Origin of the sequence: Paeniglutamicibacter sp. ORCA_105 (assembly GCF_045798545.1) — a bacterium.
GTDB lineage: Bacteria > Actinomycetota > Actinomycetes > Actinomycetales > Micrococcaceae > Paeniglutamicibacter > Paeniglutamicibacter sulfureus.
In genome coordinates this window covers 113,924-171,594 of the sequence record NZ_JBIXLM010000003.1, presented here as the reverse complement: position 1 = coordinate 171,594, position 57,671 = coordinate 113,924, and the positions used below count along the sequence as shown (strand labels likewise).

Annotated in this window: 50 protein-coding genes and 1 tRNA gene (2 of these 51 running past the window's edge); 40 read left to right on the top strand and 11 right to left on the bottom strand. The window is 67.4% G+C overall.

Annotated features, from left to right (window positions below):
* A protein-coding gene (gene valS, locus ACIPUB_RS02760) for a valine--tRNA ligase (RefSeq protein WP_407605956.1) crosses the window boundary here: on the bottom strand, positions 1-1,708 show its 5' portion. Its footprint begins 920 nt before the window's first position; the window shows 1,708 of its 2,628 coding nt (coding positions 1-1,708); it begins with the start codon at positions 1,706-1,708; its stop codon lies beyond the left edge, outside the window.
* A gap of 144 nt (positions 1,709-1,852) precedes the next feature.
* The gene (locus ACIPUB_RS02755) at positions 1,853-3,541 is read right to left on the bottom strand and encodes a glycoside hydrolase family 13 protein (protein ID WP_407605955.1); all 1,689 of its coding nucleotides are present in this window, start codon (positions 3,539-3,541) and stop codon (positions 1,853-1,855) included.
* 167 nt (positions 3,542-3,708) lie between these two features.
* Here ACIPUB_RS02755 and ACIPUB_RS02750 point away from each other — a divergent pair, with 167 nt between their 5' ends.
* The 13 genes from ACIPUB_RS02750 to ACIPUB_RS02690 all read left to right on the top strand — a co-directional run bounded on the left by ACIPUB_RS02750 (position 3,709) and on the right by ACIPUB_RS02690 (position 16,961).
* Positions 3,709-4,098 (top strand): DUF488 domain-containing protein, encoded by a 390-nt coding sequence (locus tag ACIPUB_RS02750; protein WP_407605954.1) that lies wholly within the window; start codon positions 3,709-3,711, stop codon positions 4,096-4,098.
* A gap of 74 nt (positions 4,099-4,172) precedes the next feature.
* On the top strand, positions 4,173-4,943 hold the full coding sequence (locus tag ACIPUB_RS02745; protein WP_407605953.1) for an SDR family oxidoreductase: 771 nt from the start codon (positions 4,173-4,175) through the stop codon (positions 4,941-4,943).
* Positions 4,940-5,686, top strand: coding sequence for a sirohydrochlorin chelatase (locus ACIPUB_RS02740; RefSeq protein WP_407605952.1), 747 nt, complete (start codon positions 4,940-4,942; stop codon positions 5,684-5,686). The genes ACIPUB_RS02745 and ACIPUB_RS02740 overlap by 4 nt, the downstream gene beginning before the upstream one ends.
* Positions 5,687-5,763: 77 nt before the next feature.
* Entirely contained in the window at positions 5,764-7,488 is a 1,725-nt protein-coding gene (locus ACIPUB_RS02735) for a nitrite/sulfite reductase (RefSeq protein WP_407605951.1), read from the top strand.
* The gene (locus ACIPUB_RS02730) at positions 7,485-8,204 is read left to right on the top strand and encodes a phosphoadenylyl-sulfate reductase (RefSeq protein ID WP_407605950.1); all 720 of its coding nucleotides are present in this window, start codon (positions 7,485-7,487) and stop codon (positions 8,202-8,204) included. Before ACIPUB_RS02735 ends, ACIPUB_RS02730 begins: the two co-directional genes overlap by 4 nt.
* A gap of 82 nt (positions 8,205-8,286) precedes the next feature.
* On the top strand, positions 8,287-9,240 hold the full coding sequence (gene cysD / locus ACIPUB_RS02725) for a sulfate adenylyltransferase subunit CysD (RefSeq protein WP_407605949.1): 954 nt from the start codon (positions 8,287-8,289) through the stop codon (positions 9,238-9,240).
* 1 nt (position 9,241) lies between these two features.
* Positions 9,242-10,639 carry a sulfate adenylyltransferase subunit 1 gene (locus tag ACIPUB_RS02720; RefSeq protein ID WP_407605948.1) on the top strand — a complete coding sequence of 466 codons (1,398 nt, stop codon included), beginning with the start codon at positions 9,242-9,244 and terminating at the stop codon, positions 10,637-10,639.
* 52 nt (positions 10,640-10,691) lie between these two features.
* A complete protein-coding gene (locus tag ACIPUB_RS02715) occupies positions 10,692-11,819 on the top strand; it encodes an ABC transporter substrate-binding protein (protein WP_407605947.1) in 1,128 nt (375 codons plus the stop codon).
* Positions 11,816-12,538: an ABC transporter ATP-binding protein gene (locus ACIPUB_RS02710; RefSeq protein ID WP_407605946.1), complete on the top strand. Its 723-nt coding sequence runs from the start codon at positions 11,816-11,818 to the stop codon at positions 12,536-12,538. The genes ACIPUB_RS02715 and ACIPUB_RS02710 overlap by 4 nt, the downstream gene beginning before the upstream one ends.
* On the top strand, positions 12,528-13,490 hold the full coding sequence (locus ACIPUB_RS02705) for an ABC transporter permease (RefSeq protein ID WP_407605945.1): 963 nt from the start codon (positions 12,528-12,530) through the stop codon (positions 13,488-13,490). Before ACIPUB_RS02710 ends, ACIPUB_RS02705 begins: the two co-directional genes overlap by 11 nt.
* A 95-nt stretch (positions 13,491-13,585) precedes the next feature.
* Entirely contained in the window at positions 13,586-14,854 is a 1,269-nt protein-coding gene (cobA, locus tag ACIPUB_RS02700) for a uroporphyrinogen-III C-methyltransferase (RefSeq protein WP_407605958.1), read from the top strand.
* Between the two features lie 66 nt (positions 14,855-14,920).
* On the top strand, positions 14,921-16,405 hold the full coding sequence (locus tag ACIPUB_RS02695; RefSeq protein WP_407605944.1) for an FAD-dependent oxidoreductase: 1,485 nt from the start codon (positions 14,921-14,923) through the stop codon (positions 16,403-16,405).
* 181 nt (positions 16,406-16,586) lie between these two features.
* Positions 16,587-16,961 (top strand): DUF898 family protein, encoded by a 375-nt coding sequence (locus ACIPUB_RS02690; protein WP_407605943.1) that lies wholly within the window; start codon positions 16,587-16,589, stop codon positions 16,959-16,961.
* Positions 16,962-17,025: 64 nt separating this feature from the next.
* Here ACIPUB_RS02690 and ACIPUB_RS02685 read toward each other — a convergent pair whose 3' ends face one another.
* Entirely contained in the window at positions 17,026-18,747 is a 1,722-nt protein-coding gene (locus ACIPUB_RS02685; RefSeq protein WP_407605942.1) for a DUF222 domain-containing protein, read from the bottom strand.
* Positions 18,748-19,148: 401 nt separating this feature from the next.
* Between ACIPUB_RS02685 and ileS the strand changes: the two genes are divergently transcribed.
* From ileS to ndk, 4 genes are read left to right on the top strand one after another with little or no spacing between them, the layout of a single operon-like run.
* Entirely contained in the window at positions 19,149-22,454 is a 3,306-nt protein-coding gene (gene ileS / locus ACIPUB_RS02680; RefSeq protein ID WP_407605941.1) for an isoleucine--tRNA ligase, read from the top strand.
* Positions 22,451-23,815, top strand: coding sequence for a bifunctional folylpolyglutamate synthase/dihydrofolate synthase (locus ACIPUB_RS02675; RefSeq protein WP_407605940.1), 1,365 nt, complete (start codon positions 22,451-22,453; stop codon positions 23,813-23,815). Before ileS ends, ACIPUB_RS02675 begins: the two co-directional genes overlap by 4 nt.
* A gap of 4 nt (positions 23,816-23,819) precedes the next feature.
* Entirely contained in the window at positions 23,820-24,281 is a 462-nt protein-coding gene (locus tag ACIPUB_RS02670) for a DUF4233 domain-containing protein (RefSeq protein WP_407605939.1), read from the top strand.
* 50 nt (positions 24,282-24,331) lie between these two features.
* Positions 24,332-24,748, top strand: coding sequence for a nucleoside-diphosphate kinase (gene ndk, locus ACIPUB_RS02665; RefSeq protein WP_407605938.1), 417 nt, complete (start codon positions 24,332-24,334; stop codon positions 24,746-24,748).
* Positions 24,749-24,850: 102 nt separating this feature from the next.
* Here ndk and ACIPUB_RS02660 read toward each other — a convergent pair whose 3' ends face one another.
* Positions 24,851-25,276 (bottom strand): DUF2809 domain-containing protein, encoded by a 426-nt coding sequence (locus tag ACIPUB_RS02660; protein ID WP_407605937.1) that lies wholly within the window; start codon positions 25,274-25,276, stop codon positions 24,851-24,853.
* The gene (locus ACIPUB_RS02655) at positions 25,263-25,892 is read right to left on the bottom strand and encodes a vitamin K epoxide reductase family protein (protein ID WP_407605936.1); all 630 of its coding nucleotides are present in this window, start codon (positions 25,890-25,892) and stop codon (positions 25,263-25,265) included. Before ACIPUB_RS02655 ends, ACIPUB_RS02660 begins: the two co-directional genes overlap by 14 nt.
* A gap of 569 nt (positions 25,893-26,461) precedes the next feature.
* Here ACIPUB_RS02655 and ACIPUB_RS02650 point away from each other — a divergent pair.
* From ACIPUB_RS02650 to ACIPUB_RS02545, 22 genes are all read left to right on the top strand, one after another.
* Positions 26,462-29,854: an Rne/Rng family ribonuclease gene (locus ACIPUB_RS02650; RefSeq protein WP_407605935.1), complete on the top strand. Its 3,393-nt coding sequence runs from the start codon at positions 26,462-26,464 to the stop codon at positions 29,852-29,854.
* Between the two features lie 192 nt (positions 29,855-30,046).
* Positions 30,047-30,355: a 50S ribosomal protein L21 gene (rplU, locus tag ACIPUB_RS02645; RefSeq protein ID WP_264269065.1), complete on the top strand. Its 309-nt coding sequence runs from the start codon at positions 30,047-30,049 to the stop codon at positions 30,353-30,355.
* Positions 30,356-30,403: 48 nt separating this feature from the next.
* Complete coding sequence (gene rpmA, locus ACIPUB_RS02640; protein ID WP_217387816.1) at positions 30,404-30,658, top strand: 50S ribosomal protein L27; 255 nt, start codon at positions 30,404-30,406, stop codon at positions 30,656-30,658.
* A 154-nt stretch (positions 30,659-30,812) separates the two neighbouring features.
* Positions 30,813-32,384, top strand: a complete 1,572-nt coding sequence (obgE, locus tag ACIPUB_RS02635) for a GTPase ObgE (protein WP_407605934.1) — start codon at positions 30,813-30,815, stop codon at positions 32,382-32,384.
* Positions 32,385-32,393: 9 nt separating this feature from the next.
* On the top strand, positions 32,394-33,533 hold the full coding sequence (proB, locus tag ACIPUB_RS02630) for a glutamate 5-kinase (RefSeq protein ID WP_310287776.1): 1,140 nt from the start codon (positions 32,394-32,396) through the stop codon (positions 33,531-33,533).
* A gap of 108 nt (positions 33,534-33,641) precedes the next feature.
* Positions 33,642-34,961 carry a glutamate-5-semialdehyde dehydrogenase gene (locus ACIPUB_RS02625; protein ID WP_310287774.1) on the top strand — a complete coding sequence of 440 codons (1,320 nt, stop codon included), beginning with the start codon at positions 33,642-33,644 and terminating at the stop codon, positions 34,959-34,961.
* Positions 34,962-35,064: 103 nt separating this feature from the next.
* Positions 35,065-35,289, top strand: coding sequence for a hypothetical protein (locus ACIPUB_RS02620; RefSeq protein WP_310287769.1), 225 nt, complete (start codon positions 35,065-35,067; stop codon positions 35,287-35,289).
* Entirely contained in the window at positions 35,282-35,923 is a 642-nt protein-coding gene (nadD, locus tag ACIPUB_RS02615) for a nicotinate-nucleotide adenylyltransferase (protein ID WP_264269203.1), read from the top strand. Before ACIPUB_RS02620 ends, nadD begins: the two co-directional genes overlap by 8 nt.
* Before the next feature lie 21 nt (positions 35,924-35,944).
* The gene (locus ACIPUB_RS02610; RefSeq protein WP_407605933.1) at positions 35,945-37,651 is read left to right on the top strand and encodes a hypothetical protein; all 1,707 of its coding nucleotides are present in this window, start codon (positions 35,945-35,947) and stop codon (positions 37,649-37,651) included.
* 39 nt (positions 37,652-37,690) lie between these two features.
* Complete coding sequence (gene rsfS / locus ACIPUB_RS02605) at positions 37,691-38,104, top strand: ribosome silencing factor (protein ID WP_310287764.1); 414 nt, start codon at positions 37,691-37,693, stop codon at positions 38,102-38,104.
* Positions 38,105-38,176: 72 nt separating this feature from the next.
* Positions 38,177-38,252, top strand: a tRNA-Ala gene (locus ACIPUB_RS02600).
* 241 nt (positions 38,253-38,493) lie between these two features.
* A complete protein-coding gene (locus ACIPUB_RS02595; RefSeq protein WP_407605932.1) occupies positions 38,494-39,099 on the top strand; it encodes a hypothetical protein in 606 nt (201 codons plus the stop codon).
* A complete protein-coding gene (locus ACIPUB_RS02590; RefSeq protein ID WP_407605931.1) occupies positions 39,096-39,644 on the top strand; it encodes a hypothetical protein in 549 nt (182 codons plus the stop codon). Before ACIPUB_RS02595 ends, ACIPUB_RS02590 begins: the two co-directional genes overlap by 4 nt.
* A 71-nt stretch (positions 39,645-39,715) precedes the next feature.
* Positions 39,716-40,066, top strand: a complete 351-nt coding sequence (locus tag ACIPUB_RS02585; RefSeq protein ID WP_310287757.1) for a zinc ribbon domain-containing protein YjdM — start codon at positions 39,716-39,718, stop codon at positions 40,064-40,066.
* Positions 40,067-40,710: 644 nt separating this feature from the next.
* On the top strand, positions 40,711-41,472 hold the full coding sequence (locus ACIPUB_RS02580) for a YggS family pyridoxal phosphate-dependent enzyme (protein WP_310287755.1): 762 nt from the start codon (positions 40,711-40,713) through the stop codon (positions 41,470-41,472).
* An 852-nt stretch (positions 41,473-42,324) separates the two neighbouring features.
* Positions 42,325-42,570, top strand: a complete 246-nt coding sequence (nrdH, locus tag ACIPUB_RS02575) for a glutaredoxin-like protein NrdH (protein WP_217387827.1) — start codon at positions 42,325-42,327, stop codon at positions 42,568-42,570.
* A gap of 48 nt (positions 42,571-42,618) precedes the next feature.
* A complete protein-coding gene (gene nrdI, locus ACIPUB_RS02570) occupies positions 42,619-43,101 on the top strand; it encodes a class Ib ribonucleoside-diphosphate reductase assembly flavoprotein NrdI (RefSeq protein ID WP_407605930.1) in 483 nt (160 codons plus the stop codon).
* Positions 43,098-45,239, top strand: coding sequence for a class 1b ribonucleoside-diphosphate reductase subunit alpha (gene nrdE / locus ACIPUB_RS02565; protein WP_310287750.1), 2,142 nt, complete (start codon positions 43,098-43,100; stop codon positions 45,237-45,239). Before nrdI ends, nrdE begins: the two co-directional genes overlap by 4 nt.
* Positions 45,240-45,369: 130 nt before the next feature.
* Positions 45,370-46,344 carry a class 1b ribonucleoside-diphosphate reductase subunit beta gene (gene nrdF / locus ACIPUB_RS02560; protein WP_264269051.1) on the top strand — a complete coding sequence of 325 codons (975 nt, stop codon included), beginning with the start codon at positions 45,370-45,372 and terminating at the stop codon, positions 46,342-46,344.
* Positions 46,345-46,761: 417 nt separating this feature from the next.
* Positions 46,762-48,912 (top strand): penicillin acylase family protein, encoded by a 2,151-nt coding sequence (locus ACIPUB_RS02555; RefSeq protein WP_407605929.1) that lies wholly within the window; start codon positions 46,762-46,764, stop codon positions 48,910-48,912.
* Complete coding sequence (locus ACIPUB_RS02550; RefSeq protein WP_407605928.1) at positions 48,909-49,517, top strand: GNAT family N-acetyltransferase; 609 nt, start codon at positions 48,909-48,911, stop codon at positions 49,515-49,517. The genes ACIPUB_RS02555 and ACIPUB_RS02550 overlap by 4 nt, the downstream gene beginning before the upstream one ends.
* 426 nt (positions 49,518-49,943) lie before the next feature.
* The gene (locus ACIPUB_RS02545; RefSeq protein WP_310287741.1) at positions 49,944-50,579 is read left to right on the top strand and encodes a dihydrofolate reductase family protein; all 636 of its coding nucleotides are present in this window, start codon (positions 49,944-49,946) and stop codon (positions 50,577-50,579) included.
* A gap of 67 nt (positions 50,580-50,646) precedes the next feature.
* On the opposite strand, the gene ACIPUB_RS02540 is transcribed toward ACIPUB_RS02545, so the two are convergent.
* The gene (locus tag ACIPUB_RS02540; protein WP_310287738.1) at positions 50,647-51,249 is read right to left on the bottom strand and encodes an XRE family transcriptional regulator; all 603 of its coding nucleotides are present in this window, start codon (positions 51,247-51,249) and stop codon (positions 50,647-50,649) included.
* Between the two features lie 112 nt (positions 51,250-51,361).
* Between ACIPUB_RS02540 and ACIPUB_RS02535 the strand changes: the two genes are divergently transcribed.
* The gene (locus ACIPUB_RS02535) at positions 51,362-52,339 is read left to right on the top strand and encodes an NAD(P)/FAD-dependent oxidoreductase (protein WP_407605927.1); all 978 of its coding nucleotides are present in this window, start codon (positions 51,362-51,364) and stop codon (positions 52,337-52,339) included.
* A gap of 92 nt (positions 52,340-52,431) precedes the next feature.
* Here ACIPUB_RS02535 and ACIPUB_RS02530 read toward each other — a convergent pair whose 3' ends face one another.
* The 5 genes in view from ACIPUB_RS02530 to ACIPUB_RS02510 are tightly spaced (at most 8 nt apart) and all read right to left on the bottom strand, a layout consistent with a single transcriptional unit that may run on beyond the window.
* Complete coding sequence (locus tag ACIPUB_RS02530) at positions 52,432-53,610, bottom strand: serine hydrolase domain-containing protein (RefSeq protein WP_310287733.1); 1,179 nt, start codon at positions 53,608-53,610, stop codon at positions 52,432-52,434.
* 8 nt (positions 53,611-53,618) lie between these two features.
* Positions 53,619-55,352 carry an ATP-binding cassette domain-containing protein gene (locus ACIPUB_RS02525; protein WP_407605926.1) on the bottom strand — a complete coding sequence of 578 codons (1,734 nt, stop codon included), beginning with the start codon at positions 55,350-55,352 and terminating at the stop codon, positions 53,619-53,621.
* A gap of 2 nt (positions 55,353-55,354) precedes the next feature.
* Positions 55,355-56,236 (bottom strand): ABC transporter permease, encoded by an 882-nt coding sequence (locus ACIPUB_RS02520; protein WP_310287728.1) that lies wholly within the window; start codon positions 56,234-56,236, stop codon positions 55,355-55,357.
* On the bottom strand, positions 56,233-57,180 hold the full coding sequence (locus ACIPUB_RS02515; protein ID WP_407605925.1) for an ABC transporter permease: 948 nt from the start codon (positions 57,178-57,180) through the stop codon (positions 56,233-56,235). Before ACIPUB_RS02515 ends, ACIPUB_RS02520 begins: the two co-directional genes overlap by 4 nt.
* An 8-nt stretch (positions 57,181-57,188) precedes the next feature.
* Positions 57,189-57,671, bottom strand: partial view of an ABC transporter substrate-binding protein gene (locus tag ACIPUB_RS02510; RefSeq protein WP_407605957.1) — the 3' portion only. Its footprint extends 1,038 nt past the window's final position; only the last 483 of its 1,521 coding nucleotides appear in the window; the start codon falls outside the window, past its right edge; the stop codon is at positions 57,189-57,191.

Genomic DNA, 57,671 nt, shown 5'->3' with positions numbered 1-57,671 from the left:
GCGCATCGGCACGCACTGCGGAGGAGAAGAGCCAGGTGCGGATGATGTCGTGGCCCTGCGGGCGCAGGTCGAACGGGAAGACCTTGTTGAAGAAGTCCTCGTCGCGGGACCAGCGGCCCACGATCTGCGGGGTCAGCGAGCTGGTGGCCCAGGTGTCGAGCACATCGGCGTCTCCCACGAAGCCGCCGGCTTCGTTGCGCTGGGACTCCTCGTAACCCGGTGCCACGTCCGCGGCCGGGTCGACCGGCAGCATTTCGTCCGTGGGCAGGATCGGGTTCTCGTAGTCGGGTTCCCCGGCCGCATCCAGCGGATACCAGACCGGCACCGGCACGCCGAAGAAGCGCTGGCGGGAGACCAGCCAGTCGCCGTTCAGGCCTGAGATCCAGTTCTCGTAGCGCGAGCGCATGAAGGCCGGGTGGAACTCGATCTGCTCGCCGCGCTTGATGAGGCGCTCGCGGCGTTCCTCGTCGCGCCCGCCGTTGCGGATGTACCACTGGCGGGAGGACACGATTTCAAGGGGCTTGTCGCCCTTTTCGAAGAAGTTCACCGGGTGGCTGATCTTCTTCGGCTCGCCGTCGAGCAGGTTGGCGGCGGCCAGCAGCTCAACGACGCCCTCCTTGGCGGAGAACACCGTCTTGCCGGCGATCGCGGCGTATGCCGTACGCCCGGCCTCGGTGGTGATCCACTCCGGGGTCTCGGCGATGACGCGGCCGTCGCGGCCGATGATGGCGCGGGTCGGCAGCTGCAGCTCGCGCCACCAGGTCACGTCGTTCAGGTCTCCGAAGGTGCAGACCATCGCGATGCCCGAGCCCTTGTCCATCTTGGCAAGTGCGTGCGGGAAGACCGTGACCGGAACGTCGAAGAGCGGGGAGGTGACGGTCTTGCCGAAGAGCGGCTTGTAGCGCTCGTCGTCCGGGTTTGCCACCAGGCCGGCGCAGGCAGCCAGCAGCTCGGGACGGGTGGTCTCGATGAAGACCTGGGTGCCGTCCTCGGCGGTGAACGGGTAGCGGTAGTAGGCGCCGGGCACTTCCCGGTCCTCCAGTTCCGCCTGGGCCACCGCGGTGCGGAAGGTGACGTCCCACAGGGTGGGTGCCTCGGCCATGTAGGCGTCGCCCTTGGCCAGGTTGGCCAGGAAGCCGCGTTGCGAGACGGCACGCGACACGTCGTCGATGGTGCGGTAGGTCAGGTCCCAGTCCACGGACAGGCCCAGGGTGGAGAAGAGGTGCTCGAAGACCTTCTCGTCCTCGACCGCGAGTTCCTCGCAGAGTTCGATGAAGTTCTTGCGGCTCACGACGTCCCAGTCGCGCTGGTTCTTCGCCGGGGTCGCCGGGGGACGGTAGCCCTCGACGTAGGAGTACGTCGGGTCGCAGCGCACGCCGTAGTAGTTCTGCACACGGCGCTCGGTGGGCAGGCCGTTGTCGTCCCAGCCCATCGGGTAGAACACGTTCTTGCCGCGCATGCGCTGGTAACGGGCCAGCACGTCGGTCTGCGTGTAGGAGAACATGTGCCCCACGTGCAGCGAGCCGGAAGCCGTCGGCGGGGGAGTGTCGATCGAGTAGACCTGCTCGCGGCTGGTCTCGGGATTGAACTTGTAGGTGCCTTGTTCGCGCCAGCGGGCGCCAAGGCGTTCCTCCAGGCCCTCAAGAACGGGCTTGTCCGGAACTGAAACGATGACGGGCGTGTCTGTGCCCAAGGTGTCTTCTGCCATGGGCCCCATTCTTCCATGAGCCCGGGCATTACCCCCAGTCGACCGCGGTTGATGCACGCCACAGGCACAGCGGGCGGCGCCCCCGGCGATGCGGTGTGCGCCACCTGCGACGTCGGGGCGGGCCGAAACAGTGCGCCTGGGGGGTCAGGGTGCGATCCAGAGGGTGGTTTCCCCGGGGACCCGTTCCCAGGGCAGGGGCCCCGCGCCGCTGGTGACGACGATCCTGGCCGGGTCCAGGCCATCGGGCAGGTCCGCAGGAGCGGTGCCGAAGTTGGTCAGCACCTCCCAGCCGTTGGGCCGGCGGTAGTGCGCGAGTGCGGCATCGGGCGCAGACACCCAGCGGAGAGACTCGGTGGTTTGCAGCTTGCGGCGCCACGCCAGGGCGCTGCGGTAGAACTGAAGGGTGGAGCCCTCCGCGGCGTCCTGGGCGCTGACGGCATGCTCGGCAAACCAGGCAGGCTGGGGCAGCCACGGCGGGCCGCCGAAGCCCAGGTGCTCCTCCTGCGCGTTCCAGGGCAACGGCACGCGACAGCCGTCACGGCCCTTGAGCGTCTTCCCGGTGCGGAACCACGTGGGATCCTGCAACGAGTCCAGGGGCAGGTCCGCCGCCTCAAAGAGACCCAGTTCCTCGCCCTGGTAGAGGTAGGCGGAACCCGGCAGGCCCAGCATGAACAGCGTTGCGGCGCGGGCCCGGCGCAGCCCGCGTGCCGGATCGGCGACAGGTTCCCTGCCGCCGGAGAGCAGCCACGCGTCCTGGGCCGCCGCGTCGGTGCCGTCGGGCAGGGAATAGCGCGAGGCATGGCGCACCACGTCGTGGTTGGAGAACACCCAGGTGGAGGATGCCCCGGAGACCTCGGCCTCCTCGAGGCAGCGGGCCACGATCTCGCGGAACTCCATGGCCGCGAAGGGGGCCTGCAGCAGGTCGAAGTTGAAGGCCTGCCCGAGTCCTGTGGGCCGCGCGTAGCGCAGGCGCCGGTTGGTGAAGGGCACCCATGCCTCCGCCACCGCAATGCGCGGCGGGTCGTATTCGTTGAGCACCGAGCGCCAGCCCTCATAGATCTGGTGGACCTCGTCGCGGTCAAAGAGCACGTCGGTGCCGTCATCGACCAGGATCTCCAGCGAGGGCTTGGAGCGCAGCGGATGGGCCATGTCCTTGACCAGCGCGTGGGCAACATCGACGCGGAACCCGTCCACGCCGCGGTCCGCCCAGAAGCGCAGCGTGGTGTGGAAGTCCTCGCGGATCTCCGGGTTGTCCCAGTTCAAGTCCGGCTGCTCGGGAGCAAAGAGGTGCAGGTACCACTGGCCCGGCGCCCCGGCGTTTTCCCCGGTGGTTTCGGTGATCCGGGTCCAGGCGGGTCCGCCAAAGTGCGATGGCCAGTCCGAGGGCGGGAGTTCGCCGTTCTCGCCCAGCCCGTCACGGAAATGGTAGCGGGCGCGTGCGGGAGAGCCGGGGGCCGAGGCAAGGGCGGCGGTGAACCATTGATGGCGGTTGGAGCTGTGGTTGGGCACCACGTCGACGATGACCTTGATGTTTGCCGCATGGGCCGCCGCGATCATGGCGTCGAAGTCCTCCAGGGTGCCCAGGCGTTCATCGACGTTCCGGTAGTCGTCTACGTCGTACCCGCCGTCGGCAAGGGCCGAGGGGTAGAACGGGGACAGCCAGATGGCGTCGATGCCCAGCTCGGCGAGGTAGCCCATGCGCGAGGTCACGCCGGGCAGGTCGCCCAGGCCGTCACCGGTGGCATCGGCAAAACTGCGCGGGTAGATCTGGTAGACGGCGGCCTGGCGCCACCATTCTGCGGCGGGCACGGGAGCTGGAACATGGCTGTTCATGGGGGTGGGTGGATCCTCTCGGACTGCAGGTGGGCCGGGTCGGTGCCTTCAGTATGTCTGGACGGGGCGGGGAAATCCCGCAATTGCGGCCAACGGGTCCTGCCTGCCGCCACGGAACGGGTCCTGAACGGCTGGAAGATGCGCTGCGGCGGTCCTACGCTGTTGGCATGGGTAACTTTCGATTGCTGCGCGCCTACGAACCCGCCGACGGCGGCTACCGGGTCCTGGTGGACAGGCTCTGGCCCCGCGGGCTGGGCAAGGAGCGGGCGGCGCTCGATGACTGGGCCAAGGACGCGGCACCCTCAACCGGGCTACGCGTCGCCTTCAGCCGCAAGGCCGAGCGGTTCACCGAGTTCACCGACCACTACCGCCACGAGTTGGAGGCCGGGTCCGCCGCCGATGGTGCCCACCGCCTGTTGGGGATCGCCCGCAAGCACGAGGACGTGGTGCTGCTCTACGCCGCCCGCGACACCGTGCACAACCACGCGGTGGTGCTCCTGGACTTCCTGCGCGAGGCCCAACAGGGGACCGTGGACGCCCCGGGCGACGGGACCTGAGGCGTTTGTCCCCGCGGCGCCACGAAGCGACATCGCTGTTGGGGCCGGGCCACCGTGCTGGATAGGCTTTGCTCATGTCATCACAGAATCAAGTCACCCACCATGCAGCCGTCGTCACCGGGGCCTCCAGCGGGATCGGCGAGGCAACCGTCCGCGCCCTCGCTGCCGCCGGATGGAAGGTCTTCGCCGTGGCCCGCCGCGCGGAACGCCTTGCGGCGCTCGCCGAGGAGACCGGCGCGGTGCCCGTTCCCGCTGACGTGACCGACGACGCCCAGGTCGCCGGGCTGCTGGCCGCGGTCGAGGCCGGCGGCGGCATCGACACGCTGATCAACATCGCCGGCGGCGCCCGCGGCGCCGACTACCTGGCCGAGGCCAAGAACGAGGACTGGGACTTCATGCTCCAGGCCAACGTCATGGGCACCATGAAGGTCACCCGGGCGTTCCTGCCGATGCTCCGCGCACACGGCGAGGGCACCGTGCTCAACCTGACCTCGACCGCCGGGATGGTCAGCTACGAGGGCGGATCCGGCTACAACGCCGCAAAGGCGGCCCAGCGCGCGCTGACCCAGGCGCTGCGCCTGGAGGAGGTTGAGCACAACGTGCGCGTCATCGAGGTGCTGCCGGGCCTGGTGCACACCGAGGAGTTCGCGTTGCGCCGGATGGGCGGGGACCGCGAGAAGGCCCAAAAGACCTACGCCGGTGTGGCCAAGCCGTTGCTGGCGGAGGACGTGGCCGACATCGTCTCCTACGCGGTCAACGCCCCGCACCACGTGAACCTGGACGAGATCGTCGTCCGTCCGGTCGCGCAGGCAGCAGCCCACAAGCTGATCCGCGGGCAGGCGTGAGCATCCCCGTCCCGGCCGACGGAACCGGGCCGCGGCGGCTGCACGTCGTGGCGTGTGCCCACGGCACCGACAACACCCAGGGACGCCGGCTCATCAACGAGCTGCGCGAGGACCTGGCCGCGGTGCTCGCCGCAGACGGCCTCCACGCGATGGTCCACGAGGCTTATGTCGACGTCCAGGAACCCCGGCTCGAGGCGGTCCTGGCCGCACTGCCGCCCGACGAGGACGCCATCGTGGCCCCGCTGCTGTTGTCGGAGGGATTCCACAGCCGCGTGGACATCGCCGACGCCGCTGCCGCCCGCCCGTGCACCCGGGTGTCGGCACCCGTGGGCCCGGACCAGCGCCTGGCCGCGGTGCTGGCGCACCGGCTGGCCGAGGCCGGGCACCAACCCGGGGACGCCGTGGTGCTTGCCGCGGCGGGCACCCGCATCGAGGCAGGACAGCGGCAGGCGGCGCGGATGGCGGAGCTGCTGGCTGCCGAACTGGGCCACCCGGTGGCCGTCGCCTTCGGCTCCGCCGCCACGCCGTCGGTGACCGAGGCGGTGGGCGCGGCACGCGCCGCGGGGGCGCCGCGGGTGGGCGTCGCCTCCTTCCTGCTGGCCCCCGGGTTCTTCCACGACCGACTGGCCGAAGCCGGCGCCGACTATGTGTCAACGGCGTTGCTCCCGGGCGTCACAATCGCGAAATGTGTCGCCGGAAGACTCGCTGAAGCCCTCTGCGCGGGACCCGCCGACACCGAATAGGTCGCCGGGTTACGGCATGACGCCGCGGGTAGGAGGGCGTTGGCGGGCCCCCGCCGGCCAGCCCTAGTGTCGAAGCCATGACACAGGCAACCGACACCCAGGCAAGCACCCGGCCCGCCCGGCCGTCCCGCCCGCCGGCCAAGCCGCACGGACAGTGGAAGATCGACGGCACCACGCCGCTGAACGCCAACGAGGCGTTCAAGGCGGACGACAGCGGGCTGAACGTGCGCGAGCGCATCGAAACCGTGTATGCCCGGGGCGGGTTTGATTCCATCGACCCCACCGACCTGCACGGCCGCTTCCGCTGGTGGGGCCTCTACACCCAGCGCAAGCCCGGCATCGACGGCGGGCGGACCGCCACCCTGGAGCCGCACGAGCTCGAGGACCGCTACTTCATGCTCCGCGTGCGCATCGACGGCGGCACGCTTACCACGCCGCAGCTGCGCACCATCGGGGAGATCTCCCGCGACTTCGCCCGGGACACCGCGGACGTGACCGACCGGCAGAACATCCAGCTGCACTGGATCGACGTCGTGGACGTCCCGGAGATCTGGCGGCGGCTGGAGGCCGTGGGCCTGGACACCACCGAGGCCTGCGGGGACGTGCCCCGCGTCATCCTGGGTTCCCCGGTGGCGGGGATCGCGAAGGACGAGATCCTGGACCCGACCCCGGTGATCCGCGAGATCCGCGAACGCTTCATCGGCGACCCCGAACTGGCCAACCTGCCGCGCAAGTTCAAGACCGCCATCTCCGGGCACCCGTCCCAGGACGTGGTGCACGAGATCAACGACATCTCCCTCATCGCGGTCAACCACCCCGAGCACGGGCCGGGATATGACCTGTGGGTCGGCGGAGGCCTGTCCACCAACGCCCGGCTGGCCGAGCGGCTCGGCGCGTTTGTGCGCCCCGAAATCGCGGCCGAGGTGTGGCTGGGCGTGGTCTCGATCTTCCGCGACTACGGCTACCGGCGGCTGCGCAACAAGGCGCGGCTGAAGTTCCTGATGGCCGACTGGGGACCGGAAAAGTTCCGCAAGGTGCTCGAGGAGGAATACCTCGGCTACGCGCTGCCCGACGGGCAGGCACCGGACAAGCCGACCACCCCGGGGGACCACGTGGGCATCCACGAGCAGAAGGACGGGCGCTTCTTCATCGGCGCCAGCCCCAAGGCCGGCCGGCTCTCCGGGACGCTGCTGCTGGAGTTGGCGGACCTGCTGGAGCGCCACGGTTCGGCGCGGTTGCGCACCACCCCGCACCAGAAACTGCTCGCGCTGGACATCCCCGCCGAGTCGGTGAGGGCCGCAGCCGCTGAACTCGATGCGCTGGGCCTGGCCACGGCGCCGAGCATCTTCCGCCGCTCCGCGATCGCCTGCACCGGCATCGAATTCTGCAAGCTGGCGATCGTTGACACCAAGGACACCACCATCGCCGCGGTCGCCGAACTCGAGGAGCGTTTCGCCGAGAAGTCGGCCGTGCGGCTGCCGCCTTCGCTGAGCCTGCACGTGAACGGCTGCCCCAACTCCTGCGCCCGCATCCAGACCGCCGACATCGGCCTGAAGGGCCAGCTGCTTCCCGACGGCAACGGCGGGCAGACCCCGGGCTTCCAGGTCCACCTGGGCGGGGGACTGGCCTCCACCGAACGCGGAGAGGCCGGGTTGGGACGCACCGTGCGCGGGCTCAAGGTCACCGCCGAACAGCTGCCCGACTACATCGAGCGGGTGCTGGAAAACTATTCCGCCGGTTCCGAGACGGGCGAATCCTTCGCCGCGTGGTCGCACCGTGCCTCGGACGAGGACGTCGTATGAGCACCGAGACCCACACCGTGGACCCACTCGCCGCCGACCGCGCGCTTGCCGAGTCAGGCGCCGCCGAACTGGGCTTCGACGCCTCGGCCACCGACGTCATCGCCTGGGTCAAGCGGAACTTCGACACCGCAGAGGTAGCCGTCGCCTGCTCCATGGCCGACGCCGTGCTGCCGGCGGTCGTCGCCGAGGCACTGCCAGGGGTCGACGTGCTCTTCCTGGAGACCGGCTACCACTTCGCCGAAACCCACGCGACGCGCAACGAGGTTGCAGCTTCGCTGGACGTGCGGATCATCGACGTGCTCCCGGTGCGCACAGTAGAAGAGCAGGACGCCGAGCACGGGCCCCGGCTGCACGAGCGCGACCCCGCCGCCTGCTGCCGGATGCGCAAGATGGAGCCGCTGGCCAGGACCCTGGCCGGCTACCGGCTCTGGTTCACCGGGGTCCGCCGCGACGAGGCACCCACCCGCACCAACACCCCGCTCATCACGTGGGATGCGGCGCACGGGCTGATCAAGGTCAACCCGCTGGCCGGATGGAGCTTCGACGAGCTGATTTCCCACGCCACGGCCAACAGCGTCCCGGTGAACCTGCTGCTGTCCAACGGCTACCCGTCGATCGGATGCGCCCCCTGCACCCAGCCGGTGGCCGAGGGCGAAGACCCGCGCGCCGGCCGGTGGGCAGGGGTCGCCAAGACCGAATGCGGCATCCACCGGTGAGCCCGGCACCGCCTGCGGGCCTGCACCGCAGGCCCGCCCCGAACGCACCACCACACCCCTCCCACCGACGAAGGAGCAAGAGATGAGCACCACCGCGCCCGCCGCAGCCCCCGAGCGACCACGCCCCGCCACCGCCACCGCGCCCGAGATCGACGTGCTCGACGCCCTTGAGGCCGAATCCATCCACATCCTGCGCGAGGTCGCCGCCGAGTTCGAGCGTCCCGCGATGCTCTTTTCCGGGGGCAAGGACTCCGTGGTGATGCTGCACCTGGCCACCAAGGCGTTCTGGCCAGGGGCCGTCCCGTTCCCGGTGCTGCACGTGGACACCGGACACAACTTCGAGGAGGTCATCGCGTTCCGCGACAGCACCGTGGAGCAGCTGGGCCTGCGCCTGGTGGTCGCCAGCGTGCAGGACTACATCGACGACGGGCGGCTCACCGAACGTGCCGACGGAACCCGCAACCCGCTGCAAACCACGCCGCTGCTGGACGCGATAGCCGCCAACCGCTTCGACGTGCTCTTCGGCGGCGGGCGCCGCGACGAGGACAAGGCCCGGGCCAAGGAACGCATCCTGTCGCTGCGCGACGAGTTCGGGCAGTGGGACCCGCGCAACCAGCGCCCCGAGCTGTGGAACCTGTACAACGGGCGCCACACCCCGGGTGCGCACGTGCGCGCCTTCCCGATCAGCAACTGGACCGAACTGGACATCTGGCGCTACATCGAACGCGAGAACATCGCGTTGCCGCCGCTCTACTACGCCCACGAGCGCGAGGTCTTCGAGCACTCGGGCATGTGGCGGGCCGTCGGGGAATTCAGCCGGCCGGGCGAGGACGTGGCCGTGACGCGGCGCACCGTGCGCTACCGCACCGTGGGGGACATGTCCTGCACCGGGGCGGTGCTCTCCGAGGCGTTCACCACCGCGGAGGTCATCGCCGAAGTGGCCACCACCACCATCACCGAACGCGGGGCCACCCGCGCCGACGACCGCATCTCCGAGGCGGCCATGGAAGACCGCAAGAAGGACGGGTATTTCTAAGATGAGCACCACCAACCTGGACACCAGCACCCTGGACACCGCTGCATTGGACACCGCCGCATGGGGCGCCCCCGCACCGGCACTTGGACGGCGTGGGCTCTTCCGCTTCGCCACGGCAGGCTCCGTCGACGACGGCAAGTCGACGCTCGTTGGCCGGCTGCTGCACGACGCCAAGGCGGTGCTCGCCGACACCCTCGAGGCACTGGCCCGCACCTCCGCGGAGACCGGCTTCGGCGGCGGGGACGGCACCCTGGACCTGGCCCTGCTCACCGACGGGCTGCGCGCCGAACGCGAACAGGGCATCACCATCGACGTGGCCTACCGCTACTTCAGCACCGGGGAACGCTCCTTCGTGCTGGCCGACTGCCCCGGACACGTGCAGTACACACGCAACACCGTCACCGGTGCCTCCACCGCCGACGCCGCGATCGTGCTCATCGACGCCCGCAAGGGAGTGCTCGAACAGACCCGCAGGCACCTGGGCGTCATCGGCCTGCTGCGCGTGCCCAACGTGGTCGTCGCGGTGAACAAGATCGACTTGATCGGGTACGACGGGCAGCGCTTCGCCGACATCGCCGCCGACGTGGCGCGGGTCGCCGCCGGGCTCGGCCTGCGCCCCCCGCACACCCTGCCGGTCTCCGCGCTGGTCGGGGACAACGTGGTGGAACGCTCGGCGCACACCGGCTGGTACACCGGGCCCACGCTGCTGGGGCTGCTTGAAACCCTGCCCACGCGCGACGAGGCGGACACCGCTGCCGAGGCCTTCCGCTTCCCGGTCCAGCTGGTGCTCCGCCCGCAGGGCGCGCTGGCCCCGGGGCTGGATGCCGCCGCCTTCCGCGACTACCGCGCCTACGCCGGGGCGATCGCAGCCGGCTCCATCGCCGTGGGGGACCGGGTCACCATTGCCACCCCGGGGCAGCCACGCCGGGAAACGACCGTCATCGGAATCGACGCCGCCGGACGGGACTTGGCCTCCGCCACTGCACCGGCCTCGGTGGCGCTGCGGCTGAAAGATGAGCTGGACATCGCCCGCGGAGACACCATCGCCGCTGCCGGGACCCTGCCGGAATCCTCGGCGGACCTGTTCGCCGAGCTGTGCTGGCTCGCGCCCGCACCGCTGCGCCCCGGCGCCACGGTGCTCATCAAGCACGGGACCGCGACGGTCCGCGCGAAGGTCACCGCCATCGAGGGACGGCTTGACCTGGAGGACTTCGGGCTCCTTCCCGCCGACGGGCTGGAACTGAACGACATCGGCTCCGTCGCGTTGCGGCTGGCTGCCGAACTGCCCACTGAGCCCTACGTGCGACACCACCGCACCGGCGCGTTCCTGGTCATCGACCCGCAAGACGGCAACACGCTCGCCGCCGGGCTCGTCGGCGAACGCCCCGCTGCCGGCTAACCCCGCCGCCGGCCACCCGCCACCCACACCCACAGAGAAGGACACCTCAGCCATGGACAACATCCGGTACACCGCCGCCGGTCCGCACCGCGGGCCAGGACGGCGGGCGCTGCTCGCCGGCGGCACCGGGCTGCTGGGCCTGCTGGTGCTCGGGGCAGCGGCCACCACCACGGTGCCGCGGCCCGGGGCGGCTGGCAGCGTTCCCACGGGGCCGGCCGGCGCCCTGAGGCTGGGGTTCTTCGCCAACCTGACGCACGCGCCGGCGCTGGTCGGCACCGCCAAGGGGTTCTTCGCCGCCGAGCTCGAGGGATCCTGGACGCAGCTGGCCACCAGCGTGTTCGGGGCTGGTCCGGCGGCCGTCGAGGCTCTGAATGCCGGGGCCATCGACGCCGCCTACCTGGGGCCGAACCCCGCCATCGCCGCCTTCGCCGCCAGCGGAGGGCAGGGGGTGCGCGTGCTGGCCGGGGCCGCAGCGGGAGGCGCACAACTGGTGGTCCGCGCATCGCTGGCCAACGCCGCGGCGCTGCGCGGCACGACCCTGGCCACCCCGCAGCTGGGAGGCACCCAGGACGTCGCGCTGCGGACCTGGCTCGCCACCCAGGGACTGGAAACCGACCTGGCCGGCGGGGACGTGGCCATCACGCCGACGGCCAACGCCCAGACCCTCGAACTGTTCCGCGCCGGAAGGATCGACGGGGCGTGGCTGCCCGAACCCTGGGCCTCCCGGCTGGTGCTGGAGGCCGGGGCAAAGGTGCTCATCGACGAGGCCGAACTGTGGGACGGCGCCGACACCGGTGCTCCCGGGCTGTTCCCGACCACGGTGCTCGCGGTGTCCCCGGAATTCGCAACCCGCCACCCGGGCACCGTCGACGCGTTGCTGCGCGGCCACCTGGCCGCCCTTGACTGGATCAACACCACCAGGGAAACCGACGTGCTGGCCACCTTGAACGCCCGGATCGCCGAGACCGCCGGCGCCGCGCTGGCCCCCGCCGTGATCAAGCGCGCGCTGGGAAACCTCAGCTTCACTGCCGACCCGCTGGAAGGGGCCTACCCGCGCCTGCTGGGCAACGCGGTCGCAGCGGGCCTCGCCGAACCGGCGTCCCTGGACGGGCTCATCGACACCACCCACCTGGCGCGGGCACGTGCCGCAACATCGACCGGGACGGAGGCGGGTGCATGAGCATCGTCATCGAGAACCTGTCCAAGGACTACGGGGCTGCCCCCGTGCTCTCCTCGATCACCACCACGATCGCCGACGGAGAGTTCGTGGCGATCCTCGGTGCCTCGGGGTGCGGGAAGTCCACGCTGCTGAACGTCATCGCCGGGCTTGAACCCCCCTCCGCCGGCTCCGTGAGCGTCCCGGCGGGAGGCGCGGCGTTCATGTTCCAGGACGCTGCCCTGCTGCCCTGGCTCACCGCCCGGGCCAACATCGAACTCGCCCTGGAGCTGCGCGGGGTGCCGCGCGTCGAGCGCCGGGAACGCGCGGGGGAGCTGCTGAGGCTGGTCCACCTGGGCGATGCCGGGGCCAAGCGCCCGCACGAACTCTCCGGGGGCATGCGCCAGCGCGCCTCGCTGGCCCGCGCGCTGGGGCAGGACCGCCCGGTGCTGCTGATGGACGAACCGTTCGCCGCGCTCGATGCAATCACCCGGGACCTTTTGCACGAGGAACTCGAGCGGATCTGGCGCGCCCACCGGCGCACCGTGGTGTTCGTGACCCACAACGTCCGCGAGGCGGTGCGGCTCGGCCAGCGGGTCCTGCTGCTCTCCTCCCGGCCCGGACGGGTCGCCGCGCAATGGGAGATCCCCGAGCACGTCCGCACCGATCCGGCCGAGCAGGCCGCCCTGACCCGCGACATCACGCAGAGGCTACGCGAGGAGATCCGCCACCATGCCCACTAGCATCACTTCCGCCACTGCCATCGCCCGCGAACGCGCCGCGGCGCGCGCCGCGGAACCGGCACCGCCCGAGGACACCGACGGTACCGACGGCCCTGGCGGTCCCGACAGCCTCGGCGAAATCGAGGCCGGCTTGGACAGGTTGCAGGACTCCGCCGCCATCTCGCGGCCTACCGTCGGCCGGATCCTGTTGCCGCTGGGCACCCTCGCTGGCCTGCTGAGCCTGTGGCAGCTGGCCGCTTGGTTCGGCTCCCCGCGCGCCGACCTCTTCCCCGGCCCGTTCGATGTGCTGGGCACCGCCGGGCAGCTGGCCGTCGACGGACGGCTGGTCGAGGCGGTGTTCACCTCGCTGCAGCGCGGGGTGCTCGGCTTCCTGCTGGCCCTGGCCATCGGGACGCCGCTGGGGTTGCTGCTCTCGGCCTCCTCGACCCTGCGCCGCGGCCTGGGCCCGCTGGTCTCCGGCCTGCAGGTGCTGCCCAGTGTGGCCTGGGTGCCCGCCGCCATCATCTGGTTCGGGCTCACCGACGCCACTGTCTTCTTCGTGGTGCTGATGGGCGCCACGCCCTCGATCGTCAACGGGTTCCTCTCGGGCGTCGATACGGTCCCGCCGCAATACCGCCGGCTGGGCACCGTGCTGGGGGCCAGCCGCACCCAACAGCTGCTGCGGATCGTGCTGCCGGCTGCCCTGCCCGGCTACGTGGCGGGACTCAAGCAGGGCTGGGCGTTTTCCTGGCGTTCGCTGATGGCCGCCGAGATCATCGCCGTCGGCGGGTCCATCGGCTTCGGCCTGGGCTCGCTGCTGCAACAGGGTCGCGACCTGTCGCAGATGGCCGTGGTCGTCGCCGCGATCCTGGCGATCCTGGCCGTCGGCATCGCCGTCGAGCTGCTGGTCTTCGCCCCGCTGGAGCGCAGCCTGCTGCGCCGCCGGGGACTGGCCCCCGGAGCCGGGCGATGAGCCACCCGATGAACCCGGTGAACCAGCCGAATCCGCGGCACCCGCGGCACCCGCGCCACCAGCCCACGACCTTCAACCACCTTCAGGAGCCGAGCATGTTCGAGCCAACCGCGCCCCGCGAGGCGCCCATCCATCCGCTGGCCCTGCGCCTTTCCGGCAAGGCAGTGCTCTGCGTCGGGGCCGGGGCGGTGTCCGAACGCCGGGTCAACCAGCTGCTCGAGGCCGGGGCACAGATCACCGTCATCGCCCCGGCGGCGGTTCCGGGGATCGAGGAGCTGGCCGACGCCGGGGGCCTCACCTGGCTGCGGCGCGGCTACGTGCCCGGGGACCTGGAGGGCATGTGGCTGGCCCACACTGCCACCGGGGACCGGGAGCTCGACGCGCGGGTTTCCGCCGACGCGGAAGGTCTGCGGATCTGGTGCGTCAACGCCTCGGACCACGCCGCCTCGAGCGCCTGGACCCCCGCCGTCGCACGGACCGAAGAGGGGATCACCGTCGCGGTCACCGCCGGCGGAGACCCGCGCCGCGCCGCCGGGCTGCGCAACGCCATCGCGCTGGCGGCCGACACCGGGCTGCTGCCGCTGCGCCGGCGCCGCGCCGGCTCCGGCTCCGTCGCCCTGGTCGGGGGAGGCCCCGGTGACCCGGGGCTGATCACCGTCACCGGACGCCGGCTGCTGGCCGCCGCGGACGTGGTGGTCGCCGACCGGCTCGGCCCGCGTGACCTGCTGAAAGAGCTCGACCCTTCGGTGCGCATCATCGAGGTGGGCAAGGCCCCCGGGGACCACCTGGCCTCCCAGGACGAGATCAACGCGGTGCTGGTGCGCGAGGCGCGTACCGGGAACCGGGTGGTCCGGCTCAAGGGAGGGGACCCGTTCGTGCTGGGCCGCGGCGGCGAGGAAGCGGCCCACTGCCGCGAAAACGGCGTCGCCGTCGAGGTCGTGCCGGGGGTGACCAGTGCGGTTTCCGTCCCGGCCGCCGCCGGCATCCCCGTCACCCACCGCGGGGTGGCCGCCGGATTCTCGATGGCCACCGGGCACGATGAACTCACCGAGCTGCCGGCCCGGCCCGACCACACCCTGGTCCTGCTGATGGGCGTGGCCCGGCTGGGGCGCAACACCGCCACCCTGCTGGGCCGCGGGCTGCCCGCAGACACCCCCGTCGCGGTCATCGAGCGTGGCTGGACCCCGGACCAGCGGGTCACCATCGACCGGCTCGACTCGATCGCCGCCGCCGCCGAAGCCATCGGCGTGGCAAACCCCGCCGTGGTCGTCATCGGCGACGTGGTCAGGCTCAGCCCGCACGCCGCCGGCAGGCTGGCGCCGGCGGTTCCCGCACCCGGGCGGCAGCCGCTGCCCGTCGCCTGACCAGCCACCGGCACCAACACCCTTCCCCCCCGCACTTCAACCCCTTTCGCAACCCCAGGAGAACCCATGACAGAGAAGACCACGCCGGCCGCCGCCGCGACACCGGCCGCCTTCAGCTCACGCCCGCTGCGCGTCGCCATCGTCGGGGCCGGCCCGGCAGGCGTCTATGCCGCCGACATCCTCACCAAGGCGGAGCGCGACTTCGAGGTCGCCATCGACCTCTTTGACCGCTACCCGGCGCCGTACGGGCTGATCCGCTACGGGGTCGCCCCGGACCACCCGCGCATCAAGGGCATCGTCAAGGCCCTGCACAAGGTGCTGGACCGCGGGGACATCCGCTTCTTCGGCAACGTCGACTACGGCACGGACCTGGACCTGGAGGAGCTGCGGGTGCATTACGACGCGGTCATCTTCGCCACCGGCGCCATCAACGACGCCGACCTGAACATCCCGGGGATCGAGCTTCAGGGTTCGCACGGGGCCGCGGACTTCGTCTCCTGGTTCGACGGGCACCCCGACGTGCCGCGCACCTGGCCGCTTGAGGCCACGCAGGTCGCCGTCATCGGCAACGGCAACGTGGCACTGGACGTCGCCCGGATGCTCTCCAAGCACGCGGAGGACCTTTTGGTCACAGAGATCCCGGAGAACGTGTACCGCGGCCTGGCTGAATCCCCGGTCACAGACGTGCACGTCTTCGGCCGCCGCGGGCCCGCCCAGGTCAAGTTCACCCCGCTGGAGCTGCGCGAGCTGAGCCACAGCCGCGACGTGGACATCGTGCTCTACCCCGAGGACTTCGAGTTCGATGCGGCCTCCGACGCACTGATCAAGTCCAACAACCAGGTCAAGACCATGGTCAGCACCCTCACCAACTGGCTCATCGAGCAGGAAGAGCGCGAGGAACGCGGGGAGGCCGGGGGTCGCGCCAGCCGCCGGCTGCACCTGCACTTCCTGCATTCCCCCGTGGAGATCGCCGGGGCGGACGGCAAGGTCGACGGCATCAGGTTCGAGCGCCAGGAGCTCGACGGGACCGGCCAGGCGCGGGGGACCGGCGAGCTCGTCGACTACCCGGTGCAGGCCGTCTACCGGGCCGTCGGCTACTTCGGCTCCGCGCTGCAGGACGTCGAATACGACGGCCGCACCGGCACCATCCCCAACGACGGCGGCAAGGTCCTGGACGGCAGCGGCACCCAGGTGCCCGGGCTCTACGCGACCGGTTGGATCAAGCGCGGCCCGGTCGGGCTCATCGGCCACACCAAGGGCGACGCCGCCGAGACCATCGCGCACCTGCTGGCCGACCTCGCCGGGTTGCCGGTGGCCGCGAACCCCGCCCCGGATGCCGTGACCGGCCTGCTGGATTCCAAGGGCGTCGAGTACACCAGCTGGGAAGGCTGGCTGGCACTGGATGCCCACGAGCAGGCGCTCGGCGCGGCCGCCGCCCCGGCGCCGACCCGCGAGGGGCCGGTGCCGCGCGAACGCGTCAAGGTCGTCGAGCGCGCTCAAATGGTCGCGGTCTCGCGCACGGCGGACGAAGCGGCCCGCTCCCGCGCCTGAGGCGGACGACCCCCCCCGGTCGGCGTGCGTGCGGTACCACACCCACCCAACCCGGCCGGGGTTTTGCGTTCCCAGGGCGGGGCGGCCCCAAAACGTGGTGGCGCCCGGCTAGGCTCCGAGCGACAAGCGCGGCCGGGCGGCGCATTGCCGTCGGCCCGTTCACCATCAGGGGGAAAACATCATGAGCATGCAGGTCAACGGAAACAACGAGCCCGGAACGGGTGTCGCGGCACTGGGGAACTTCCCGCCCGGAACCCAGGTCTTCGTCTTCCGCGGGGGAGCGGCAACGTGGTTCGGCACGCAATTGCTGGGCATGGCCATCACCATCTTCACGTTGGGGATCTGCTACCCGTTTGCGGTGGTGTTGGTGGAGCGCTGGCGGGCCAAGAACACCTTCCTGTTGGGCCGACCGCTGCAGTTCGTTGGCACCGGGTGGGGAATCTTCGGGTTGTGGATCAAGTGGTTCCTGCTGATCCTCATCACCCTGGGCATCTATTCATTCTGGGTGTACCCGCGACTGACCGCGTGGAAGATCGAAAACACCGTCTTGGACTAGCCTCCGGCGCACCTTGCCCGCGGGCAGTCTGCCGCTCCGGAAGGCAGGCGGATCAGGCCGCGGCTCAGGCCGCTCGCTCGGCCTGAGCGGCGGGGTGGAAGATCCAATTGCGCCGCGGCAGCTGCAGCGGGTCCCGGGATTTGGGCAGGATCACGTGCGGGTGCCCGTCGATCATCTCGATCCGGAATTTACCGCTGTGGTACGCCTGGTGGCACATCGGGCAGAGCAAGCAGCCTCGTGAGACATTGGTCAGCCCTCCTTGGTTCCATTCGTCGAGGTGGTGTGCCTCGCATCGGCCGATCCTCATGGTGCACCCTGGGTTGATGCATCCCTTGTCACGCACGGCGATGGCCCGGCGCTGGGCGCGGTTGAAGTATCTTCGGCTGCGGCCGAGTTCCAGCGGAACCCCGTCACCGTCGAGGATGATCGGGGTGATCCCCGCGTTGCAGGCCAGGCGCCGGCAACTGGCCGCCGAAATGTCTTCGCCGCGGTCACTGACCCCCGCCGCCTCGAGCTGGCCCAGGAAGGTCTTCAGGTCGATGGTGACGTTCAGGGTGACGTTCGGTGCCAGCGGCATCTGCCCCTCCCCGCCGCGCCCGTTCTCGGACCCGGGCTCGAGGGGGCTGGTGGCGATGCGCACCGAATCGAGGATGAGCTGGTGCAAGCGGCGGGCCCGCTGCCGGGTGAGCGCCTGTTCGACGGTTTCCCCGGGGCGCAATTCCATCCCCGGGTCCAACTCCGGCGCCACACCGAGGTCGGTGAATCCGGCAGGGGGACGTGCTTCCGGCGGTGTGCAGGGATCCACGGCCCAGTCGGGGATCGGCGGACCCGCCTCCTTCGTCGGCGCGGGAGCGGTTCCGGCCTTGGTCTTGGGGCTGTTGAGGATGTCCGCGGCGGTGGCCAGCAGTTCGTGGCCCTCGGCCGTGGTGATGACCTTGTACTCGTAGCCCTTGCGCGTATGGCCCAGGAAGTGCGCGCCGATGAACAGGTCCTCGATGTCTTCGCGACGGGCCGCGGCATCTGCGTCAAGGCGTTTGGCCTGGTCCTTGAGCAACTTCGCGGTGCCCTGGGCATTGCGGGTGCGGGCCGCTTCGGCCAGTTCCGCTTCCAGCCGCCGGGCGGTGGCCGCCCCGTCGCCGCCGGGTGCCAGGTCCGGGGCCAGGTTCTCGAACTTCTTGGCCAGCGAGGCCACGGCCTTGGGGTCGGCGGCGGCATCGGTGAGCACCCGGCCCAGCAAGGGGAACTTGGCGGGGACTTCCCTGCCGTTGAACCCGGTGTGCGGCAGCAGGTTTTCGGCGCTTTGCACCCGGTGCTGCGCCTGGAAGTGCGTGAGGTTCAGCCGGGCCGCCAGGAAGTCGGCGTCGTCGCGGTACAGCGGCGTGCGCCCGGGCTTGGCGGGAACATCGCCCGGCAGCGCGGGGCCGGCGGCGAAGGCGGCGGGGTCCGCCAGCAATCCGTTGAGCGTTGCCAGCGGCTCCTCGGCGATGGTGTGCACCTGGGCATCCCCGGCGCGGGATGCGGCCAGCAGCTGGCCGTACCCTGCCTGCCGGTAGAGGTCCTCGGCGAGCTTCACGAAGGCAGCGGCCCGGACCGGGGACGCACCGATGCCCGACGCCACCTGGTCCAGGACCAGGCGCAGCACCGGAACCAGCACCGCGAGCACGCGCAACGCCTCGCCCCGGGCACCGGCGGCGGTCGCCGGGCCTTCCAGGGTGTCGGTCCGGCCCGGCAGCGCCGCCTTGACGGCGTCCAGGACCTCCGCAACGAGTGTTGGCGTGTTGGTCATGGTCCAAGGATGGACCCCGCCGGGGCACCGTGGGGCGCAATGCGCGGATCTGTGGATAACGGTGGCCGGCGACCGGAACCGGCGACCGGAACCGGAGGGATTGAGCGCCGGGGGCCCGGGCGCGCTAGACTGGAGGCACTACGACGTCGACCCGGCAATCACCGGCGAGTCCTTGGAAGAACGGTGACCACCCGGCATGCCCGGGAGGCGCCCGGTAGAACCAAGCGGGTAAGCCCGTCACAGCAGTCAACGAGCGGCCAGGGACGGCCCGGGAACACCCCGGGGCGAACCGGGCAAGCGGGGTGGTACCGCGAGGTGGAGTGACCAATTGCTCCGCCATCGTCCCTGTGTTGGAGAACGCCTAAGCGCACACGCGCCTTCGATCACCAGGACTGCCGCAGATGACCAGCTACCCCAAGGCCTCGACCGACCCGCATGGCACAACGCCATCCTCTCCCCGCTTCCCGGAGATCGAGGAGCGGGTCCTTTCCTACTGGAAGAACGATGAGACCTTCCAGGCCTCCATCGACGCCCGCGATGCCGGTGTCGACGGGGCCAACGAGTTCGTCTTCTACGACGGCCCGCCCTTCGCCAACGGCCTGCCGCACTACGGGCACCTGCTCACCGGGTACGTCAAGGACCTGGTCGCCCGCTACCAGACGCAACGCGGCTCGCGCGTGGAGCGCCGCTTCGGCTGGGACACCCACGGGCTGCCGGCCGAGCTCGAGGCCATGAAGCAGCTGGGGATGAGCGACAAGGCGCAGATCGAGGCCATGGGCATCGACAAGTTCAACGACGCCTGCCGCAGCTCGGTGATGAAGTACGCCGGCGAATGGCAGGACTACGTCACCCGCCAGGCACGCTGGGTCGACTTCGAGAACGACTACAAGACGCTGAACGTCGAGTACATGGAATCGGTCATCTGGGCCTTCAAGCAGCTTTCCGAGAAGGGCCTGACCTACAAGGGCTTCCGCGTGCTGCCGTATTGCTGGAAAGACGAGACCCCGCTGTCCAACCACGAGCTGCGCATGGACGACGACGTGTACAAGGACCGCCAGGACCAGACCGTCACCGTCTCCTTCCCGCTGCTGGCCGGCGACACGGAAATCTCCCGGGAGCTCGCCGGAGTGCAGGCCCTGGCCTGGACCACCACCCCCTGGACGCTGCCGACCAACATGGCCCTGGCCGTGGGCCCCGACGTCGTCTACGTCGTGGTGCCCGCCGGCGAGAACGGCGTGAAGGCCTCGGACGCCAGCGGAAGCTTCCTGCTGGCCGAGGACCTGCTCGGCTCCTACGCCAAGGACCTGGGATACGCGGATGCCGCCGCGGCCGCCGCCGCCATCACCTCCCGCCATGCCGGAAAGGACCTGGCCGGGATCAGGTACGCGCCGCTCTGGGACACCTTCACCGACGCGGAGACCTGGGGCACGGCCAACGCCTGGCAGCTCCTGGTCGCCGACTACGTCACCACCACCGACGGCACCGGCATCGTCCACCAGGCCCCCGCCTACGGCGAGGAGGACCAGAAGATCTGCGAGTCCGCCGGCATCCCGGTGATCCTCTCGATCGACGAGGGCGCGAAGTTCCTGCCGGTGTTCAAGTCCGGGCCGCTGGCCGGCATCGTGGGCGTGCAGGTGTTCGAGGCCAACAAGGCCATCACCAACGTGCTCAAGAACGACGCGCGGCTGATCAAGCAGGCCTCCTACGTGCACTCCTATCCGCACTGCTGGCGCTGCCGCACCCCGCTGATCTACCGCGCCATCTCCTCCTGGTACGTCCAGGTCACCAAGGTGAAGGACCGGATGCTGGAGCTGAACCAGCAGATCAACTGGATCCCGGAGAACGTGAAGGACGGCCAGTTCGGCAAGTGGCTGGCCAACGCGCGGGACTGGTCGATCAGCCGCAACCGCTACTGGGGATCCCCGATCCCGGTGTGGGAATGCGACGGCGCCGAATGCACCCACAGCGAGGTCCACGGCTCCCTGGAAGAGATCAAGGCCGCCTTCGGGCGCCTGCCGCTGAACAACGAGGGGCAGCCTGACCTGCACCGCCCGTTCATCGACGACCTTCTCCGCCCGCACGAGGGCTGCGCCGAAAACGGCACGCTGCGCCGCGTGGAGGACGTGTTGGATGTGTGGTTCGACTCCGGGTCGATGCCCTACGCCCAGGCGCACTACCCGTTCGAGAACAAGGACTGGTTCGACACCCACCACCCGGCGGACTTCATCGTCGAGTACATCGGCCAGACCCGCGGCTGGTTCTACACCATGCACGTGCTCTCCACCGCGCTCTTCGACCGCCCCGCGTACAAGAACGTGATCAGCCACGGCATCGTGCTGGGCAGTGACGGGCAGAAGATGTCCAAGTCGCTGAAGAACTACCCGGACGTCAACGAGGTGCTGGACCGCGACGGCTCCGACGCGATGCGCTGGTTCCTGATGGCCTCCCCGATCCTGCGCGGCGGCAACCTGGTCGTCACCGAGCAGGGCATCCGCGAGGGCGTGCGCCAGGTCCTGCTGCCGATGTGGAACGTCTGGCACTTCTTCTCCCTGTACACCAACGCGGCCAACGGGGGAGCGGGCTACGAGGCGAAGATCGCCCACAGCTCCGAGGATCCGCTGGACGCGTACATGCTCGCTGCCACCGGCGACCTGGTCCGCGAGGTCACCGCCTCGCTGGATGGCTACGACATCTCCGAGGCCGCCGAAACGATCCGCCGCTACATGGACACGCTGACCAACTGGTACGTCCGCCGGAGCCGCCAGCGCTTCTTCGACGAGGACACCCGGGCCTTCGACACCCTGTACACCGCACTGGAGACCCTCACCCGCGTCGCGGCCCCGCTGCTGCCGCTGGCGGCCGAGGAAATCTGGCGCGGGCTCACCGGGGGCCGCTCGGTGCACCTGGCGCAATGGCCCGACGCGGAGCTCTTCGTCCGCAACGACGACCTGGTTGCCGCGATGGAGACCACCCGCAAGATCGCCTCGGTCGGCTCCTCGCTGCGCAAGGCCGCGAACCTGCGCGTGCGCCTGCCGCTGGCGGGCATGAGCGTCGCGGTGCCGAACGCCGCTACCCTTGCCGGCACCTTCGCCGGCATCATCAAGGACGAGCTGAACCTGCGCTCGCTCACGCTCATCGACGCCGCCGACGCGAACGCCGCCGAGTACGGCATCAGCCAGCGCCTGGTCGTCAACGCGCGCGCCGCGGGCCCGCGCCTGGGCAAGAACGTGCAGGTGGCCATCAAGGGCGCCAAGTCCGGGGACTGGTCGGTGGACGACGACGGAACCGTCACCGCCGGGGGACTGGGCCTGGAGGAGCACGAGTACACGCTCGAAACCGTCGTGGAGGCCTCCGAAGGCGAAAACTCCATAGCCGCGGCCGTGCTGCCCGGCGGCGGCTTCCTGGTGCTCGACACGCAAGTCACCCCGGAACTCGCGGCGGAGGGAACGGCACGGGACATGATCCGCGCCATCCAGTCCGCCCGCAAGGACGCCGACCTGCTGGTCGGGGACCGCATCCGCACCGAGATCACCGCCGACGCCGCCACCGTGGCGGCGCTGCACGCCAACGCCGAGCTCATCAAGGGCGAAACGCTCAGCCTCGGGCTCGTCCTGCTGACCGCCGCCGACGATTCAGCCCCCGTGGTCAGCGTCGAAACCGTGGCCGCGGCCGAAGCCGCCGAGAACGAAATGGGACCCAACACATGAGCAACACCTTTGACAGGTTCTCCGTGGAGAGCGTGTACGCCGAGCTTTTGGCGCGCGCCCCGGAAAACAAGATCGAGCCGCGCATGGAGCCGATGCGCCGGGCCATGGAGATCCTGGGGGAGCCGAACAAGGCCTTCCCGATCATCCACGTCACCGGCACCAACGGGAAGACCTCCACGGCACGGATGATCGAGTCCCTGCTGCGGGCCCACGACCTGCGCACCGGGCGCTACTCCTCCCCGCACCTGAATTCGGTCACCGAGCGCATCGCGATCGACGGGGAGTCGGTGGACGATGCGACCTTCGTGCGGATCTGGGACGAGATCCGCCCCTACCTGCAGATCGTCGACGACGAGCTCACGGCCAAGGGCGAAAACCGGCTGACGTACTTCGAGGCCGTCACCATCCTGGGCTTCGCGATCTTCGCCGACACCCCGGTGGACGTGGCGATCATCGAGGTGGGCCTGGGCGGGATCACCGACGCCACCAACGTGGGCGACGGGCAGGTCTCCGTGGTGACCCCGATCTCGCTTGACCACACCGACCTGCTGGGCGACACCGTCGAGCTGATCGCGACCGAGAAGGCGGGCATCATCAAGCCCGGCGGCTTCCTGGTCTCCTCCGCGCAACCGGCAGCCGCCGCCCAGGTGCTGCTGGAGAAGGCCCGCGAACTCGAAACGCCCTACCGCTTCGAGGGCGTGGAGTTCGGCGTCGAAAACCGCACCGTCGCCGTCGGCGGGCAGCAGCTGGACATCCAGGGCCTGGCCGGGCGCTACCCCGGCATCCTGCTGCCGCTGCACGGCGAGCACCAGGCGCAGAACGCGGCGGTGGCCCTGGCCGCCGTCGAGGCGTTCATCGGCGGCGGGGAAACCGCGCTGAACCACGACCTGGTCATGGAGGGCTTTGGCGCCGCCACCAGCCCCGGGCGCCTGGAGGTCATCCGCAAGGCCCCGACCGTGCTGCTGGACGCCGGGCACAACCCCGACGGCATCCGCGCCTCGGCGGCCGCGGTGAAGGAATCCTTCGGCTTCACCAAGCTGGTGCTGGTCATCGGGATCCTGGCCGAGAAGGACGCACCGGCCATGCTGGCGCAGCTGCGCGAATCCTACCTGGACCTGACCGAGGACATCTGCATCACCCAGTCCAATTCCCCGCGCGCGATCCCGGCCGGGGAGCTGGCGGGAATGGCGCTGGAGGCCGGGTTCAACGAGGAGGACCTCTTCGTCACCGAGCGCCTGGACGACGCCCTGGAATGGGCGGTGGGACGCTCCGAGGCCGGCGAGGACTTCGGCGGCGGCGTGCTGGTGACCGGGTCCATCACCCTGGTGGGCGAGGCCCGCATGCTGCTGGGAGGGGAGTAGGAACATGGCGAAAATGACCAAGGCGCAACGCGAATGGCGCCCGGGACAGCCCAAGAAGCCCCGCTCGACCCGTGTGATGTTCGCCTCCACCGTGCTCACGCTCGAGGCGTTCCTGGCGATCTTCGTCGCACTCACACTCTTCGGGCTCAAGCGCGCTGAATGGTCACCGGCCCTGGTGCTCGGCGCCGGTGCCGCGGTCGCGCTGGTTTGCCTCCTCACCTGCGCGCTGCTCAAGAAACCGCTGGGATTCGCCATCGGCTGGGCGCTGCAGCTGCTGTTCATCTTCACCGGGTTCCTGCTGACCTCGATGTTCTTCATCGGGGCCGCGTTCGCCGTGACCTGGTGGTACGCGGTCACCAAGGGCAGGGCCATGGATCTGGAGACGGCCCGCCGTGCCCGCGAGCAGGCCGCCTGGGATGCGGCGCACCCGCAGGAGGGTCCCGGCGCGGAGCCGGCCCAACCGTAGAATCAATACCGACGACAACTTGCACCACCACGACAAAAGGAGCCGCACCCATGGCCATTGAACGCACCCTGATCCTCATCAAGCCCGACGGCGTCAAGCGCCAGCTGACCGGACAGATCCTCTCCCGCATCGAGGCCAAGGGCTACGTGATCGCCGAGCTCAAGCAGGTCTCCGCAACCCGCGAACTGCTGGAGGCACACTACGAGGAGCACGTGGGCAAGCCGTTCTACGAGCCGCTGGTCGAATTCATGCTCTCCGGCCCGCTCGTGGCGGTCATCGCCGAGGGCCACAACGTGATCCCCGGCTTCCGCTCGCTGGCCGGCACCACCGACCCGACCACCGCCGCCCCGGGCACCATCCGCGGCGACCTGGGCCGCGACTGGGGCCTGAAGGTCCAGCAGAACCTGGTCCACGGCTCGGACTCGGTGGAATCCGCCACCCGCGAAATCGGCATCTGGTTCTCCTAACCCCCCGGACCACCCCCAGCCGCACGAAGGAGGGCCCGTCGTTTCCACGCGAGTGGAAACGACGGGCCCTCCCGTCTTGTCCGCGGCAGGTCGTGATCGGGTCTAGGCCGCCGGCCTGGCCCGGATCCTGCCCAGCAGCATGTCGATGCCCGGCGCCAGCGCGGCACCGATTGCGTAGGCCACCAGGTCCAGCGGCGCGAAGCCGGTGCCCAGCACCAGCCGGATGGGCCCGAAGACCCGGGCCAGATCCGCCGGAATCGCCGTGAGCTGCAGCAACTCAATGAGTACGCAAAGAACCAGGGCGATGGAGGCGTTGGACCAGCGGGCAGCCTGTGGGCGCAGCACCGTGAGCAGTACGTACACCAGCACCGCGTAGAGCACCCCGCCGGCCAGGTCTGCGGCCAGGCCGGTGCCGCCGAAACGTGAGGCCAGTCCGACGACGATGACCGGGAGCACCCAGGCCGCCGCCGCCAACCGCCGGGCACTGGCCCCTCGGTGTTCGCCGGTGTGCGTCCTAGGCGCCGACAAAGGCACCGGGGAAGCGCAAGACGATGGTGGCAGCGGTGATGAGAAGCAGCACGATGACAGCGACCCAGGTCCATTCGCCCGCCACGCGCCGCAGCGCCGAAGGAGCGGGAATCACGCCGTGGGCGATGTTGCGCGCCGTGGTGTAGAGGAACATCGGGATCATCATCGCCCAGACGACCATGCAGTACGGGCACAGGGCGTTGATCTCGTAGAGTGCCTGGGACCAGAGCCACACGATGAAGACCATTGCCAGGGTGACGCCCACCTGCACGCCGACCCAGTACCAGCGCGCGAAGCGCGCCCCGGCGAGCAATGCCATGCCGATGGTGATCACGATGCCGAAGCCCACGATGCCCAGGAACGGGTTGGGGAAGCCCAGCAGGGCCGCCTGGGTCGACTTCATGACGGTGCCGCAGGAAACCCACGGATTGAAGTCGCAGCTGGTCACGTAGTCGGGGTCCTGGTACAGGGCGATCCGCTCGAGCACCAGGATCCCCGAGGCGATCCAGGCGACCGCGCCGGTGAGCACCAGGAACAGGCCAAAGGGCCGTGCACGGGCCATGCGCGGCACGGCGTCCGGCTCGCGTTGCAGTGCTGCTGCTTCGGACAAACTCATGGGGGTGCTCCCTCGTGGCGGTTCGTGTTTTCCCCGGTTACCGCCACCCGGACAGGTGGCGTGGGCGCCCGGTCGGGCCGGTGGTCGACGGCGGCCCTAGCTGAAGTCTAGTGGCCCCCCGGCGGTGCCGTTCATGCCCCGCGCCGGGGTTGGCACAAGGGGCGGGGCAAAGGACGGCAGCCCTCTTGCCGCGCCGAAACCCCTCGGCGGCGTTCTTCGGCGTGTCGATGTGAGACAATTGCAGTGGTTGTTCGTGGATCCACAGTCTGCTTTCAACCCAACGACAGGCTTTCAAGCCCGATTGCGATGCATCTGCTGCGTAGAGACCGCCTATACGAAGGTCTGAGCGAATACCGCGATATGGTCGCCGCAACGTAAAGCGGCTTGCTTGGAAAAGCGCCGTTGGTCTTGCACGGATGCCGCGCCCCGCAACGGTGGGCGCACCCGGTCAAGGCAAATCCAAGGACTTCCGCTGGGACACGCGGCCACAAGGCCCGGTCCGGCGAACCAACCAGGGGAGACGCGCTATCTGTGGGAGCAGCCGACCCGCCGAGGAGCACTCTTTTAACATGGCATTGAATCGCGACGAATCAAAGGCAGCAATGGGCCAGGGGCCAAAGGGCCGCAGCCGTACCTCCCGCCCCCCGCGCGGCAACTTCAACGAACCGTCACCGCCGCCCCCGCGCCGGGCCATGACCCTGGCCGAGCTCAACGACGCAGCAGCCGCGCCGACGCGCAAGGTGCGCGCCAACGTTTCCCCGCGCGCCGCCACCGCACGCCGCGCCCCTGCCACCCGGAACGCCCCGGCCAAGGCCGCCACCGTTGAGTCGGTCGTTGCCGAGGCAACCGCCAAGGCGCAGATCCCGGAACCCGTGGCCGAGGTGGCGAAGGCTCCGGCCAAGGCTCCTGCACGCCGCGGCCCGCGCCGCGCAACCTCCGGGGTCACCTCCCCGGGAGCAGCCGCAACCGAGGCCCCGGCCGTCATCGAGGCACCTGCCGCGCAGGCCGCAGCCGAGGCCCAGACCGAATCCATTGGCGAGAAGACCGAGGCACCTGCCGCGGAGGAAACCGCACCCAAGGCAGCCGCCAAGCGCCCTGCCCGGGGACGCGGCCGCAAGGCAACCGCCCCGGCCTCGAACACCGAGGCCCCTGCCGCCGACGAAGCCCCCGAGGCCCCTGTCGCCGAGGCCCCGGCCGAAGCATCGGCCGAAGTCACCGCGGAACAGGCCGAAGACGCCGAGCCCGCCAAGGCCACCCGCCGCCGCCCGGCCCGTGGTGGCCGCGGAGCACGCACCACCCAGGAGCCGGAAGCCAAGGATGCCGCCGCGGTCCAGGCCTCGGCCGCCGGCGCCGAAGCCAAGAATGTCGAAGCCGATGAAGCCGAGGCAGCCGCCGCGGAAGCCGAGCCGGCGACCATCTCCGATCCGTTCGCCATCCCCGAATCAGCGCTCTCGCTGATCTTCCAGGCACCGAGCATCCCGGTCGCCGCCAAGGCAACCGACGAGGACGAGCTCGAGGAACCTTCCGGCCGCCGCACCCGCAACGAGGCAGCCCACGCCGATTCCGATGAGGAAAACGCGGACGGCTCAGGCGTGTCCTCCCGCCGTCGCCGTCGCCGTCGCCGCGGCGAGGCCGACCTGGAACTGGCCGGCGGCTCGGAGAGCGACCCGCCCAACACCGTCACCCGGGTCCGTGCCCCGCGCACCACCCTGGAACCGGTGGTCTCCAACAAGGTCACCGCCGTGCGCGGATCCACCCGCCTGGAGGCCAAGCGCCAGCGCCGCCGCGACTCCCGCGAGTCCGGTCGTCGCCGCCAGGTCATCACCGAGGCCGAGTTCCTGGCCCGCCGCGAATCCGTCGACCGCCAGATGGTCGTGCGCCAGCGCGAGGACCGTATCCAGATCGGCGTCCTCGAGGACGGCATCCTGGCCGAGCACTTCGTCTCCAAGACCCAGCAGGACTCCCTGATCGGCAACGTGTATGTCGGCAAGGTGCAGAACGTGCTGCCTTCCATGGAGGCCGCCTTCGTCGATATCGGACGCGGACGCAACGCCGTGCTCTACGCCGGCGAGGTCAACTGGGACGTCGCGGGCCTGGACGGCCAGCCGCGCCGCATCGAACACGCCCTGAAGTCAGGGGACACCGTCCTGGTGCAGGTCACCAAGGACCCCGTCGGCCACAAGGGCGCACGCCTCACCAGCCAGATCTCCCTGCCGGGCCGCTACCTGGTCTACGTTCCGGGCGGCTCGATGACGGGCATCTCGCGCAAGCTTCCCGACGTGGAGCGCAACCGCCTCAAGAAGATCCTCAAGGACCACCTGCCGGAAAACGCGGGCGTCATCGTGCGCACCGCCGCCGAGGGCGCCTCCGAGGAAGAGTTGATGAACGACATCAACCGCCTGCGCGCCCAGTGGGAAGGCATCGAGGCCGCCTCGACATCCACCAAGACGCTGGCACCGGAACTGCTCTACGGGGAACCGGACCTGACCATCAAGGTCGTCCGCGACGTCTTCAACGAGGACTTCACCAAGCTGATCGTCTCCGGCGAGGAAGCCTGGGACACCATCGAGGCCTACGTGACCTACGTGGCCCCGGACCTGGTGTCGCGCCTGGAGAAGTGGGAATCCGACGAGGACATCTTCGGCGCCTTCCGCATGGACGAGCAGATCCACAAGGCCCTGGACCGCAAGGTCTTCCTGCCCTCGGGCGGCTCGCTGGTCATCGACCGCACCGAGGCCATGACGGTTGTCGATGTGAACACCGGAAAGTACACCGGCTCGGGCGGAAACCTCGAGGAAACCGTCACCAAGAACAACCTGGAGGCGGCCGAGGAGGTCGTTCGCCAGCTGCGCCTGCGCGACATCGGCGGCATCATCGTCATCGACTTCATCGACATGGTGCTCGAGTCCAACCGCGACCTGGTGCTCCGCCGCCTGGTCGAGTGCCTGGGCCGCGACCGCACCAAGCACCAGGTTGCCGAGGTCACGTCCCTCGGCCTGGTGCAGATGACGCGCAAGCGCATGGGCACCGGACTGCTGGAGGTCTTCGGGGAGAACTGCGAGGCCTGTGCAGGCCGCGGCGTGATCACCCACGACGAGCCGGTCGAGCACCGCCGCTCCTTCAACTCGGCAGGCGAGCCGCAAAGTGCCGGCAGCCGCGCCGACCAGAAGCCCTCGCGGGCCGAGCGCCGCCGCCGCAACCGCGGCCCGGAATCCGAGGCGCAGGCCGAGGACCAGGTCGCGGCAACCTCACACGCCGAGACCAGGGAGCCTGAGGTCGACGAGGCCAAGGCAACTGCCACGCGCAACGCCTTTGCCACGATCGCCGCGGCCGCACATGCAGCCCACGAACACGACGATGCCGAGGCCGCCGAGAGCGGTGCCACGCTGACCGTGGCGGGGGAGTCGGTCACGGTTCCCGCGGCGCGCCGCAACCGCCGTGCAGCCTCCTCAGAGGCCGCTGCGCCGTCGCTTACGCTGGAGAACCTGGAAGCCGCGCTTCCCGACAACTCCCCGGCCGAGGCGCCCGCCGAGACCGAGGAGGGCGAGTCCGCGCAAACGCGTCCGGCACGCACCCGTAGCCGCCGCAAGGCCCGTGCCAAGGCTCCCGAGTCGAACGCACCAGCCGCCGGTGAGCAGCCGGAGGTTGCTGCCGCGCCGATGATCTCGGGCGTGGCCGGGCAGGCTTCCGACGATGCGCCTTCCGAGGCGCCGTCGGCAACGGCAACCAAAAAGACTTCGGGCATCGAGCCGGTGGCGCGCGTCAAGCGCAGCCGCCGTGCAACGAGCCCGCAGGGTGGATCCGACACCGCAGTTTCTGTGGCATCGGACACGCTGGCGGCATCGGGTACCTCCCATGTCGCTTCGCTCGCTGACCCATCCAAGGCCCCACAGCCGCGAATCGCCGCCAATGCGCCGATTATGCTGGGTGTCGGGGTGCCGGTCAAAGAGTTGAAAGAGTAGGGATCTTGACGACTCGCGGGGCAGGCTGTATTTGCCCCTGCAGCGCTTTTTAGCGTAGTCTAGATCCTCGGTGCGAACGCCAGCTATCGGATTCTTCCGCTCGGCGTGCCAGCACAGCGCAATCCCCGGTTTCTTTTGGGGTAGTGATGCGCAGCAAGACAGATTGAACGTCGAGTAGAAGTGAGTACCCACGTGGTGTACGCAATTGTCCGCGCTGGCGGCCGCCAGGAAAAGGTTTCTGTTGGAGACCTCGTTACCCTTGACCGCCTGAAGGCTGCCCCCGGCGCCTCCATTGAATTGCCAGCCCTGTTGCTGGTTGACGGCGAGAAGGTAACTTCGGCAGTCGATGAGCTTGCCAAGGTCAAGGTGACCGCCGAGGTCATTGAGAACCTTCGCGGCCAGAAGATTGTCATCCAGAAGTTCAAGAACAAGACCGGTTACAAGAAGCGCCAGGGCTTCCGCTCTATGCTGACCAAGGTCAAGGTCACCTCGATCGCTTAATTGCGGTTGATTCCAAGAATTCTCATTACCTGAAGGTAGGCATTTTCAATGGCACATAAGAAGGGCGCGAGTTCCACTCGCAACGGTCGCGATTCCAACGCCCAGTACCTTGGCGTCAAGCGCTTCGGTGGTCAGGTCGTTTCGGCCGGCGAAATCATCGTTCGCCAGCGTGGCACCCACTTCCACCCGGGCGCCGGCGTGGGACGTGGCAAGGACGACACCCTGTTCGCACTTGAAGCCGGGGCTGTCGAATTCGGCACCCGTCGCGGCCGTAAAGTCGTGAACATCGTTACCGCTGGCTAATTAGCGCGTAACCGCATTCATTACACTGTAGAGGGTGGGCCGCACGGCTCACCCTCTATGTGTTTTTCCAAAACCCCCAGCGTTTTCCGCACCGCGCCCCTCGGGCAGGCAGCGGAAGACGCCACCCCCCTTTTTTTGCTAGGAGCTTTCAACCGTGGCAGCCTTTATCGACCGAGTGGTCCTCCATGTCTCCGGTGGTTCCGGTGGGCACGGCTGTGTCTCCATCAAACGCGAAAAGTTCAAGCCCCTGGGCGGACCCGACGGCGGCAGCGGCGGCAACGGCGGTGACGTGATCCTGCGCGTTGACGCCCAGACCACCACCCTGCTGTCCTACCACCACTCGCCCCACCGCCACGCCGGAAACGGCGAAGGCGGCAAGGGCGACCTGCGCCCCGGCAAGAACGGCGAGACCCTGGTCCTGCCCGTGCCCGAGGGCACCGTGGTGAAGACCCGCGACGGCGACATCCTCGCCGACCTCATCGGTGACGGATCCGAATACATTGTTGCCTCCGGCGGCCTGGGCGGCCTGGGCAACGCAGGGCTCTCCAGCCAGCGCCGCAAGGCCCCCGGCTTCGCGTTGCTGGGCACCCCCGGCACCGCCGCCGAGGTCATCCTCGAACTCAAGTCCGTCGCCGACGTCGCCCTGGTGGGCTACCCCTCGGCCGGCAAGTCCTCGCTGATCGCCGCGCTCTCCGCCGCACGGCCCAAGATCGCCGACTACCCCTTCACCACCTTGGTTCCGAACCTTGGCGTGGTCCAGGCCGGGGAAGTCCGCTACACCGTGGCCGACGTGCCTGGCCTGATCCCGGGTGCCTCGCAGGGCCGCGGCCTGGGTCTTGAATTCCTGCGCCACGTCGAGCGTTGCGCCGCCCTGGTGCACGTGCTCGACTGCGGCGCCCTGGAAACGGACCGCGACCCGGTCGCCGACCTGGAGACCATCCAGGCTGAACTCGACGCCTACGAGGTCGATTCCTCGTTTGCCGGTGCCGATGGCCAGATCATCCCGCTGAACGAACGCCCGCGCCTCATCGCCCTGAACAAGGTCGACATGCCCGACGGACGCGACATGGCCGAATTCGTGCGCCCGGAACTGGAGAAGCGCGGCTACCGCGTCTTCGAGGTCTCGGCCATGAGCCGCGAGGGGTTGCGCGAGCTCTCCTTCGCCATGTCCGAACTCGTCACCGAGGCCCGCGCCAAGATCGAGGCCGCCCCGTTGCCCGTGCCCGTTGAGGTGTTGCGCCCGCGGGCCACCAAGGCCAGCAAGGCAGGGTTCGTCATCCGCAAGGAGGAGCGCAACCTCGAGCCACTCTTCCGCGTGATCGGCGAAAAACCCGAGCGCTGGATCATGCAGACCGACTTCCGCAACGACGAGGCCGTTGGCTACCTCGCCGACCGCCTGGCCAAGCTCGGCGTCGAAAACCAGCTCTACAAGCTCGGCGCCAAGCCCGGCGATGCCGTGGTGATTGGCTCCGAGGTCGACGCCGTGGTCTTCGACTGGGAGCCGACAATGGCCGCCGGCGCCGAGCTGCTTGGTTCGCGCCGTGGACAGGACGAACGCCTGGCAGAATTTGCCGCGCGCCCCTCCCGCGAGCAGAAGAAGGCGGAGCACGAGGCGCGCAAGGGCGCCAAGGCAGCTGCCCGCGAGGACCTGGAAGCCGAGCGCAAGGCCGGAATCTGGACGGAGTCTGTCAACTACAAGCACCAGCTACCCAAGTCCGGGGAGTAAAACAGCACCGTGCGCGCCACAAACCATCCCTCGGGCATCACCCAGCGACAAGACCTGCCGCGTGCCTCGCGCATCGTGGTCAAGGTCGGTTCCTCGTCCCTGACCACGCTGGCCGGGGGGATCTCGGAGGAAGCGTTAAGCTCCCTCGTCGACCGACTCGCGGCAGTCAACACCGCGGGAACCGAGCTGATCCTGGTGTCCTCCGGGGCGATCGCCGCCGGTCTGGCGCCCCTGGACCTGGGGCGCCGCCCGCGCGACCTGGCCACCCAGCAGGCAGCTGCCTCGGTGGGCCAGGGGCTGCTCATGGCCAGATACACCCAGGCGTTTTCCGCCCACGGCGTCACCGTCGGCCAGGTGCTGCTCACCGCCGACGACCTGATCCGCCGCCAGCAGTACGCCAATGCGTTCCGGGCGCTGAACCGGTTGCTGGCGCTGGGTGTCGTGCCGATCGTGAACGAAAACGACACCGTCGCCACCCACGAGATCCGCTTCGGCGACAATGACAGGCTCGCCGCCCTGGTGGCGCACCTGGTCAAGGCCGACGCGCTGCTGCTGCTTTCCGACGTCGACGCCGTCTACGACGCACCGCCGAACGCCGGGGGAGTGCGCGTGTCCCGGGTCGATCGCGCCGAGGACCTGGCGAGCTTGCGCATCGGGTCCACCGGGGGAGCCGGGCTGGGCACCGGGGGCATGGCCACCAAGGTCGAGGCCGCCACCATGAGCGCCGAATCGGGCATCCCCGCCCTGGTGACCTCCACCGCGAACGCGGCGGCTGCACTGGCCGGGGCGGACGTGGGAACCTGGTTCTCCGCCCGCGGCGGTCGGCGCTCCACCCGGATGCTGTGGCTCGCGCACCTGGCCACCACCCAGGGACGACTGCTGTTGGATGCCGGTGCCGTGCGTGCCGTCGCCTCTGGCGTCGCCTCGCTGCTGCCTGCAGGGATCACCGGGATCAATGGCTCCTTCGAGGCCGGGGACGCGGTGGAAATCACCGACGCCGCCGGACTGGTCATTGCCCGCGGACTGGTGAACTTCTCCTCGGCCGAATTGCCGCAGATGCTCGGCCGCTCCACCCGGGAGCTCGGCGAGGACCTGGGCAGCCAATTCGAACGTGCGGTGGTGCACGTCGACGACCTCGTCGTTGTCTAGCCGATCCGTTCGCGAAAGCCGCCGCCCGCGAACGGCGCGACGCCTCTGCCCGCCACCATGCTTAACATGGGGGCGGGCTTCGTCGCATCCACCGTAGAATAGGTGATCATGAGCCAGAACATCGACGCATCGCAGAATCTTTCCTCCGTGGACGGGACCGCCGCCGGCATCCAGGATGCCCGGGTTGCCGTGGGCAAGCTGGCCGACCGGGCCCGTTCCGCATCGCGCGTGCTGGCCCGCGCCGACCGCAATTGGAAGGACCGCGCGCTGCTGGCCATTGCCGCATCGCTGGATACCCACCGCGCATCCGTGATCAAGGCCAACGCCAAGGACATCGCCGCGGGAAAGGCCAACGGGACCTCCGACGCGCTGCTGGACCGGCTCAAGCTCAACGACAAGCGCGTGGACGCACTGATCGCCGCGCTCGAGGAACTGGCCGGGCTGCCGGATCCCGTGGGCACCGTGCTGCGCGGCCAGACCCTGCCCAACGGGCTGCGGCTGCGCCAGGTCCACGTCCCGATGGGCGTAATCGGCGCGATCTACGAGGCGCGCCCCAACGTCACCGTCGACATTGCAGGGCTCGCCCTGAAGAGCGGAAACGCAGTGCTGCTGCGCGGTGGCAGCGCCGCGGCGCACTCCAACGTGGCGCTGCTGGCCTTGATCCGCGACGCCCTGGAATCGGTCGGGCTGCCCGCCGACGCCGTGGCCTCGGTGGATGCCTGGGGCCGCGACGGCGCCGACGCCATGATGGGTGCCCGCGGCCAGATCGACGTGTTGATCCCGCGCGGCGGCCGCGAGCTGATCCAGCGCGTGGTCACCACCGCCAGCGTCCCGGTCATCGAGACCGGCGAGGGCAACGTGCACATCTACCTCGACGAATCGGCCGATGCCTCCATGGCCGTGCCGATCCTGCTCAACGCCAAGACCCAGCGCCCCTCGGTGTGCAACACCGTCGAGACACTGCTGCTCAATGCCAATGCCAAGGCCTCCGGCGAGGTCCTCGCCGCCCTGCACAAGGCCGGGGTGCGCCTGCACGTCGATGCACGCGCCAAGGCGCTTGCCGGTTCGACCCCCACGATCGATGCGCAGGAGTCCGACTGGGACACCGAGTACATGGACCTGGACCTCGCCGTTGCCGTGGTCGATGACCTGGGTGGTGCCATCAAGCACATCCGCAGGCACAGCACCGGGCACACCGAGGCGATCCTGACCAACGATCTTTCCCACGCCGAGCGCTTCATTGCCGAGGTTGATTCGGCCGCGGTGATCGTCAACGCCTCCACCCGCTTCACCGACGGCGGTCAGCTGGGCCTGGGCGCCGAGGTCGGCATTTCCACGCAGAAGATGCATGCGCGCGGCCCCATGGGACTGCGCGAGCTCACCACCACCAAGTGGATTGTGCAAGGCGATGGGCATGTTCGTTCGTAGCCGCGTGCCAAGGTGGGTACGATAGAGGCTAACGAGTCATAAAAGTTACAAGACAGTGCCGTGCACGCATGTGCGCGTCCGGCACGCAACAACCTGGAGAAACATGTTTACCCAGTCCCTGAATGTGGCCATTGCCGCTGCCGAAAGCACCGGTGGCGGCATGTCCACCGAAACGCAGGCCCTGATTGTCGGAGGCGGCATCTTCGTGGTCTTCATGCTGCTGCTGTTGATCGCCATGTCGTACTCCAACGTCGCAAACCGCCACGACGTCAAGGCCGAGCCCGAGGACACGCACCGCACGCACGCAAACAAGCACGGCCATCACTAGCCGTCTCGAGGCCGAACGAACGGACCGCCCATTTCGCCTGGGCGTCATGGGCGGCACGTTCGATCCGATCCACCACGGCCACCTCGTGGCCGCCAGTGAAGTCGCAGCCGTCTTCGACCTCGACGAGGTCGTATTCGTTCCCACCGGGGAGCCCTGGCAGAAACTTGACCGCGACGTGGCTCCGGCCGAACATCGCTACCTGATGACGGTGATCGCCACTGCGGCGAACCCCCGCTTCACGGTGAGCCGGGTGGACATCGACCGTCCCGGCCCCACATACACGATCGACACGTTGCGGGACCTGCGCGCACAGCGTCCCGACGCGGAGTTGTTCTTCATCACCGGCGCGGACGCCATGGCCCAGATCCTGGGCTGGAAGGACGCCGAGGAGCTCTGGCAGCTGGCCCATTTCGTGGGGGTCACCAGGCCGGGCCACGAATTGCCGGTGCTGGACCGCAACGACGTCTCGTTGATGGAAGTGCCGGCCATGGCGATTTCCTCGACGGATTGCCGGGAACGGGTGCGGACCGGACATCCGGTGTGGTACCTGGTGCCCGATGGCGTGGTGCAGTACATCGCCAAGTACAAGTTGTACAACGACAAGAACAACGCAGTAAGCAACGGCCAGGACTAGAGACGGCCGGGAATGGACAAGATGAGCGACGAGACCGGGCCCGCGCTCAGCAGGCGAGCCCTGCGGGAGCAGCGACGTGCCGAGGCCGAAGCGAAGCTTGCCCAAGAGCAGGCGTCGGGCCAGCCGCCCGCGAGCCCTGCCGGCAAGACGGCGGCCGCCCAGCCTTCCGCTCCCGCCTCCCCGGCGGCGGCGACTCCTGCGCCTGCGCCGAAATCCCCTGCGCCGTCGGCCAAGGCTCCCGCCCCGGCGGCCAAGACCCCGGCACCTGCAGCGAAGACGCCTGCACCCAAGGCTCCTGCACCGGCCGCGAAGAGCCCTGCACCGGCCGCCAAGTCCGCGGCGAAACCGTTAAGTACGACACCGGCCGCCGCCGCACCTAAGCCGGTGCCGGAGCCCGAAGAACCCGTTCGCAGCCGCCGCGCCGCCGCCGGGGAAGTCGATGCCGTTTCGCAGCGCACCGAACGAACATCCCTGCAGCGCGCCCGCGACCGCGAAGCCCTGCGCACCCGCCGCCGGCTGGAGCAGGAAGTCTCCGAGCTTTCCCCCAAGGATCCGTCGCCGGGCGACGATCCCGCGCCGTTGACCCGCAAGCAGATGCGCCTCCAGGCGCTCGGCACCGCCAAGGAAGCGGGTTCCGTCGCCAAACCGGGCACGGCGACCCAGGCTCCTGAAGCAGGGCCGCAGGCCGATGCTGCGTCCAAGCCCGCGGACGCCAAGCCAGCGGATGGCAAGCAAACGCCCGCCAAGCCCGCGGCGTCCGGGCCTGCAGCCGCCAAACCTGCAGCCGCCACGAAGCCTCCAGTCAAGACACCCGCGAAGCCCGCCGCTGCAAAACCACCCGTTGGCCCCCCGGTTCCTTCTCCCGGAACGGCGCCGCAGATGAGCGTGGAGGACGCGCTTGCGCTTCGTCGGCGCTCCGGTGGGGCGGCCCCAAGCGAGCCGTTGCTGATCCAGCCCGAAGAGGACCTGGGCGAAGTGGACCTGGAGGTCCTGGCACAGCAGCGCGAACTCGCCGCCCGCGCCGCCATCATTTCCCGCCGCGCAGCCGAACGCCAGCGCATGCAGGAAGAAAACACCCAGCGTGCCGGCGCCCGCCGCTCGGACCCCTTCACCGGGGCGATGAACCACCTCCGCGAAGAGGACATCGAAAAGAAGCTGGTCAACACCGGCGTCTCGGGTCCGCTGACGCGCGGCTACAACATTGCCATGACCGACCAGGGCACCATCGTCGAGGGCCGCCAGGCCCCCGCGGCCCCGGCCACAAAGACTCCGGCTTCAGCGCCCCACGCGCAGAAGCCGACGACCCCGGCAGCGAAAGCCCCGGCGGTCACACCTGCGCACAAGCCAAAGGCTGCTACTCCGGCCCAGGCACCGGCTCGCGACTCCACGTCGCCCGCCGCTTCACAAGCTGCCGCAGCAGCACCGGCACGGACGGCGGCGGCGAAAGCCGCGGCCGCCGCACCCGCCGGCCCCAGGCCTTCCGTGGCCCCGGGCGTCGGCAAGGCAGTGGAAGCACCCGATACCAAGGATGCCCCCGCCGAAAATGTTGGGCCTTCTCTGGCTCGCCCACCCGTGCGTGCCGTGCGCGCGCAGGGGCTTGAGCCACTGGATGTGCAGACCGCCGGAATGCGCCGTGCCAACAACATGTACTTGATGGTCATCGCGGCTTTGTCCGTTGGAGGCGCGGCACTCGTTGCCGGTCTCATCATGTTCCTGAACTCAAACTAGCGCCCACCGCGTCGCACCCAATTCTCAAGGAGAACCCCCATGAGCGCCCACGAACATTCCATCGACCTGGTGCAGACAGCTGCCCTTGCCGCAGCCGAGAAGCAGGCTGAAAACCTCGTCGCATTGGACGTTTCCGAACGCCTCGGCGTCACCGATGCATTCCTGATTGCCTCGGCTGCCTCCGAGCGCCAGGTCAATTCGATCGTCGACGAGATCGAAGACAAGCTCGCCGAGAAGTTCGAGATCCGTCCGGTTCGCCGCGAGGGCCGCGGCCAGGGCCGCTGGGTCCTGCTGGACTACTCGGATGTCGTCATCCACGTCCAGCACAACGAAGACCGCGTTTTCTACGCCTTGGAGCGCCTCTGGGGCGACTGCCCGGTTATCGAACTGCCGACCACGGGCGAGCCGGCCACCGACATGTCGCACATCGAAACGCTCCCGGATTCGCTCTAGGCCCCTCGATTTGCGCCACACGTTTTGTGTGGCCTATGATGGTTGAGTTGCCCGCAAGGGCGGCTCTCATTTGGGGGTATGGCGCAGTTGGTAGCGCGTCTGCATGGCATGCAGAAGGTCAGGGGTTCGAATCCCCTTACCTCCACCAAAATGTATGAATGAAAAGGTCTCCGGCTTCGGCGGGGGCCTTTTCGCTTCCCCGGGGCCCAGTCGTGCCCCGGTTCGGGCCACGGAAGCGCGACGGTGCTCCGCTCGTGGCCGGGCATGTTCGGAGAAGCCCTTCGTTTCCTGCCAGATGGTGCCGGGGCACTGGCATGGGCCGACCTTTGTGAAACGATCAACAAGCCTTAGGCATTGTGAATGATGCTACAAGCCTGTAAGTTTGTGTCATGATTGTCATCACCATAGACCAGCGTAGGTCCCGCTCGGGGCCGGACAAGGTCGAATCCCTGCTGCGCCGACTGGACGGTGAGTACAACGCGGTGCGGGGATTCGAGAGAACCGCGGGCGATGAGCTGCAAGGAGTGCTCGACGACGGTGTCATGGCCGTTGCCTTGGCCTTGGACGTTGCACACACGGGGGAGTGGAGCGTGGGAATCGGTGTGGGGTCGGTGCAGACCCCGATGCCCCGGGAAACCCGGGCGGGGCGGGGCCCGGCCTTTGAATATGCGCGGGATGCGGTTGAGCGGGCAAAGAATTCAAGTGGCGCCCTGGCGCTGTCCGGCCCAGGGCCGGAAGCGGAGCGGATCGAAGCCGAACTGCAGCTCCTCACTCTGGTCAACGCGCGACGAACCAAAACGTCGGCAGAGGCCGGCACACTGGTGTCACAGGGCCTGACCCAGCAGCAGGTCGCTGCGCGCCTAGAAATCTCGCAGCAGGCCGTTTCGGCCCGTCTGGCTTCGGGGCTCTGGTATGAGACCGCCAGGCTCACCAACTTGGCGGGTCGGGCGCTGACAGACTATTCGATGACGATGGAAGGCGGGCAGGGTTCATGAGCTGGATTGCCTTGGCATTCCTGGTCGTTGTTGTTCCGTTGGGCACCCCTAGATACTTTGCGGATTCCGGCTTTCGCTGGCCGCTGCAGCAGTCGGCCACCAGCTACCTGCTCGTGGCCGTGCTTGGTCTGGCAGGTCTTGCCGCTGCGATCGGCGGCCACCTTCCCGTGGCATCCTCCATTCCCCATGAACTTGTGGTCGTGGCCAGTGTTGCGGCTGCAACCCTGGGCGGAGGGCCGGTCACCGAAACGGTCTTCCGGCTTGCGGCTTTTAAAAGGGCCGCCGGGGACGACGCTTACGATGAGGTGGAGCCGAGTCCGCTGCGCGGAGGCATGTGGATCGGGTTGCTGGAACGCGCGGCAATAGCCTCGACTCTGTGGGCCTCCTGGCCCGAGGGCCTGGCGGTGGTTCTGGCAGTGAAGGGACTGGGACGGTTTTCCGAGCTTAAGCAACACGCGGCCGCGGAGCAGTTCATTCTGGGAACCTTCGTCAGCGTTCTGTGGGCATGCGCAGCAGTTGGTGTGGGGCGGCTCATCGGTCTATAGGCCGGGACGTACTTCCGCGTGGGGTTTGCGGCCAGACCGACGAGTTCCGGGGTCGTACTAGAATGATGGGCATGACTGACGTATTGCCATCGTGCCCGCAGTGTTCAAGCCCCTATACATACGAAATGGGCGCGCTGCTGGTTTGCCCCGAGTGCGCCCACGAATGGTCGGCCGAAGCTGACGCAGTGGATGAGCCGAAGGAAGCTGTTATCAAGGATTCCGTCGGCAAGGTGCTTTCCGACGGCGATACCGTCACCATCGTCAAGGACCTGAAGGTCAAGGGGCAGGCCCAGTCCATCAAGGTCGGCACCAAGGTGCGCAACATCCGTCTGGTCAACGGCGTCGACGGCCACGACATCGACTGCAAGGTCGATGGGTTCGGGCCCATGCAGCTCAAGTCTTCCGTCGTAAAAAAAATCTAATACGCCGCATTCAACCATTTGCCAAGCGCCACCTCTCCAACGATGGAGGGGTGGCGCTTTCCTTTGGACTGCAACTGAACCAGTCGACCAGTCATGAGTCCGGCTCCTGTCGGTGACCCACGTTGGCGGTGGCGTCGGCCAGGCCCCTGCGCCTGGATGCCATACGCGCGTTGCCATCGCTAGGCCAGCTGGAGAGCACGACGGCAATGCCCCGAGGCGTCTTGGATGTACCGAGCGCCGCCGTAAGGCATTCCAGGGGGCGTCCACGATCATCTGGGCCATGGGATACCGCCAGGATTATTCATGAATCGAGGGGCTTGGGGCAGATGAGAACGGCTATCCATTCCACCGCAAGGGCGTCAGTACCGGGATTTCCGGACTGGGTTTCTCGGCATTCCGTTCCGATACGGACTTACTTCCGGCATCATGGGTGGGGCCGGTCGCGACGCGCGCCACCTTGCGCGCCAGTTGGATCCCGGCCCCGCGGTGGTGGCCAAAATGGGGAGCGCGCCAGATGGGGGAGGGACAGCGAGCGGGTAAGCCAAGGCCCGGGCGGGACATGCTATGTTGGCGTTGGTGCACTGGCCATCCTAAACGATGCGCCATGCCTTCGAAGCTCCTCATCGTGAAAGACTTTCCCCTCCATGACACAGTCGCTGAACTCCTCCAACCCTGCCGCCGCCCAGGCCAACTCAATCGACGATTTCAAGCAAAATCTCGCCTCTGTCAGGTCCCGGATCGATGCCGCGGCGCGGAAGGCCGGGCGGGACCCCGCCTCGATCCGGTTGTTGCCGGTTAGCAAGACCGTGCCGGAGGACCGCCTTCGCCTGGCTATCGCGGCGGGCATGGACTTCCTGGGGGAAAACAAGGTCCAGGAGGTGGCTCGAAAGGCGGAACTCCTGGCCGACATACCGGGACTGAAGTTCTCCGTCATTGGAAGCCTGCAAACCAACAAGGCAAAATTCGTGGCGAAGTATGCAGACGAATTCCAGGCGCTTGACAACCTTCGCCAGGCGGAAGCCCTGCAACGCCGGCTCGAAGTCGAGGACCGCCAACTCGATGTCTTTGTCCAAGTCAATACGTCCGACGAGGAAAGCAAGTCCGGCCTTGCGCCGGACGACGTTCGGGAATTCGTGAATCAGCTGCCCCAGTTTGACCGGCTCCACGTCAAGGGCCTGATGACGCTCGCATTGTTCAGTGACGACAGCGAAGCGGTTCGCGCATGTTTCGTGCGACTGCGGGAACTCCGGGACTCACTGCGCGAGAGCGTGCCCGCCGAAATGTCCATCGAGGAACTGTCCATGGGCATGAGTGGCGACTTTGAGCTGGCCATTGCAGAGGGTGCGACAGTGGTGCGTGTGGGACAGGGAATCTTCGGCGCTCGGGCGCTGCCTGTCGCCGGCTAGCCTGCACGGAGCAGTCCGAACCCCTCGGGTTTCGCCGCAATCGGGAGCAATTCGCCGCAAATGCTCCGACCGCCGCGGCAACACTCGGGATTCTTGACCTAAACGGGGTTGGTGGTGGCGGATTCCCGGTTCGTTGGGACCGCGACTGCGGCGGGCTATTCATCTTTTGCCGACACTCGGAACCAAGTCTCCAGTCATGCACCGACCTACGTTGGAAACTGGACAAGCTTGCCTTTTATCCGCTTCAATTCCCTCGCCTTCGTGCTGGTGCGCGAAGGGATCGTGCGTCGGTCGTTCATCCAATTTCCAGCCGCCTCAGGGGCAAATCTTTTTCAAGAGTGCGGCCCTCGACAAGATGCAATTTTTGTGGGGGAAAGTGCGGCGTTTGGCGGCCCTGGCTACCACCAGTAGTGGTAGCGTTCGTGCTGTCGGACCATATCTAGTGATTTGGCGCCATGTGCTCGACACGCCGTGCTGAACGACACGCCAGTTCTTTAATCTGTGGTCGATTGTTCCACAGGGTGTGGATAGATTTTCTAGTTCGCTGGATTCATGCGGTTTAAAGGCTGCTCTTTATCCACAAGGCTTGTGGACAGGCGTGGGGTCGAATGACAGGGGTGTAATACATCATGTTGGGGTCTAACGCCCCGAGCCCCACTAGATGTAGTATTGAATTAGCTGGCGAGGCCTAGTGCGCGAACCGCCGGAATACGGAGAAATGTACGAATCCCCGCCTCTTGAGGGCTCAACCGCCGTCGGAGCAAAACGTTCGTATGTCTCTTCCCGCGGGGAATGCGCATAGGGACCCAGCCACTTCACATACACAGATTTTGCACGAGGGGATTTACGGATATGACCGTCACGGTTTACACGAAGCCAGCATGCGTACAGTGCAACGCAACCTACCGAGCTCTTGATAAGAAGGGCATCGTCTACCAGAGCGTTGACATTTCGCAGGATCCCGCTGCTCTGGAGCGCGTACGCGCCCTGGGCTACATGCAGGCACCTGTCGTCATCACCGATGCCGACCACTGGTCGGGCTTCCGACCGGACAAAATTGATGAGCTGGCCCAGGATTTGAGCTCCTCCGTGGCCTAACCAGCCACCTCCAGCGTTACCGATTCCAGTGATTTCGAGGCGATCAAGATGCCTGCTTCATCGTTGGCAACACCGCCAATGCATGATCACGCCTTTCCGGCAGAGGTACTTACCACCAGCAAATTGATCTATTTCTCCTCCGCTTCGGGCTATACCCACCGATTCGTGGGGAAACTGGGTCTGGAATGCGCTCGCATTCCGTTGCTGAACCACGAACCGCACTTGGTGGCGGCTGAGCCGTATGTGCTACTGCTTCCCACCTATGGCGGTGAAAAGGGCGAAAGATCAATACCACCGCAAGTCGTCAAGTTCCTCAACGATGCGCGCAACCGAAACCTATTACGAGGCGTAATTGGGGCCGGAAACACAAACTTTGGAACCACATATTGCTTGGCCGCAATCAAGATCGCAGCCAAATGCAGCGTTCCGCTTCTATATAAATTTGAGCTCATGGGCACTCCAGAAGATGTGACCCGGGTTCGCGAAGGATTGGAAGTCTTTTGGACACGAAAGTCGCAGTACCTGAAATGAAGCAGGATTCTAAGGAATTGCCGGCCGCTTTTCAGGGCCTGGGTTATCACGAGCTGAACGCCATGCTGAACCTTTACGGGGCAGATGGGCGGATCCAGTTCGAGGCCGATCGTGCCGCGGCACGCCAGTACTTCCTGGAGCACGTGAACAACAACACCGTGTTCTTCCACGACCTGGATGAGAAACTCGAATACCTGGTCAAGCACGAGTACTACGAGCGCGAGACGCTCGATCAGTACACGATGAACTTCATCCGCGACCTCTACCGCGGTGCCTACGCCAAGAAGTTCCGCTTTGAGACCTTCCTGGGTGCCTTCAAGTTCTACACCTCGTACACGCTGAAGACCTTTGACGGCAAGCGTTACCTTGAGCGCTACGAAGACCGCGTCTGCATGGTTGCACTGCACCTGGCCCGCGGCAACGAGGAAATGGCAGTCGCCCTGGTCAACGAGATCATCGAGGGACGATTCCAGCCCGCCACCCCGACGTTCCTGAACGCCGGCAAGGCCCAGCGCGGTGAACTCGTCTCCTGCTTCCTGCTGCGCATCGAAGACAACATGGAGTCGATCTCCCGCGGCATCAACTCCTCGCTGCAGCTGTCCAAGCGCGGCGGCGGCGTTGCCCTCTCGCTGACCAACGTCCGCGAGCACGGCGCCCCGATCAAGCAGATCGAGAACCAGTCCTCCGGTGTCATCCCCGTGATGAAGCTCCTCGAAGACAGCTTCTCCTACGCCAACCAGCTGGGCGCACGCCAGGGTGCAGGTGCCGTGTACCTCAACGCGCACCACCCGGACATCCTGCGCTTCCTGGACACCAAGCGCGAGAACGCGGATGAGAAGATCCGCATCAAGACCCTGTCCCTGGGTGTCGTGGTTCCGGACATCACCTTCGATTTGGCCCGCAAGAACGAGGACATGTACCTCTTCTCGCCGTATGACGTCGAGCGCGTCTACGGCGTTCCGTTCAGCGACATCTTCGTCACCGAGAAGTACTACGAGATGGTCGATGACGCGCGCATCAAGAAGACCAAGATCAACGCCCGCGAGTTCTTCCAGACCCTGGCGGAGATCCAGTTCGAGTCCGGCTACCCGTACATCATGTTCGAGGACACCGTAAACCGCGCCAACCCGATCAAGGGCAAGATCTCGATGAGCAACCTGTGCTCGGAGATCCTGCAGGTCTCGACTCCCTCGGAGTACAACGAGGACCTGGGCTACAAGACCGTGGGCAAGGACATCTCCTGCAACCTCGGCTCGATGAACATCGCCAAGGCGATGGACGGCAAGGACCTCGGGGCCTCGATCGAGACCGCTATCCGCGCTCTGTCCGCAGTCTCGGACATGTCCTACATCAACTCGGTTCCCTCGATCGCCCAAGGTAACGCCAAGACCCACGCCATCGGCCTGGGACAGATGAACCTGCACGGCTACCTGGCCCGCGAACGCGTCCACTACGGCTCCGAAGAGGGGTTGGACTTCACCAACATCTACTTCTACACCGTGGTGTTCCACGCGCTGCGTGCCTCGAACAAGCTCGCGATCGAAACCGGGGAGGCCTTCGACGGCTTCGCGGATTCGAAGTACGCCTCGGGCGAGTTCTTCGACAAGTACACCGACCAGGAATGGGTCCCGGCCACCGAGCGAGTGCGCGAGCTCTTTGCCGGCATCGACATCCCGACGCAGGACGACTGGCGTGCGCTGAAGGCCTCCATTATGGAGCACGGCATCTACAACCAGAACCTGCAGGCCGTCCCGCCGACCGGTTCGATCTCCTACATCAACAACTCGACCTCCTCCATCCACCCGGTGGCGGCGAAGATCGAGATCCGCAAGGAAGGCAAGATCGGCCGCGTCTACTACCCGGCCCCGTACCTGGACAACGACAACCTGGAGTACTACCAGGATGCCTATGAAATCGGCTACGAGAAGATCATCGACACCTACGCGGTTGCCACCCAGCACGTGGACCAGGGCCTGTCCCTGACCTTGTTCTTCAAGGACACGGCCACCACGCGCGACATCAACAAGGCGCAGATCTACGCATGGAAGAAGGGCATCAAGACGCTCTACTACATCCGCCTGCGCCAGCTGGCACTCGAGGGAACCGAAGTCGATGGTTGCGTCAGCTGCATGCTCTAGTCGCAGCCGTTTCACCCCCGGTTGCCAGGTCGCGATAACCTAACAACCGAATGCGTACGGCGGCGGGTTCCAACCCGCCGTCGTACGCGCACCCGTTACAACCAAAAACTTAGCAAGAAGAGGGACGGAAATGACTGAGAAGCTGAAGCTGGCCAGCCACGTCGAAGCCATCAACTGGAACCGCATCCAGGACGACAAGGACGTCGAGGTGTGGAACCGACTGGTCAACAACTTCTGGCTGCCGGAGAAGATCCCGCTGTCCAACGACGTCCAGTCGTGGAACACGCTCACCGAGCCCGAGAAGCTGCTGACCATGCGCGTCTTCACCGGCCTGACCCTGCTGGACACCCTGCAGGGAACCGTCGGCGCCGTCTCGCTGATCCCCGATGCGCTCACCCCGCACGAGGAAGCCGTTTACACGAACATCGCGTTCATGGAGTCCGTGCACGCCAAGAGCTACTCGTCGATCTTCTCGACCCTATGCTCGACCAAGGAAATCGACGACGCATTTCGCTGGTCCACCGAGAACGAGAATCTGCAGAAGAAGGCGCAGATCATCGAGAGCTACTACTACGGTGAAGACGCGCTGAAGCGCAAGATCGCCTCGACCCTGCTCGAGTCGTTCCTGTTCTACTCCGGCTTCTACCTGCCGATGTACTGGTCTTCCCGCGCCAAGCTGACAAACACCGCAGACCTGATCCGGCTGATCATCCGCGACGAGGCCGTGCACGGCTACTACATCGGCTACAAGTTCCAGAAGGGCCTGGAGGGACTTTCGGAGGAGCGCAAGCAGGAGCTGAAGGACTACACCTTCGAGCTCATGTTCGAGCTGTACGAGAACGAGGTCCAGTACACCCACGACCTCTACGACGGTGTCGGCCTGGCCGAGGACGTCAAGAAGTTCCTGCACTACAACGCCAACAAGGCGCTGATGAACCTGGGCTACGAAGCCATGTTCCCGGCATCGGTCACCGATGTTAACCCGGCGATCCTTTCGGCACTGAGCCCGAACGCCGACGAGAACCACGACTTCTTCTCCGGCTCGGGTTCCTCGTACGTGATCGGCAAGGCCGTCAACACCGAAGACGAGGACTGGGACTTCTAGGTCCCACCCCAACCACATCGGCCCGAGGGCGCCGGCTTCACCGCAACGGTGAAGTCGGCGCCCTCGGTGATTTTCAAGTTAGGTGGCGAAAACCGCTGGCGTTCCTATCCGGTCGCCAGCGGTTTCGTGGTTAACGATTCGCCTGTGAAGTGCGTCGTGCCGGTATTCCCGCAATGCCGAGACGGGGGTCCTGCACGGCGTCGAGCCGTCTGAAAGTCAGGATGAAAGTTCCGTCCGCGGGATCGGGGTCCACCAGGACGCGGCAGCGCCGAGGTGAAATTCTGGGACCCAGGCCCTTGGGGCATGCCAGCTGCGCTTCATACAACACTCCTTCACGCAACGCCCCGGTTTTGAGTAGGCGCCCCAGTCATCTATCTTTGACTAAAGTAAGCCTAACCTAACTTCGAGAGTGCCCCTGTGACAAAGACGCCTGACCCCGCCGTCCCCGGCAACCACACCTCCGGCAATGCCCCGGGCGCAGGCACTTACCGCGATGCCTGGGGGATCCCGCATCTGCGTGCCGATTCCGCGGACCAGCTGGCGCGCCTGCAGGGCGTGAACGCCGCCACGGACCGTTCATGGCAGATCGAACTGGAACGCTGGCGCTCCGAGGGACGCACCGCTGAAATGCTGGGCGCCGACGGCCTGCCATGGGACCGTTTCTCCCGGCAGTGCAGGCTCGACGACACTGCGCGTCGCTGCTTCGCGGCCCTCGACGCCGACACACAGCGCTGGTGCACCAGCTTCGTGGCCGGCATCAACCAGGCGCTCGAGGCCGGGGTGCGCGGAGGACCGGAATTCGAGGAGTCCGGCACCGCTCCGGCACGGTGGAACCCGTGGACCCCCCTGGGGGTGTTTCTCGTCCAGCACATCCTCTTCTCCACGTTCCCGAACAAGCTCTTCCGCGCCCATGTCGCCCGGACCCTCGGACCAGACGCCGTTGACCTGTTCAGCATCGAGGCCCCGGTGTTCTCCGGCAGCAATGCCTGGGCCGCCCATGGGTCGGCAACCGCGGGCGGATCCCCGCTGATCGCCGGCGATCCGCACCGCCTGCTGGAGCTGCCCGGCGTCTACCAGCAGGTTCACCTTTCCTGTCCGGAATTCGACGCAGTCGGCTTCGCCTTCCCCGGTGTTCCGGGTCTTCCGCACTTCGGCCACACCGGCCACACCGCCTGGGCCATCACCAACGCCATGGCCGATTACCAGGACCTCTTCGAAGAAGAGCTGCGCCGGAGCGAAGACGGCATCCAGGCCCGCGGCCCCCTGGGCTGGGAATCCGCGGTCGCGGGCGTCGAGATGATCTTGGTCCGAGGCGGCGAGTCCGAGGACGTGGAGGTTATCGAGACTACCCGCGGTCCGGTCATCGCCGGGGGGCTAAATGGTGGCGCGTTGAGCCTGCGGATGCCGGCCCGGGTCGAGCGGCGGCTGGGTTTCGATGCACTCCTGCCGCTGCTGCGCAGCCGCCGCGTCGACGAGGTGGAGACGGCGCTGCAACGGTGGGTGGAGCCGGTGAACAGCGTTCTCGCCGCGGACACCGAAGGAACTGTCCGGCACTTCCTCGCCGGGTTGGTGCCGGAGCGGAACCACGAGAACCGGCGCGTGCCGGTGCCGGCGGCCTCGCCCGAGCATGCCTGGGACGGCAGCTATGTTCGGCTGCCGAGGACCGGGGTGGACCGTTTTGAGGTGAGCGCCAACGACCGCGAAGCAGGCGGCGGGGACGCCGTCGGGATGGAATTCGCCCCCGCCCACCGCGCCCGGCGGATCCGCGAACTCCTGGAAGCCCCGGAGGCCGCACCCCTCACCGTGGACGCCATGCAGGCCATCCATTCGGACACCCTGCTCGGCTCGCTGCCCGCCTTTCGTGCCCTGCTGAAATCGCTCGATGCCGGTGTGTTGCCGCCCGCCGCCGCCCGGCTCCGCTCCCGCATCCTCGAATGGGACGGCCACATGTCCTCGGACAGTCCCGACGCAGGGGCGTTCGCCGCGTGGCGCTCGGCCTTGGTCCACGGGATTGCCCGGCATCCTGCCCTGGAGCCGTTGGCCGGAGCACACGGGTATGCGCCGCTGTTCGGGCCGTGGCTTTCCGTGGCGTCCCGGGTGGGCTTCGCCGTTGAGACCCTGTTGCTTCGCGGCACGGAGCTGGGGATCGACCCTGCGGTGGAGGCCGCCGCGGCCCTGGCCGAGGCCTCCGCCGGATCGGAGCAAAAGTGGGGCGAGCGACACACGCTCCTTGCCGTGCACGAGCTCCCCGACAGGCTCGCGTCCCGAGTCCCGACCGCGGCCCTTTCCGGGGACACCGGCTGCGTGCTCTCCACCGAGTCCCTGCCCGGTGTCGAGGACCGCAGCTTCCGCGGCCCGGTGGCCCGCTACGTCTGGGACCTCGCGGACCGCGCCAATTCCCGCTGGGTCGTCCCGTTTGGCGCGGACGGCAACCCTGAAAGCCCCCATTTTTCCGACCAACTGCCGCTCTGGGCGGCCGGAGGCCTCGTTCCGGTCATCACGGACTGGAACCTGCTGGTCAAAGACCCCTCTCTTGCCACGGAACCCCCATCCGGAAGGACCCCATGAAAACCACCCCCACAACGGCCCGGGATCTCGGCCTTCGCACCGCCCTCTACACCGAGGACCTCGAATCCTGGGGGACGGTACGGATCGTGCCGCTGTCCCCGGAGGGAGACCTCGACCTCATCCACGGTTGGGTTACGCAGGACCGTGCCCGGTTCTGGGGCATGACCCAGTACTCCCGCAGCGACGTCCTGGAGGTCTACCAGTTCCTCGAGTCGCTTGAGACGCACCACGCGTTCCTGGTGCTGCTCGATGGCGAACCGGTGGCCCTCTTCCAGACCTACGAGCCACTGCATGATCCCGTGGGCGAGGCCTACCCTGCCCGGGTCGAGGACATCGGGATGCACCTGCTGCTGGCACCGGCCACCCGGCCCGTCCCGAATTTCACGCCTCGGCTGGTCACCTCGTTGATCAACTTCATGTTCGCCGACCCCGCCATCGACCGGATCGTGGTGGAACCCGATGCCCGGAATGACAAGGCAGTGCGTCGGCTGGAGGCCACGTGCTTCGAGCTCGGGCCCAAGATCCAGCTGGCGGAGAAGGAAGCGCAGTTGGCCTTCCTGGCCCGGGGGCGCTTCGAGCGCACGGAAACGTTGCGTACGCGCTAGGACTTGACCCGTGGATGATGTGGATGCAGCATTCACAGTGTCGCTGGTCGCCGGGTTGGTTGGCGGAGCTGATTTCTCAATGCCATGGCCGCACACAGCGGGCTCTTCGCTGCCTGTTGCGTGCTTTCGGGGCTCGACCCTGCGCCCGGGGGAGCCGCGGAAGTGAAATCTTCTCCATGAGTCAATTCGGGGTTCCCTCTATTTCGCGAGCACTTGCTAAATGAGGCACTGACCCTATTTCGCGAGCACTTTTGATGAGTCTCGCCGACCCCTTGAACTCAGATGGGACCGGGCCTAGCATTGCTGGCACGGGCACCGACAGAGCACCCGATTGTCGCGGTGCCGGTGAGGCCCGAAAACGAAATGGCCGTCCTCGGAAGAGGGGACCGGCAAAGGGCTACGTCGATTGGATCGGGGGAGAACGTCATGGGCGAGACTACGGCCGAGGCGTCGTCGGCGGAGCTGATGGTGGACCTGATCATTTCCCTGGACGGATACGCATCGGCCGAGGGATGGCCCGGCTGGTGGGGCCTGGAGGCACCGGAATACCTCGCCTGGCTCGAGCGGGAAGGGCAGAAGCAGTACACCTACCTCCTCGGCGCGAACACCTACCGGTTGATGTCCGCCATGTCAGAGGAGGCGGCGGCCGCGGATTCCGGATTCTCCGAGACCGAAGCCGCCAGTCTGACGGGCCTTGCCGACGTGCCCAAAGTCGTCTTCTCCTCGTCCCTGCGGGCGCCCCTGAGTTGGCCGAATTCGAGGCTGGTGGGCGGGGACGCGGTCGAGGCCGTGGCCGAGATGAAACGGAGCGGCAACGGGCCGATGAGCACCCTCGGTAGCCTCAGCCTGAGCCGGTCGCTATTGACCGCGGGACTCGTGGACCGCTTCCGGTTAGTCGTTTTTCCCGTGATCACGGGCAGGACCGGGAGGGAACGCATCTACGACGGGTATCCTGACGTGGCACTCGAAATGGTGGACAGCAGAACCTTCGACGGACGGCTTCAGCTGCTCGAATACGTCCCCACCGTGCTCAGCGGCCCGCCCGGCACCGCACCGAAGTGAGCCCATATTAGTGCGCCTGACTTTCAGCAGACGTGGGCCGGCAGGACAGCCCGACCCGCCGGGCGTGCTAGGAAACCGCAGGGGTCTTCCGTGTTGGCCTGGCCCGAACATGCATGCGTTCGCCCTGCGGGCCAAAGAGGCTGAGGAACTCCACGCCCTGCCCGTCCGCCAGCCCAAACCAGTGCGGGGTGTGCGTATCGAATTCCGCTGCCTCTCCGGCGGGCAGCACCAGGTCGTGGTCCCCGAGCCGCAACCTCAGGTTGCCCTTCAGGACATAGAGCCATTCGTAGCCCTCGTGGGTCGCCAGCGGCGGGTCGGCAACGGTTTTGCCGGCCGGGATCACGTGCTTGAACGCCTGGAGGCCGCCGCCGGACCCGCGGCTCAACGGCAGGATGGTCATGCCGTGGCGGACAATGGGCTTGATATGGATTCGCGGGTCCCCGGTGGCCGGAGCTCCCACGAGGTCGTCCAGGGGCACGCCGTGGGCGCGCGCCAGCGGCAAGAGCTGTTCCAGGGTGGGCCGGCGCTGGCCCGATTCCAACCGGGAGAGGGTGCTGACCGAGATGCCGGTCTGCGCCGAGAGCTCCTGCAGGGTGTGGTTGCTGCCGTTCCGCAGGCTGCGCAGCCGGGGCCCCACTTGTGCGAGGGTGCTGTCCATGTCTTGTTCCATGGTCCCATTTTGCCATAACGGCAAAAATGATTGCCAGAAGTTGGGGGATGGGTCCATGCTGGGTGGTGCACCGGATTTCCCCGGTGAAAACACGAACCAGGGAGCATGAACCATGAACACGACGCCGGATACATTCGACGTGGCCATCATCGGCGGGGGAGCGGCGGGACTGGCCGCAGCCCAGGCGCTGGGACGCTCGCGCCGCAGCGTCGTCGTCATCGATGCCGGGGAACCTCGCAACGCCCCGGCCGAGGGCGTGCACAACTTCCTCACGCGCGACGGACTGCCGCCGCGCGAGCTGCTCGCCCTCGGACGGAAAGAGGCGGAGGGCTACGGCGTCCGGTTCCGCGACGCCCGCGCTTCGGCGACCCGGCGGAACGCCGACGGGTTCGGGATCGAGTTGGACGACGGGACTATGCTCGCCGCCCGCAGGATCATCCTCGCCTCCGGGGTCAGCGACACGCTTCCGGAAGTCGAGGGACTGGAGGCGTACTGGGGGAAGAACGCGTTGCACTGCCCCTATTGCCACGGCTGGGAGGTCAGGGACCAGGACATTGCCGTCTTGGACAGCCCCTTCGCCGTCCATCAGGCCCTGATGTTCAGGCAGTTGAGCGATCGCGTCACCTTGTACACCGCGCCGGAGCGGGAATTCGATCCGATCGAGCGGGAAAAGCTGGAGGCACGGGGCATCGGCGTCGTGCCTCGGGAAATCATCGCAGTACGCGGCAACGACAACCACCTGTCCCACGTGGTCTTCCGGGACGGAGTCGAGCAGTCGGTCGATGCCCTGGTCGTCATGCCGCACTTCGCGGCCGGGGTCCCGGCCCTGTCGGGGCTGGGCCTGGAGGCGACGGCACACCCGTCGGGCATCGGCACGTACGTTGCCACCGACGAAATGGGCAAGACGGAAATCCCGGGTCTGTGGGCGGCGGGGAACACCCGTGACCCCATGGCCCAGGTGATGATGGCGGCCGCAGACGGGCTGCGCGTGGGCGCCATGGTCAACGCCGACCTCATCCAGGAAGAGACCGACGCGGCGGTGGCCGCCCTGCGCGCCGGTGCGGTTGCCGCGATCGGGCAACGTAGCTAGCCAAAAAAGAGAGGGTGCCATTCACCACCTGTTCGGCTGCGGATGCCCCCGATGTCTCCCGCTCGATACCTTCGGGCATCCAAGGATCGGGGTCAGACAATGCGAGCAAGGGCTCCCAGCAGGTCTTTGGCCCGGCGGTCCTGGTCTTCGGCAAGCATTTCGTTGGTCAAGAACGAGAATCCTATGTTCTTTCCCGGCCAGGCCCCATGCAATCCGCCACCGGCACCGGAATGCCCGAAGGCCGGGGCGACTGGGCCATAGGTTCCCAGGGGATCGGCCAACTCATAGCCAAGCCCGAAGCGCAGTGGCCGGTCATTGACTGCGTCTACGCCTTCGGACCAGGTCGCAGTGGAGGACGCCAGGGCCCCGGCGGACAACAGCGGTGAAAGTGGCCTGGCCAGTTGGGAATAGAGGGATGCCATTGCATCGGCGGTGCCAATGCCTCCGCCGGAGGCCATCTCCGCTCGCCTCATTTCCACGGAATTGAACGGATCGCCGATTCCGGTGAGGGAGCCCGCGTACATCCGATCCACGATCCTCCGCCGTTCCGGATCCTGCAGGAACGTGGAGATCGCATAATTCTCCGACCGGAAAATGGTGGCCAGTCGCCCGTCCAGTGATTCGGGTAGACCCAAGTGAATGTCCAGGTCCAGCGGCACCGCGAGCAATTCCCCAACCAGTTCACCCGGGCTCTTTCCCGTTACGCGGAAGAATAGCTCGGCCGCCAGGTACCCGTAGGTCAGTGCGTGGTAAGCGACCTTGGTGCCCGGTTCCCACAAGGGCGACTGAGCCGCCAGGACCGCTGCCACGGCCCGGTTGTCGTATCGCAGGCTATCGTCGGGGTCCGGGTCGACAAAGACGAGGCCAACGGTGTGGCTGAGCACTTGGGCGACGGTGACATCCTGCTTGCCGGCCCCCGCGAATTCGGGCCAGTACGAGGCGACGGTGGCTTCCGGGTCCAGGACGCGCCGATCAATCAGGATCGCGGCAATGGTGGCCATCAGGCCCTTGGTGCCGGAAAACAAGACTGCCATGGTTTTTTCGGACCACGCCTGACGAATTCCGGTGCCCGAAGCGGGGGTGGCACCGTTCTTGACCGTGGTGCCGCCGTAGAACCGGGCCAGGGGCTTGCCCTCTCGGTACACGCAGAAGGCCATGCCGCCTTCGGCCGCTGCCAGGTGCCGGGCGAAGACTCCTGACAGCATCTCGAACCCGGGCTGTGGCAGCCCGTCATTGTGGCGGGTCCGGGGTTTTTCACGTGACGTGTCCATGTTCTCCCTTACTTGAACGCCGGGACGTTGGCCAGCAGTTCCTGCGTGTAGTGGTGCTGCGGGTTGTTGAGCACCTCTTCGGTAGTGCCCATGTCCACGATCTTTCCCTTTTGCAATACGGCAAGACGCTGGGAAATATGCCGGGCCAGGGCGATGTTGTGCGTGACAAAAAGCATCGACATGTTGTGGTCGGTCTGCAGCGTGCGCAACAGATCCAGGATCGAGGCTTGCACCGAGACGTCCAGGGCGCTGGTGATCTCGTCGCAGACCAGCAGCGAGGGGGCATTGACCAGGGCACGGGCAATCGCCGCGCGCTGGCGTTCACCGCCGCTGAGATCTCCGGGACGGCGTTCCATGTAGCGTTCGCCGAGCTTTACCTGGTCCAAGGCTTCACGGACCAAGGCGCGGCGTTTGCGCTTGTCGTTGATTCCCGACATCTGCAATGGGACACCCACCGAATCGGCGATGGTTCGACGCGGGTTCAGTGATGAGAATGGCGACTGGAAGATGTATTGGATCCGCCGCCGGTCCTCGGATGACCGCATCCGCGTGCCGGTGGCCAGCCTCTCTCCGAAAAGCTCGATCGAACCGGTGTAGGCATCATTTAGCCCGGCCACGCAGCGCGAGAGGGTGGTCTTGCCGGACCCCGACTCGCCCAGCAGCATCATTGACTCTCCCTCCAGCAACTGGAAATCGATCCCGTCCAGAACCGCGTGTTTGCCATATGACAGGGCCAGGTCGCTCAGTTGCAGCAGCGGACGAGCCGCCACCGCAACGGAAGCTGGCCGTGGCAGGGTGCCGGGCAAGGGCTTGGCGTCGTCAACGAGCGGTGTGGAGCCGGTGGTGTCCGGCACGCCGTGGGGGCCGGCGACGACCAACGGCTGTTCTCCGGTGATTGCCTCCACCTGGCCCACCCGGCGTTTGCCGGCGAGATCAGGAACTGCGGCGAGCAGTCTGCGCGTGTATCCGTGTCGCGGGGCGAAGAGCACCTGGTCGGTCGCTCCGTGCTCCACGATGTCACCTTCGAGCATGACGGCGACCTCGTCGGCGATCTCTGCGACCACGGCCAGGTCGTGCGTGATGTAGAGCCCGGCGACCTGGTGCCGTTCGGCCAATTCGCCGATTGTTTGCAGCACCACGGCCTGGGTCGTGACGTCCAGGCCGGTGGTCGGCTCGTCAAGCACGATCACCGACGGCCGACAGGCAAAGGCCATCGCAATGCCCACGCGCTGCTGTTGTCCTCCGGATAGCTGGTGGGGGTAGCGCCGCTGGTAGGCGGGGTCATTGGCCAGGCCGACCTCGGCCAGCACTTCACTAACCCGCAACCGGCGTTCGGAATCGGTGGCGCCGATTTGGTGCACGCGCAGGGTTTCGGCAATCTGCTCCCCGATGCGCATGGACGGATTCAGCGACAGGGACGGGTCCTGGGGCACGTAGGAAATCACCTTGCCACGCAGGCGCCGCAATTGGGCGTCGGGCAGATCCATGATGTTTCCGTGGTCCCCGCTGCCCAGGCGCACCGTGCCGGTGCCCTTGGACAGCCCTTTGCGGAAATGCCCCATGCATGCGAGTCCGGCCGTTGTCTTGCCTGAGCCGGATTCACCGACCAAGGCCAGGATGCGGCCCGGCGCCAGGGTGAAGCTGACCCCGTGCAGGATTTCCTCCCCGGCATCGGTTTGCACCCTCAGGTCGGTGGCGCACAGCGCACTTGCCGCGATGTCGTTCTCCACGATCGTGGTCATTGTCATTTCCCCGCATTCATGTTGGCCGAGGCCCGCGCGAGCGAGTCGGTCAGGAGGTTGGTGCCCACAGTCAGCACTGCGATGGCCGCAACGGGCAGCAGTACGCCCCAGGGCTGGATGACCAGGGCGATCCGGCTCTCGTTGATCATCAGGCCCCAGTCCGCGGTGGGTGGTTGCATGCCCAGCCCGAGGAAGGACAGCGCCGCGACAAAGCCAATCGAGTAGGTCATGCGCAACCCGAGTTCGACCATCAATGGGCCGGTGATATTTGGCAGAACCTCGGTGAGCAGGATCTTGTACCTGGGAACCGCGTACATTTCGCTGGCCCGGATGTAGTCCTCGGTGATCACCGATGCGGTGGCCGAACGAGTGACTCGGGCAATGCGCGGGGCGTGGGTGATTCCAATGACCACAACGAGCACCCAGCCCTGCGGGCCGAGCACGGTAATGGCCAGCAGCGCGAAGACCAGCTGCGGCAGGGCCAGAAGCACGTCGTTGCCGCGCATGATCAGCGCATCGACCCGTCCGCGGGAATAGGCCGCGGTCATTCCCACGGCGACACCGATGACCATGCCCAGCGCCGTGGCAAGCGCTGAGTAGGCGATCAATCGCAGTCCGCCGTCCAGGAAGCGAGAGAGCACATCTCGGCCCAAGTTGTCGGTGCCGAACAGTCCCACGTGAGTGAACGGGCGTCCCGTGAATTCGGTGCTGGTATGCCCGGTCAGCCAGGGCAGCAGCAGCGGCCCGGCCAGAGCGATCAGCAACACGGCCACCGTCAGCACCAGGCCGACCTTGGCCTGGCGCTGACGCATCATTCGGGCGAGGAGTCGAGGGGGACGGGAGCGTGACACATTTGCTTCAACGACATCATCGACGGTGCTCATTTGGCCTTCTCCGTGCGTAGTTTCGGATTCGTGAGGATTCCCACCAGATCGGCCAGCAGGTTCACCACGATGTAGGCCGCGGCGATCAGGATGGACAGCGCCTGCACCACCTGCACGTCGCGGTTGGTCACCGCATCCACCAGCGCCTGGCCGATGCCGGGGTACCTAAAGAGGAATTCGATCACGACCACGCCGCCGGCCATCCAGGCCAGCTGGATTGCGATGACCTGGGCGACGGGGGCCAATGCGTGGGGCACCGCGTGCCGCAGCACCACCTGGCGCTCGGGCACGCCCTTGAGACGCGCCATTTCCACGAACCCGGAATCCAGCACCTCGAGCATCGTGGCGCGCATCATCCGTACAATGTACGGGGTCACCACCAGCGCGAGCGTTACCGTGGGCAGGACCAGTTGAACCGGGTGGTTCCACACCGCCTCGCCGGGAGGGGCCATGGTCACCGAGGGAAGGACCTTGAATACGGTGGTCGAGAACAACGCAACCAGCCCGATTCCAATCACGAATTCGGGGAGGGACGCCAACACCAGGGAAACGCCGGTGCTGGCGTTGTCGAAGGCCCGTCCACGCTTCAGGGCGGAGAACGTGCCAACGACGATGCCGACCGGAATGGAAATCAGTGCGGCAAGGCCCATGAGCACCAGCGAGGATTCGATGCGGTCGGACAGCAGGGCGGTGACGGGGCCGCCGGTGGCAGCCGAGTATCCGAGGTCGCCCGTGAGCAGGCCGCCGAGCCAGGTGAAGTAGCGCACCCACGCCGGGTCGTTGAGGCTCATTTGCTCCCGCAGCGCGGCCAGCCGTTCGGGCGTGGCTTGCTGGCCCAGGATTGCCTGGGCGGGGTCGCCGGGCAGCAGCAGGGTGGCCACGAACACCAGCAAGGAGACGATGAAGAGGATGGCCAGGCTGACCAGCAGTCGTTTGGCGATCATGCGGGCGATCATTTGGTGACCCCGATCCACGCGCGGCGGAATTCGAAGCCCGACAAGGCCAGGCCGGTCTTGTTTGGAATCAGCCCCGCCACGTATTTCTGGTAGGCGTCCGCCTGGTTGGGATGGCCCCAGATGATGTATCCGCCGCGCTCGTACTCGATCTGCTGCGCCTTGGTGATCAGCGCGTTGCGCTTGGTTTCGTCGACCTCGGTGGTGGCGGACTCGATCAGCTCCAAGAACTCCGGGTCGTCCCAATGAGTTTCATTGAACGGGCTGGTCGGCAGTGAACTGTTGTTGACCTGGGGCAGGAAATTGCGCGTGTACCAGAAGTCCTGGGCGAACGTCCATGACAGGTAATCATCACCAAAGAACGTCGTGGTGTCCACGCGACGGATCTTGACCCGGATCCCCGCCGCTTGGGCCTGTTGGGCGAATACCTGGGCCGCTTCCACGGCGCCGGCCTGGATTGGTGCGGTGACCAATTCGATGTC

Excerpts from the sequence above, each read along its gene's own strand:
- ACIPUB_RS02755 (WP_407605955.1), bottom strand. The coding sequence starts at position 3,541 with ATGAACAGCCATGTTCCAGCTCCCGTGCCCGCCGCAGAATGGTGGCGC.
- ACIPUB_RS02750 (WP_407605954.1), top strand. The coding sequence starts at position 3,709 with ATGGGTAACTTTCGATTGCTGCGCGCCTACGAACCCGCCGACGGCGGC.
- ACIPUB_RS02745 (WP_407605953.1), top strand. The coding sequence starts at position 4,173 with ATGTCATCACAGAATCAAGTCACCCACCATGCAGCCGTCGTCACCGGG.
- ACIPUB_RS02735 (WP_407605951.1), top strand. The coding sequence starts at position 5,764 with ATGACACAGGCAACCGACACCCAGGCAAGCACCCGGCCCGCCCGGCCG.
- ACIPUB_RS02730 (WP_407605950.1), top strand. The coding sequence starts at position 7,485 with ATGAGCACCGAGACCCACACCGTGGACCCACTCGCCGCCGACCGCGCG.
- cysD (WP_407605949.1), top strand. The coding sequence starts at position 8,287 with ATGAGCACCACCGCGCCCGCCGCAGCCCCCGAGCGACCACGCCCCGCC.
- ACIPUB_RS02720 (WP_407605948.1), top strand. The coding sequence starts at position 9,242 with ATGAGCACCACCAACCTGGACACCAGCACCCTGGACACCGCTGCATTG.
- ACIPUB_RS02715 (WP_407605947.1), top strand. The coding sequence starts at position 10,692 with ATGGACAACATCCGGTACACCGCCGCCGGTCCGCACCGCGGGCCAGGA.
- ACIPUB_RS02710 (WP_407605946.1), top strand. The coding sequence starts at position 11,816 with ATGAGCATCGTCATCGAGAACCTGTCCAAGGACTACGGGGCTGCCCCC.
- ACIPUB_RS02705 (WP_407605945.1), top strand. The coding sequence starts at position 12,528 with ATGCCCACTAGCATCACTTCCGCCACTGCCATCGCCCGCGAACGCGCC.
- cobA (WP_407605958.1), top strand. The coding sequence starts at position 13,586 with ATGTTCGAGCCAACCGCGCCCCGCGAGGCGCCCATCCATCCGCTGGCC.
- ACIPUB_RS02695 (WP_407605944.1), top strand. The coding sequence starts at position 14,921 with ATGACAGAGAAGACCACGCCGGCCGCCGCCGCGACACCGGCCGCCTTC.
- ACIPUB_RS02690 (WP_407605943.1), top strand. The coding sequence starts at position 16,587 with ATGAGCATGCAGGTCAACGGAAACAACGAGCCCGGAACGGGTGTCGCG.
- ACIPUB_RS02685 (WP_407605942.1), bottom strand. The coding sequence starts at position 18,747 with ATGACCAACACGCCAACACTCGTTGCGGAGGTCCTGGACGCCGTCAAG.
- ileS (WP_407605941.1), top strand. The coding sequence starts at position 19,149 with ATGACCAGCTACCCCAAGGCCTCGACCGACCCGCATGGCACAACGCCA.
- ACIPUB_RS02675 (WP_407605940.1), top strand. The coding sequence starts at position 22,451 with ATGAGCAACACCTTTGACAGGTTCTCCGTGGAGAGCGTGTACGCCGAG.
- ACIPUB_RS02670 (WP_407605939.1), top strand. The coding sequence starts at position 23,820 with ATGGCGAAAATGACCAAGGCGCAACGCGAATGGCGCCCGGGACAGCCC.
- ndk (WP_407605938.1), top strand. The coding sequence starts at position 24,332 with ATGGCCATTGAACGCACCCTGATCCTCATCAAGCCCGACGGCGTCAAG.
- ACIPUB_RS02655 (WP_407605936.1), bottom strand. The coding sequence starts at position 25,892 with ATGAGTTTGTCCGAAGCAGCAGCACTGCAACGCGAGCCGGACGCCGTG.
- ACIPUB_RS02650 (WP_407605935.1), top strand. The coding sequence starts at position 26,462 with ATGGCATTGAATCGCGACGAATCAAAGGCAGCAATGGGCCAGGGGCCA.
- rpmA (WP_217387816.1), top strand. The coding sequence starts at position 30,404 with ATGGCACATAAGAAGGGCGCGAGTTCCACTCGCAACGGTCGCGATTCC.
- ACIPUB_RS02625 (WP_310287774.1), top strand. The coding sequence starts at position 33,642 with ATGAGCCAGAACATCGACGCATCGCAGAATCTTTCCTCCGTGGACGGG.
- ACIPUB_RS02620 (WP_310287769.1), top strand. The coding sequence starts at position 35,065 with ATGTTTACCCAGTCCCTGAATGTGGCCATTGCCGCTGCCGAAAGCACC.
- ACIPUB_RS02610 (WP_407605933.1), top strand. The coding sequence starts at position 35,945 with ATGAGCGACGAGACCGGGCCCGCGCTCAGCAGGCGAGCCCTGCGGGAG.
- rsfS (WP_310287764.1), top strand. The coding sequence starts at position 37,691 with ATGAGCGCCCACGAACATTCCATCGACCTGGTGCAGACAGCTGCCCTT.
- ACIPUB_RS02595 (WP_407605932.1), top strand. The coding sequence starts at position 38,494 with ATGATTGTCATCACCATAGACCAGCGTAGGTCCCGCTCGGGGCCGGAC.
- ACIPUB_RS02590 (WP_407605931.1), top strand. The coding sequence starts at position 39,096 with ATGAGCTGGATTGCCTTGGCATTCCTGGTCGTTGTTGTTCCGTTGGGC.
- ACIPUB_RS02585 (WP_310287757.1), top strand. The coding sequence starts at position 39,716 with ATGACTGACGTATTGCCATCGTGCCCGCAGTGTTCAAGCCCCTATACA.
- ACIPUB_RS02580 (WP_310287755.1), top strand. The coding sequence starts at position 40,711 with ATGACACAGTCGCTGAACTCCTCCAACCCTGCCGCCGCCCAGGCCAAC.
- nrdH (WP_217387827.1), top strand. The coding sequence starts at position 42,325 with ATGACCGTCACGGTTTACACGAAGCCAGCATGCGTACAGTGCAACGCA.
- nrdI (WP_407605930.1), top strand. The coding sequence starts at position 42,619 with ATGCCTGCTTCATCGTTGGCAACACCGCCAATGCATGATCACGCCTTT.
- nrdE (WP_310287750.1), top strand. The coding sequence starts at position 43,098 with ATGAAGCAGGATTCTAAGGAATTGCCGGCCGCTTTTCAGGGCCTGGGT.
- nrdF (WP_264269051.1), top strand. The coding sequence starts at position 45,370 with ATGACTGAGAAGCTGAAGCTGGCCAGCCACGTCGAAGCCATCAACTGG.
- ACIPUB_RS02550 (WP_407605928.1), top strand. The coding sequence starts at position 48,909 with ATGAAAACCACCCCCACAACGGCCCGGGATCTCGGCCTTCGCACCGCC.
- ACIPUB_RS02545 (WP_310287741.1), top strand. The coding sequence starts at position 49,944 with ATGGGCGAGACTACGGCCGAGGCGTCGTCGGCGGAGCTGATGGTGGAC.
- ACIPUB_RS02540 (WP_310287738.1), bottom strand. The coding sequence starts at position 51,249 with ATGGAACAAGACATGGACAGCACCCTCGCACAAGTGGGGCCCCGGCTG.
- ACIPUB_RS02535 (WP_407605927.1), top strand. The coding sequence starts at position 51,362 with ATGAACACGACGCCGGATACATTCGACGTGGCCATCATCGGCGGGGGA.
- ACIPUB_RS02530 (WP_310287733.1), bottom strand. The coding sequence starts at position 53,610 with ATGGACACGTCACGTGAAAAACCCCGGACCCGCCACAATGACGGGCTG.
- ACIPUB_RS02525 (WP_407605926.1), bottom strand. The coding sequence starts at position 55,352 with ATGACCACGATCGTGGAGAACGACATCGCGGCAAGTGCGCTGTGCGCC.
- ACIPUB_RS02520 (WP_310287728.1), bottom strand. The coding sequence starts at position 56,236 with ATGAGCACCGTCGATGATGTCGTTGAAGCAAATGTGTCACGCTCCCGT.
- ACIPUB_RS02515 (WP_407605925.1), bottom strand. The coding sequence starts at position 57,180 with ATGATCGCCAAACGACTGCTGGTCAGCCTGGCCATCCTCTTCATCGTC.